The sequence below is a fragment of the Limnobaculum eriocheiris genome (assembly GCF_021010575.1).
Lineage (GTDB): Bacteria > Pseudomonadota > Gammaproteobacteria > Enterobacterales > Enterobacteriaceae > Limnobaculum > Limnobaculum eriocheiris.
The window spans coordinates 1-57671 of record NZ_JAJNAG010000014.1 but is presented as its reverse complement, the minus strand read 5'-3'; the positions used below and the strand labels follow the sequence as shown (position 1 = coordinate 57671).

The 57671-nt window shown below is 45.5% G+C and carries 49 protein-coding genes, 6 tRNA genes and 1 rRNA gene (1 of these 56 running past the window's edge); 14 read left to right on the top strand and 42 right to left on the bottom strand.

Going from position 1 to position 57671, the window contains the following annotated elements; translation table 11 throughout:
• A protein-coding gene (gene recQ, locus LPW36_RS08415; RefSeq protein ID WP_230609148.1) for an ATP-dependent DNA helicase RecQ crosses the window boundary here: on the bottom strand, positions 1-399 show its 5' end (the start). The gene continues 1431 nt to the left of window position 1, outside the view; 399 of the gene's 1830 nt are visible here — the first part of the coding sequence; the start codon lies at positions 397-399; its stop codon lies off the left edge, out of view.
• Positions 400-750: 351 nt separating this feature from the next.
• Between recQ and rarD the strand changes: the two genes are divergently transcribed.
• Complete coding sequence (gene rarD / locus LPW36_RS08410; protein WP_230609145.1) at positions 751-1638, top strand: EamA family transporter RarD; 888 nt, start codon at positions 751-753, stop codon at positions 1636-1638.
• Here the strand turns inward: rarD and LPW36_RS08405 are convergent.
• The 9 genes from LPW36_RS08405 to lptM all read right to left on the bottom strand — a co-directional run bounded on the left by LPW36_RS08405 (position 1635) and on the right by lptM (position 11434).
• Complete coding sequence (locus LPW36_RS08405; protein ID WP_338085974.1) at positions 1635-2696, bottom strand: AbrB family transcriptional regulator; 1062 nt, start codon at positions 2694-2696, stop codon at positions 1635-1637. The genes rarD and LPW36_RS08405 overlap by 4 nt on opposite strands.
• Positions 2697-2898: 202 nt before the next feature.
• Positions 2899-3849 carry a magnesium/cobalt transporter CorA gene (corA, locus tag LPW36_RS08400; protein ID WP_230609141.1) on the bottom strand — a complete coding sequence of 317 codons (951 nt, stop codon included), beginning with the start codon at positions 3847-3849 and terminating at the stop codon, positions 2899-2901.
• Between the two features lie 520 nt (positions 3850-4369).
• A complete protein-coding gene (gene uvrD, locus LPW36_RS08395; RefSeq protein WP_230609139.1) occupies positions 4370-6532 on the bottom strand; it encodes a DNA helicase II in 2163 nt (720 codons plus the stop codon).
• Positions 6533-6575: 43 nt separating this feature from the next.
• Positions 6576-7292, bottom strand: a complete 717-nt coding sequence (gene yigB, locus LPW36_RS08390) for a 5-amino-6-(5-phospho-D-ribitylamino)uracil phosphatase YigB (protein WP_230609136.1) — start codon at positions 7290-7292, stop codon at positions 6576-6578.
• Complete coding sequence (xerC, locus tag LPW36_RS08385) at positions 7292-8218, bottom strand: tyrosine recombinase XerC (RefSeq protein ID WP_230609132.1); 927 nt, start codon at positions 8216-8218, stop codon at positions 7292-7294. Before xerC ends, yigB begins: the two co-directional genes overlap by 1 nt.
• Positions 8215-8931 (bottom strand): DUF484 domain-containing protein, encoded by a 717-nt coding sequence (locus LPW36_RS08380; RefSeq protein WP_230609129.1) that lies wholly within the window; start codon positions 8929-8931, stop codon positions 8215-8217. Before LPW36_RS08380 ends, xerC begins: the two co-directional genes overlap by 4 nt.
• Entirely contained in the window at positions 8928-9752 is an 825-nt protein-coding gene (gene dapF, locus LPW36_RS08375; RefSeq protein WP_230609125.1) for a diaminopimelate epimerase, read from the bottom strand. The genes LPW36_RS08380 and dapF overlap by 4 nt, the downstream gene beginning before the upstream one ends.
• 116 nt (positions 9753-9868) lie before the next feature.
• The gene (lysA, locus tag LPW36_RS08370) at positions 9869-11119 is read right to left on the bottom strand and encodes a diaminopimelate decarboxylase (RefSeq protein ID WP_230609122.1); all 1251 of its coding nucleotides are present in this window, start codon (positions 11117-11119) and stop codon (positions 9869-9871) included.
• Positions 11120-11245: 126 nt separating this feature from the next.
• A complete protein-coding gene (lptM, locus tag LPW36_RS08365) occupies positions 11246-11434 on the bottom strand; it encodes an LPS translocon maturation chaperone LptM (RefSeq protein ID WP_230609119.1) in 189 nt (62 codons plus the stop codon).
• A gap of 78 nt (positions 11435-11512) precedes the next feature.
• Between lptM and cyaY the strand changes: the two genes are divergently transcribed.
• Positions 11513-11836, top strand: a complete 324-nt coding sequence (gene cyaY / locus LPW36_RS08360; RefSeq protein WP_230609116.1) for an iron donor protein CyaY — start codon at positions 11513-11515, stop codon at positions 11834-11836.
• Positions 11837-11933: 97 nt separating this feature from the next.
• On the opposite strand, the gene LPW36_RS08355 is transcribed toward cyaY, so the two are convergent.
• Complete coding sequence (locus LPW36_RS08355) at positions 11934-14492, bottom strand: class I adenylate cyclase (RefSeq protein ID WP_230609110.1); 2559 nt, start codon at positions 14490-14492, stop codon at positions 11934-11936.
• A gap of 353 nt (positions 14493-14845) precedes the next feature.
• On the opposite strand from LPW36_RS08355, the gene hemC reads away from it, so the two are divergent.
• The 5 genes from hemC to LPW36_RS08330 all read left to right on the top strand — a co-directional run bounded on the left by hemC (position 14846) and on the right by LPW36_RS08330 (position 19896).
• Positions 14846-15784 carry a hydroxymethylbilane synthase gene (gene hemC, locus LPW36_RS08350; protein ID WP_230609108.1) on the top strand — a complete coding sequence of 313 codons (939 nt, stop codon included), beginning with the start codon at positions 14846-14848 and terminating at the stop codon, positions 15782-15784.
• Positions 15784-16527 carry a uroporphyrinogen-III synthase gene (hemD, locus tag LPW36_RS08345; RefSeq protein WP_230609105.1) on the top strand — a complete coding sequence of 248 codons (744 nt, stop codon included), beginning with the start codon at positions 15784-15786 and terminating at the stop codon, positions 16525-16527. Before hemC ends, hemD begins: the two co-directional genes overlap by 1 nt.
• Before the next feature lie 17 nt (positions 16528-16544).
• The gene (gene hemX / locus LPW36_RS08340) at positions 16545-17750 is read left to right on the top strand and encodes a uroporphyrinogen-III C-methyltransferase (RefSeq protein WP_230609103.1); all 1206 of its coding nucleotides are present in this window, start codon (positions 16545-16547) and stop codon (positions 17748-17750) included.
• A 2-nt stretch (positions 17751-17752) separates the two neighbouring features.
• Positions 17753-18934 (top strand): protoheme IX biogenesis protein HemY, encoded by a 1182-nt coding sequence (gene hemY / locus LPW36_RS08335; RefSeq protein WP_230609101.1) that lies wholly within the window; start codon positions 17753-17755, stop codon positions 18932-18934.
• Positions 18935-19515: 581 nt separating this feature from the next.
• Entirely contained in the window at positions 19516-19896 is a 381-nt protein-coding gene (locus LPW36_RS08330) for a DUF1294 domain-containing protein (RefSeq protein WP_230609098.1), read from the top strand.
• A 92-nt stretch (positions 19897-19988) separates the two neighbouring features.
• On the opposite strand, the gene LPW36_RS08325 is transcribed toward LPW36_RS08330, so the two are convergent.
• The 4 genes from LPW36_RS08325 to LPW36_RS08310 all read right to left on the bottom strand — a co-directional run bounded on the left by LPW36_RS08325 (position 19989) and on the right by LPW36_RS08310 (position 20449).
• Positions 19989-20065 (bottom strand) — tRNA-Pro (locus LPW36_RS08325).
• Between the two features lie 39 nt (positions 20066-20104).
• Positions 20105-20190 (bottom strand) — tRNA-Leu (locus tag LPW36_RS08320).
• Positions 20191-20231: 41 nt separating this feature from the next.
• Positions 20232-20307, bottom strand: a tRNA-His gene (locus LPW36_RS08315).
• Between the two features lie 65 nt (positions 20308-20372).
• A tRNA-Arg gene (locus LPW36_RS08310) sits at positions 20373-20449 on the bottom strand.
• Between the two features lie 364 nt (positions 20450-20813).
• Between LPW36_RS08310 and sstT the strand changes: the two genes are divergently transcribed.
• Positions 20814-22067 (top strand): serine/threonine transporter SstT, encoded by a 1254-nt coding sequence (sstT, locus tag LPW36_RS08305; protein WP_420844747.1) that lies wholly within the window; start codon positions 20814-20816, stop codon positions 22065-22067.
• A gap of 65 nt (positions 22068-22132) precedes the next feature.
• Here sstT and wecG read toward each other — a convergent pair whose 3' ends face one another.
• The 14 genes from wecG to trxA all read right to left on the bottom strand — a co-directional run bounded on the left by wecG (position 22133) and on the right by trxA (position 37265).
• The gene (gene wecG, locus LPW36_RS08300; RefSeq protein ID WP_230609095.1) at positions 22133-22861 is read right to left on the bottom strand and encodes a lipopolysaccharide N-acetylmannosaminouronosyltransferase; all 729 of its coding nucleotides are present in this window, start codon (positions 22859-22861) and stop codon (positions 22133-22135) included.
• Between the two features lie 9 nt (positions 22862-22870).
• On the bottom strand, positions 22871-24241 hold the full coding sequence (wzyE, locus tag LPW36_RS08295; RefSeq protein ID WP_230609093.1) for an ECA oligosaccharide polymerase: 1371 nt from the start codon (positions 24239-24241) through the stop codon (positions 22871-22873).
• Positions 24241-25329, bottom strand: coding sequence for a TDP-N-acetylfucosamine:lipid II N-acetylfucosaminyltransferase (locus LPW36_RS08290; RefSeq protein ID WP_230609091.1), 1089 nt, complete (start codon positions 25327-25329; stop codon positions 24241-24243). The genes wzyE and LPW36_RS08290 overlap by 1 nt, the downstream gene beginning before the upstream one ends.
• Complete coding sequence (gene wzxE, locus LPW36_RS08285; protein WP_230609087.1) at positions 25326-26576, bottom strand: lipid III flippase WzxE; 1251 nt, start codon at positions 26574-26576, stop codon at positions 25326-25328. Before wzxE ends, LPW36_RS08290 begins: the two co-directional genes overlap by 4 nt.
• Before the next feature lies 1 nt (position 26577).
• The gene (rffA, locus tag LPW36_RS08280; RefSeq protein ID WP_230609084.1) at positions 26578-27708 is read right to left on the bottom strand and encodes a dTDP-4-amino-4,6-dideoxygalactose transaminase; all 1131 of its coding nucleotides are present in this window, start codon (positions 27706-27708) and stop codon (positions 26578-26580) included.
• A gap of 43 nt (positions 27709-27751) precedes the next feature.
• On the bottom strand, positions 27752-28465 hold the full coding sequence (gene rffC, locus LPW36_RS08275; RefSeq protein WP_230609082.1) for a dTDP-4-amino-4,6-dideoxy-D-galactose acyltransferase: 714 nt from the start codon (positions 28463-28465) through the stop codon (positions 27752-27754).
• A complete protein-coding gene (rfbA, locus tag LPW36_RS08270) occupies positions 28443-29324 on the bottom strand; it encodes a glucose-1-phosphate thymidylyltransferase RfbA (RefSeq protein ID WP_230609080.1) in 882 nt (293 codons plus the stop codon). Before rfbA ends, rffC begins: the two co-directional genes overlap by 23 nt.
• A gap of 113 nt (positions 29325-29437) precedes the next feature.
• Complete coding sequence (gene rffG / locus LPW36_RS08265) at positions 29438-30511, bottom strand: dTDP-glucose 4,6-dehydratase (RefSeq protein WP_230609076.1); 1074 nt, start codon at positions 30509-30511, stop codon at positions 29438-29440.
• Positions 30502-31764: a UDP-N-acetyl-D-mannosamine dehydrogenase gene (gene wecC / locus LPW36_RS08260; RefSeq protein WP_230609073.1), complete on the bottom strand. Its 1263-nt coding sequence runs from the start codon at positions 31762-31764 to the stop codon at positions 30502-30504. Before wecC ends, rffG begins: the two co-directional genes overlap by 10 nt.
• Positions 31761-32891, bottom strand: a complete 1131-nt coding sequence (wecB, locus tag LPW36_RS08255; RefSeq protein WP_230609070.1) for a non-hydrolyzing UDP-N-acetylglucosamine 2-epimerase — start codon at positions 32889-32891, stop codon at positions 31761-31763. The genes wecC and wecB overlap by 4 nt, the downstream gene beginning before the upstream one ends.
• A 70-nt stretch (positions 32892-32961) precedes the next feature.
• Positions 32962-34002 (bottom strand): ECA polysaccharide chain length modulation protein, encoded by a 1041-nt coding sequence (wzzE, locus tag LPW36_RS08250; RefSeq protein WP_230609068.1) that lies wholly within the window; start codon positions 34000-34002, stop codon positions 32962-32964.
• Between the two features lie 21 nt (positions 34003-34023).
• The gene (wecA, locus tag LPW36_RS08245; RefSeq protein ID WP_230609066.1) at positions 34024-35121 is read right to left on the bottom strand and encodes a UDP-N-acetylglucosamine--undecaprenyl-phosphate N-acetylglucosaminephosphotransferase; all 1098 of its coding nucleotides are present in this window, start codon (positions 35119-35121) and stop codon (positions 34024-34026) included.
• Between the two features lie 72 nt (positions 35122-35193).
• The gene (gene rho, locus LPW36_RS08240; RefSeq protein ID WP_047782390.1) at positions 35194-36453 is read right to left on the bottom strand and encodes a transcription termination factor Rho; all 1260 of its coding nucleotides are present in this window, start codon (positions 36451-36453) and stop codon (positions 35194-35196) included.
• Between the two features lie 485 nt (positions 36454-36938).
• Positions 36939-37265 carry a thioredoxin TrxA gene (trxA, locus tag LPW36_RS08235; protein WP_230609063.1) on the bottom strand — a complete coding sequence of 109 codons (327 nt, stop codon included), beginning with the start codon at positions 37263-37265 and terminating at the stop codon, positions 36939-36941.
• 145 nt (positions 37266-37410) lie between these two features.
• On the opposite strand from trxA, the gene rhlB reads away from it, so the two are divergent.
• The 3 genes from rhlB to LPW36_RS08220 all read left to right on the top strand — a co-directional run bounded on the left by rhlB (position 37411) and on the right by LPW36_RS08220 (position 41772).
• Positions 37411-38694 carry an ATP-dependent RNA helicase RhlB gene (gene rhlB / locus LPW36_RS08230; RefSeq protein ID WP_230609061.1) on the top strand — a complete coding sequence of 428 codons (1284 nt, stop codon included), beginning with the start codon at positions 37411-37413 and terminating at the stop codon, positions 38692-38694.
• Positions 38695-38730: 36 nt separating this feature from the next.
• Positions 38731-40230 (top strand): guanosine-5'-triphosphate,3'-diphosphate diphosphatase, encoded by a 1500-nt coding sequence (gene gppA, locus LPW36_RS08225; RefSeq protein ID WP_230609059.1) that lies wholly within the window; start codon positions 38731-38733, stop codon positions 40228-40230.
• Positions 40231-40689: 459 nt separating this feature from the next.
• Complete coding sequence (locus LPW36_RS08220; RefSeq protein ID WP_230609057.1) at positions 40690-41772, top strand: YiiG family protein; 1083 nt, start codon at positions 40690-40692, stop codon at positions 41770-41772.
• Positions 41773-41843: 71 nt separating this feature from the next.
• On the opposite strand, the gene rep is transcribed toward LPW36_RS08220, so the two are convergent.
• The gene (rep, locus tag LPW36_RS08215) at positions 41844-43871 is read right to left on the bottom strand and encodes a DNA helicase Rep (protein WP_230609055.1); all 2028 of its coding nucleotides are present in this window, start codon (positions 43869-43871) and stop codon (positions 41844-41846) included.
• 138 nt (positions 43872-44009) lie between these two features.
• A complete protein-coding gene (ilvC, locus tag LPW36_RS08210) occupies positions 44010-45488 on the bottom strand; it encodes a ketol-acid reductoisomerase (protein ID WP_218468397.1) in 1479 nt (492 codons plus the stop codon).
• A gap of 163 nt (positions 45489-45651) precedes the next feature.
• Between ilvC and ilvY the strand changes: the two genes are divergently transcribed.
• Positions 45652-46533, top strand: coding sequence for an HTH-type transcriptional activator IlvY (gene ilvY, locus LPW36_RS08205; protein WP_230609052.1), 882 nt, complete (start codon positions 45652-45654; stop codon positions 46531-46533).
• Positions 46534-46545: 12 nt separating this feature from the next.
• On the opposite strand, the gene LPW36_RS08200 is transcribed toward ilvY, so the two are convergent.
• The 7 genes from LPW36_RS08200 to ilvL form a co-directional block, all read right to left on the bottom strand.
• Positions 46546-47235 (bottom strand): DUF2461 domain-containing protein, encoded by a 690-nt coding sequence (locus LPW36_RS08200; RefSeq protein ID WP_230609050.1) that lies wholly within the window; start codon positions 47233-47235, stop codon positions 46546-46548.
• 86 nt (positions 47236-47321) lie between these two features.
• Positions 47322-48866, bottom strand: coding sequence for a threonine ammonia-lyase, biosynthetic (gene ilvA, locus LPW36_RS08195; RefSeq protein WP_230609047.1), 1545 nt, complete (start codon positions 48864-48866; stop codon positions 47322-47324).
• Between the two features lie 5 nt (positions 48867-48871).
• Positions 48872-50722: a dihydroxy-acid dehydratase gene (gene ilvD, locus LPW36_RS08190; RefSeq protein ID WP_230609045.1), complete on the bottom strand. Its 1851-nt coding sequence runs from the start codon at positions 50720-50722 to the stop codon at positions 48872-48874.
• A gap of 67 nt (positions 50723-50789) precedes the next feature.
• Complete coding sequence (locus LPW36_RS08185; protein ID WP_230609043.1) at positions 50790-51719, bottom strand: branched-chain amino acid transaminase; 930 nt, start codon at positions 51717-51719, stop codon at positions 50790-50792.
• A gap of 20 nt (positions 51720-51739) precedes the next feature.
• Positions 51740-51997 (bottom strand): acetolactate synthase 2 small subunit, encoded by a 258-nt coding sequence (gene ilvM, locus LPW36_RS08180; protein WP_130590085.1) that lies wholly within the window; start codon positions 51995-51997, stop codon positions 51740-51742.
• A complete protein-coding gene (gene ilvG / locus LPW36_RS08175; RefSeq protein ID WP_230609193.1) occupies positions 51994-53643 on the bottom strand; it encodes an acetolactate synthase 2 catalytic subunit in 1650 nt (549 codons plus the stop codon). The genes ilvM and ilvG overlap by 4 nt, the downstream gene beginning before the upstream one ends.
• Positions 53644-53793: 150 nt before the next feature.
• Positions 53794-53892 (bottom strand): ilv operon leader peptide, encoded by a 99-nt coding sequence (ilvL, locus tag LPW36_RS08170; protein WP_130590084.1) that lies wholly within the window; start codon positions 53890-53892, stop codon positions 53794-53796.
• Positions 53893-54218: 326 nt separating this feature from the next.
• Here ilvL and LPW36_RS08165 point away from each other — a divergent pair, with 326 nt between their 5' ends.
• The gene (locus LPW36_RS08165; protein ID WP_230609041.1) at positions 54219-55745 is read left to right on the top strand and encodes a YifB family Mg chelatase-like AAA ATPase; all 1527 of its coding nucleotides are present in this window, start codon (positions 54219-54221) and stop codon (positions 55743-55745) included.
• Positions 55746-55770: 25 nt separating this feature from the next.
• Here the strand turns inward: LPW36_RS08165 and LPW36_RS08160 are convergent, their stop codons facing one another.
• Positions 55771-56109, bottom strand: coding sequence for a MaoP family protein (locus LPW36_RS08160; RefSeq protein WP_230609039.1), 339 nt, complete (start codon positions 56107-56109; stop codon positions 55771-55773).
• A gap of 116 nt (positions 56110-56225) precedes the next feature.
• Here LPW36_RS08160 and hdfR point away from each other — a divergent pair, with 116 nt between their 5' ends.
• Complete coding sequence (gene hdfR, locus LPW36_RS08155; protein ID WP_230609036.1) at positions 56226-57062, top strand: HTH-type transcriptional regulator HdfR; 837 nt, start codon at positions 56226-56228, stop codon at positions 57060-57062.
• Positions 57063-57154: 92 nt separating this feature from the next.
• Here hdfR and LPW36_RS08150 read toward each other — a convergent pair.
• From LPW36_RS08150 to rrf, 3 genes are all read right to left on the bottom strand, one after another.
• Positions 57155-57230: transfer RNA gene (locus LPW36_RS08150), tRNA-Trp, on the bottom strand.
• A 52-nt stretch (positions 57231-57282) separates the two neighbouring features.
• Positions 57283-57359 (bottom strand) — tRNA-Asp (locus LPW36_RS08145).
• A 190-nt stretch (positions 57360-57549) separates the two neighbouring features.
• Positions 57550-57665, bottom strand: a 5S ribosomal RNA gene (rrf, locus tag LPW36_RS08140).
• Positions 57666-57671: the final 6 nt, after the last annotated feature.

Here is a 57671-nt window from a genome sequence, read left to right as displayed (position 1 = left end):
CTCAAGGAAGTTATCCATCATCAGCCGTTCAGGCGCAACATACAGCAGCTTAATTTGCCCGGATCGGCAGGCGGCGATCACATCATACTGCTGCTCACGAGTCTGGCTGGAGTTAAGGCAACCGGCAGCGACACCATTAGCACGCAGCTGATCGACCTGATCTTTCATCAGGGAAATTAGCGGAGACACCACCAATGTCATTCCGCCCAGCAGCAACGCCGGTAACTGATAACATAATGATTTACCACCGCCGGTTGGCATCACTACCAGACAGTCACGACCAGACACCGCTTCGCGGACAATCTCCTGCTGCCCGGGACGAAACTGATGATAGCCAAAGGTGTCGCGTAATACCTGTGCGGCTAAAGGTTCTGTATTAATAACGACCGCAGTTGACACCTTAATCCCCTGTTACTTTTATTGGGAGGTATTTTAGGCTCATTCATGCCGTTTGTCGTCCCTCGAAAAGGGAAAAAGGGTAGATAACTGATAAAAGACAGGGTATCTCGCAATCTTTAGTGCAAACGTCCTCTTTTCCTGCAAATGCCTCGATATATACTGGTTTTTATCCCTGTAAAAATAAGGGATATCATCAGCAACGCGCCTATTCTCTCACCCGATATTAATTAAGTATTTCCCCTTATTTATAGCCTGTTTATCCTATAACTTGTGTTAATTTCAGACGTAAAGAAGTATCAAAATGGAGTACACTGGCAAATTCTATTTTGAGTATTTAGTACAAGGTATTTCATGGAATCGCAGCAGACTCGTCAGGGTGTTTTATTCGCTTTAGCCGCTTATTTTATCTGGGGTATTGCTCCGGCCTATTTTAAGCTAATCGATTATGTGCCTGCTAATGAGATACTGACGCATCGGGTTATCTGGTCATTTTTCTTTATGATCTTATTAATTAGCGTCAGCCGTCAGTGGAATAGGGTGCGTCAGGCCTGTCGAAATAAAACTAAACTATTGTTGCTGGCGGTAAGCGCCATATTAATTGGTAGTAACTGGCTGACGTTTATCTGGGCGGTTAATAATCATCATATGCTGGAAGCCAGTATGGGATACTTTATTAACCCATTGGTTAATGTGTTGCTCGGCATGCTATTTCTTAGCGAGCGTTTTCGTCGTATGCAGTGGATTGCAGTAGCACTGGCCTTTAGCGGCGTTGCAATCCAACTCTGGCAGTTTGGTTCAATTCCTTATATCAGCCTGATTCTGGCTTTTACTTTTGGCCTGTATGCGTTAGTGCGTAAAAAAATTGGTGTCGATTCACAAACCGGTATGTTAATTGAAACCCTGTGGTTGCTGCCAATTGCAGCGATCTATTTGTTCTTTATCGCAGATACCACAACCAGCCACCTGAGCCAAAACACAATGTCGCTGAACTTACTGCTGGTTGCTGCGGGAGTTGTCACCACCATACCCCTGTTATTCTTCACCGCTGCCGCTACCAGGCTACGTCTCTCTACTCTGGGCTTCTTCCAGTATATTGGCCCAACGTTGATGTTTGTTCTGGCGATAGTCTTTTATGGTGAAACCATTGGCAAAGATAAGCTGATTACATTTGGCTTTATTTGGGTGGCACTGATTATCTTTGTGCTTGATGCTCTGTATTACCAACGTAAATTACGTTAATTATCAGACTTTCTTGGTGCATGGCGGGAGATAAATTTCGCCATCGCCGGGCCGGTCATCAAGATACTGAATAATCTCAGAGTCTGCATCGCCATAACGAAAGACATATCCACCCCGCTGCCCGCAGCAATAATTGCCACGGTATCTAACCCACCGGGGCTGGTTGCCAGATAGGCAGTCAGGAAATCCATATCCAATACTTTGGTTAACGCCAGCGCCATTAATGCGCACAGCGACATCAATGCCAGTATCGAGATAACAATTTGCGGCAGCGTTCTTAACGCCAGCAGAAAAACTGCCCGATTAAAACGTAAACCAACGCTCCAGCCAATAAAAGCATAAGCCATTGCCAGCAGCCATTCAGGCAGTTGAATGGTTAATACATCACCTGCATGCAATCCTGCGCCAATCAACATCGGGAACAGCATAGTACCAGAGGGAAAACGCAGACGACGCCCTAACCAACCGGCAATAACGGCCAGAGCCAGAGTTGCGACAAAATCCCGGCCCAATGGAGGGAACCATATCAGCTCTTGTACTACGCTCTTCGCTTCTCCCCCCATAGCAATACGTACCACCAGCGCCGCTGAACCGGCAACAAACAGCACCCGAAGGTATTGCATAAAGGCCACCAAGCGCACATCTGCACCATACTCTTCCGACATGGCAACCATCGCCGCCGCACCGCCCGGTGATGACCCCCAGGCTCCGGTTGTACCCGGCAGACTGCTAAAGCGAACCAGCAACCAGCCTGACATACCGCTGGCAAACAACGTTGCCAGCAAAATGAAAAGGACAATCGGCCAATTTGCCGCCAGAGAGACCAAAATAGACGAAGAGAGGTTTTGAGCAATCATGCAGCCAAGAATGGCCTGAGAAGAGATAAAAAAACGGTTATCAATACGTACCGTTGCGCCACAGAGGCTCATGGTGACTCCAACCACCATTGGGCCAAGTAACATCGCCGCAGGGATGTGGAAATGCAGCATCACCAGCGATAACAACAGAGAGAGAATTAACAATATGACCCATTGAAAAATGGGAGAGCGTTCTGCCACGGTTACACATCCTGATAACTAACGCAGCGGAAACGTAGCCCGCAAAGGCATCACCGCTGATTGATATAAAATGATTATATACCCTAAATAATTCAAGTTGCAGGAAGGCGGCAAGTAAGCCGACGCATCTGCAACCTGAAGTACAACGGGTATAGCACACTCTATACCTATCAGACGGTAAATCTTTGACGGAAACGGGGTATCAGAGCCAATTACGACGCTTAAAGTAGAGATAAGGTGCTAACGCCGCACAAATCATCAGGCCAATTGCTGCCGGATAACCAAATGACCAGTCCAGCTCTGGCATAAACTTAAAGTTCATACCGTAACTTGATGCCACCAGCGTTGGCGGCAGAAATACTACGGATACCACCGAGAAGATCTTGATGATGCGGCTTTGTTCGATATTAATAAAGCCCATCGCCGCCTGCATCAGAAAGTTAACCTTCTGAAACAGGGATTCATTGTGAGGCAGCAGAGATTCGATATCTCGTAATACTTCACGCGCCTGATCCAACTGATTGCCCGGCAGTCGTGCTTTGCGCACCAGAAAATTTAATGCCCGCTGGCTATCCATCAGACACAAACGAACCTTCCAGCCGGTATCTTCCAGCTCGGCCAGTGTGGACAACGCTTCGTCATAGCCATCACCAGGATGACCTTCCATAATAATTCGACTCAGGGCTTCCAGATCGCTGTAAATATTTTCGATTTCATCAGCCAACTGCTCAATTTTAGTCTCGAACAGGTCTAACAGCAGTTCGTAAGCATTACCATCGATCATCGCCCGATTACGAGCTCGCATCCGGTAGAGACGGAAAGCAGGTAGATCGCGCTCACGCAGCGTAAACAAACGACCATCACGAATGGTAAATGCCACGGTGGCGTTGCCGCCGCGGTCTTCGGCATCTTCGTAATAAAAGAAGGAGTGAATGTGCAGGCCATCTTCATCTTCGAAAAAACGCGCCGATGCTTCAATGTCGTCCAGCTCCGGGCGGGTTGCCAGCGACTGGCCCAGCTCTTCCTGAACGCGTTCCCGTTCTTCATCCTCTGGTTCCACCAGATCGACCCATACGGACGAGGCCAGATTATCACCCTCATCCAACTCTAAACGAGATAAGCGGTAATGATTTAATTGAAATGCGCTTAGCATAGCGTCATCCCTCTTTTACAGTGGAGATACAGACAACGCATTGAACAATCTGACATGCTGGCAAAAGCCATAACAATCAGACCTAGACTAGATCCAGCTCATTAGCGACGGGATAATATAAGAGGTCGCTGACAACCACGAAGGCTATCAGCAAATAGGGATAGCCTTAGAAGTTGAACTTAATTAAAAGATCATTGAGCCAGTATCGACTGGGAATGTCCAAAGCTGTTGCCCCCATAGGAAAATAGTGCGCGCATGTTACGCCTTCGGGAAAAACTCTGTCAACTATTGGAAAGTATTTATTGCTTATTTTCGCGCCGAATTTAACAGGTATAACAGGCAGAGTCGAATTTTCATCTATTAATTCATTATTTTTTATTGGTTTTATAGTTTAAACCAGACGCTGAAACCAACACGAAACAAACGGTGGCAACGGAAAAGGGGGTTTTATGACTAAAACATCAGGAGAATCGAGAGAGTCAGGAACACAACAATATTCCTGACGTTCTGTTTTAGCTAGTTACAGCACTTCCAATCTGGCATAAGAGGCCACCAGCCACTTAATGCCTTCTCCCTGAAACGCTATTTGCAGCCGGGCATGTTCACCGCTCCCCTCAAGGTTGATGATGGTACCCTCACCAAACTTAGGATGACGAACCCGTTGGCCCAGCTTATATCCGCTATCATTCTGGCTTATTGGTGTTCCCATTCGGCTGTGGCTAACCGGGCGCGATACGCTGGCCCGCAGGCGAACCTCTTCAATACAATCTTCCGGCAGCTCGCCCACAAAGCGCGACGGGCGGTGATACACCTCTTTACCGTATAAACGGCGGGTTTCCGCATAGGTCAGGGTTAGCTTCTGCATGGCTCGCGTTACACCCACATAGGCCAGACGTCGTTCTTCCTCCAGTCTGCCACCTTCATCCAGCGACATTTGGCTGGGGAACATACCCTCTTCCATTCCGACAATAAATACCTGCAGAAACTCCAGACCTTTGGCTGAATGCAGGGTCATTAACTGTACTGCATCCTGATAGGCATCGGCCTGCCCTTCTCCCGCTTCCAGCGCGGCATGGGACAAGAATGCCTGTAGCGGCGTCAAATCCATATCTTCATCCTGGAAGCTAAACTGACGCGTCGCCGTCACCAGTTCTTCCAGGTTTTCTACCCGCGCCTGGCCTTTTTCCCCTTTCTCCTGCTCATACATTTGACGCAGGCCCGAATCGCGGATCACCCGGTCAGTTTGTACATGCAGAGGCAGTTCGCTGGTTTCACGACTCAGGGCTTCAATTAATTCAATAAAACGTTGAATAGCACCCGCAGCCCGACCGGCCAGTACCTTTTCCTGTAGCAAAGCAATGGATGCCTGCCATAGCGTAACCTGACGATCGCGGGCAGCATGACGGATAACATCCAGAGAACGATCGCCAATACCGCGCGTTGGGGTGTTTACCACCCGCTCGAATGCAGCGTCATCATTTGGATTGGTAATTAAACGCAGATAAGCCAGTGAATCTTTAATTTCCTGACGTTCAAAGAATCGCATGCCGCCGTATATCCGATAGGGCATTGATGCCTGTAATAGCGCCTCTTCCAGTACTCGTGATTGGGCGTTGCTGCGATACAGGATGGCACAGTCAGTTAAAGCACCACCACCGTCCTGAAATGTTTTAATACGGCTGACAACAAAGCGGGCCTCGTCCAGCTCATTAAACGCGCAATAAAGGGAAATCGGCCCCCCTTGTTCACCATCAGTCCACAACTCTTTACCTAAACGGCCATCGTTATTGGCGATCAGGGCGTTAGCCGCTTTCAGAATATTGCTGGTTGAACGGTAATTTTGTTCCAGACGAACGGTTTGCGCCCCCGGGAAATCATCCAGAAAACGCTGAATATTCTCGACCTGTGCACCACGCCAGCCATAAATTGACTGATCGTCATCACCAACAATCATTACTTTAGCACTGTCACCCGCCAGCATACGGATCCAGGCGTACTGAATACGGTTAGTATCCTGAAACTCGTCCACCAGAATATTGGTGAAGCGTTCGCGATAATGGTTCAGTATTTGAGGTTTGTGCAACCATAGTTCGTGAGCGCGCAGCAGAATCTCAGCAAAATCTACCAGTCCGGCACGATCGCAGGCTTCCTGATAGGCCTGATAAATTCGTAACCATGTGCCTTCAGTAACGTTGCCATAAGTATCAATGTGCTGCGGGCGCAGGCCATCATCTTTTTTATTATTGATGTACCACATGGCCTGACGAGGAACCCACTGCTTCTCATCCAGATTCATTGCCCGAATGATTCGCTTTAATAATCGCAGTTGATCTTCGCTGTCCAGAATCTGGAAATCCTGCGGTAAATTAGCCTCAAGATGATGTGCCCGTAAAAGGCGATGAGCGAGGCCGTGGAAGGTTCCAATCCACATGCCACCCTGACTAGTCCCTATTAGCTGTTCGATGCGGTGACGCATCTCTGCAGCAGCTTTATTGGTAAAGGTTACCGCCATGATAGAATAGGGGGAACTGTGTTCAACAGACAGCAACCAGGCAATACGATGCACTAATACACGAGTTTTTCCACTACCTGCCCCGGCAAGCACCAACATATTGGTCCGGGGAGCGGCGATAGCTTCGCGCTGTTTATCATTTAAGTTTTCTAGCAGGTAGGAAACGTCCATTATTAGGCCATATACTGTTAATTTATACAGATGAATGGATAGATTATATCAATCGACACAACGATTCCAACCGGGAAATTTCAATATGGGGTAATAAACAGCCGGTTGGCTCATGCATGATGTTTCTGTCGCGATCGTTAATCCAGCATGCCTGAAGGCCGTGGCGTATTGCTCCGGCAACGTCAGTAATCAAATCATCCCCGACATGCAAAATAGTTTCTGGCGCAAGTTTAAGCTGTCGGGCTGCATTCAGATACATATCACCAAATGGCTTTGCCCGACCATCCGGCCCGGCACGTAACACCAGTTGAAAATAGCCACTCAGACCGAACATATGTGGATTGGCATTACCGTTAGTGACCGCCACCAGTGGATATTGTGTTGCCAACAGGCTCAATGTAGTGTGGGTGGATTGAGGTACTTCAATACGGCTACGCCAGTAACTGAAATGCTCCATGGTCATTTCAGCCCCCTGACGGGCATCGTTATCGCTATAACCATGAACCTGTAGCGTGGTCTCAAACGCCCGACGTCGCCATTCGCTGACATCGTGGTAAATATCAGGTTCCTGCTCCAGCAGTTGATGGCGGATTCGGTTAAATCCTTCACGGCTTAAGTCAGCCACCTGAGGAAACTGCTGCTGCATAAAGCTAACCACTTCTCGTTCTGTGCGTTCAATAACCGGACGATTATCATACAGCGTATCATCAAGATCGAAGGTCAGTGCTTTAACAGGCCCCAGCGGTCGATAAAAATGCATCAGGATTTCCCTCTCTTGGCGCGTGGATGAGCAGCATCATACACCGAGCTTAAATGCTGAAAATCCAAATGGGTATAGATTTGGGTCGTGGAGAGGTTAGCATGTCCCAACAGCTCTTGCACGGCCCGTAGGTCTCCGCTGGACTCTAACATATGGGTAGCAAAAGAGTGCCGCAGTTTATGAGGATGAACATGGCTGTTCACGCCCTGCTTAACACCCCATTCTGCGAAACGCTTCTCCACATTACGGGCTGAAATGCGGTTACCGTGTTTTGAAACAAACAGCGCATCATCATCCGGCGCATAAAACTCACGCATAGGTAGCCAGCGGTTTAGCCAGGTTACGGCCATTCTTCCAATAGGTAATTTGCGCTCTTTGCTGCCTTTTCCCACTACCCGAATCTCGCCGGACTCCAGATTCACCTGACGACAGTCTAAACCAACCAGCTCAGACAGACGCAGCCCCGCGCCATACATGAGTTCCAGCATAGTGCGATCTCTGACGGCCAGAGGATCGTTTAAGTCGATATCCAGCAGATGATTGACCTCATCCACATCCATATTCTTTGGTAGATGGCGACCTTTGCGCGGCGTTGAAATCCCTTTCGCCGGATTAGCGGTGATTTGCCCCTGACCAATCATCCAGTCCAGGAAACTACGCAGAGCAGAGAGCCGTAACGCCAGGCTGGCAGACTCCAGCCCGGAACGTTTACTACGCGTAACCAACATCCTCACGCCCGCAGCATCCAGTTTGGTCCAGTCCGTTAATCCAATATCAACCAGCAGCGCAATGAGCTCCGCCAGCTGTCGCTGATAACTTTTCAATGTGTAGGGACTGAGCTGACGTTCAACTCGCAGGTAACGCAGAAAACTATCGACGGGATTCTGTAAAGATGGACAACTTAAGTCGTCATGGTGTTCTGTCATACCGGCTCTATCCATCGGAATAACAGTCCGGGTAGAATCAGACTGAGTTGATCGAGTATCAGTGTACCCATACCTTGCTGGTAATGCTGAGGATCGCGGCTGGTAAAGATCACCATACCTAAGTCCCCTCTTTTTCCTAACAGGGATAATGCAACCGAGCCGACCATTTTAGCCTCAGGCATTAACAACAGAATTTCCGGGCCATTCAGTGAACCTAAATATTGATTACGGTCACCCAGTCGCTGAATACGCATTGATTCGAATGACTGACATGACAGAGCAAGATGAGTGAAATCCGAAGGGGCACCCAGATGCCATTTCTCATTAAACAGGCGAATGGTTGCGTCAACCAGACCCAGAGAACGGGCCCACTGCCGTAAACGATCTAATAAATCTTGCAGGCTATCGGCCTGTACCAACTGACATTGCAGGTTAATCAGTCGGGTAAACAGAATCTCATTGGTGGTTGCCTGTTCCATCAATAACGTAATCTCTTCTTCTAACTGCTCAATATGATTACGCTGACGGCCCATCTGCCACTCAACTAACGAGATACTGTCTCGCACCGGATGAGGGACCCGCATCTGTTCAATTTGTCGGGCATTGCGAATAAAAAAATCAGGATTATTTAGCAGATACTGGCTGACCATGTCATCGGTAAGGCTGACTGGCGGTGTCTCCGAGGTTGATCCCTTTTTTTTACGCTGGCTCATAGGTGAATAAATCCATCATAAACATGTGAAGCTGGCCCTACCATATACAGCGGATGTCCCGGTCCTTTCCAGCTTATTTGCAAACTGCCACCGGGAAGTTCAACTTTCACATTTTCGTCCAGCACGCCTTGCATAATACCAACCGCAACAGCAGCACAGGCACCGCTACCGCAGGCCTGGGTTTCACCAGCACCGCGCTCATAAACTCTCAGACGAATGCTTCCACGATGGGCGACCTGCATAAAACCAATATTAGCTCGTTCAGGAAAGCGTTCATGGCTTTCCAACAAAGGTCCCAGTTCTTCCACATTAGCGGTATCTACATTATCCACCTGTAAAACGCAATGTGGGTTACCCATCGATACCACACCGCACAGCACCGTGTGTTCAGCCGCACGGAAAATGTAGGTTTTCTCCATTTTTGCAGCACGAAAAGGCACATGGGATGGATCAAAATCAGGCTCACCCATGTTGACGGTCACCAAATCATCTTCACTGACCGAGAGCGTCATACGACCATTTTGCGTACTGACCCGGATATCTCGCTTATTGGTCAATCCTTTCAGGCGAACAAAGCGAGCAAAGCATCGGGCTCCATTGCCACATTGTGCAACTTCACTGCCGTCGGCATTAAATATCCGGTAATGAAAATCTAAATCGGGATCATAGGGTGCTTCAACCACCAACAATTGGTCGAAGCCAACACCATAATGGCGGTCCGCCAAACGGCGGATCAGCTCGGGTGAAAAATAGACGTTTTGTGTCACCGCATCGACAACCATAAAATCGTTGCCCAAGCCATGCATTTTAGAGAATTGCATTTCATACCCCACGTTCGACGACCTTATATCTTACTGATTTATCGCCAGTTAAATTCTCGTCTTGCCGGGCCAGCCATTCTGAAGCTGTGAAACCAGAAAACGTATATCCTGATATATTATTTCACCACATGCTCACCGCGCCACAAATCTTCAAAATTCTCTCGCTCACGCACCACATGAGCCTGTACACCATCAACCATAATTTCTGCCGGGCGGCAGCGGGTATTATAATTTGAGCTCATAGTGAAACCATAGGCTCCGGCGCTACGTACCGCCAGTAAATCCCCCGGATTCAGCGTTAATTCGCGATTTTTACCGAGAAAATCGCTGGTTTCACATACCGGCCCAACAACATCATAGGTTTGACGCTGGCCGGAGGGTTTTTCGATAACCGGAATAATCTTCATCCATGCTTCATATAAAGCCGGGCGAATCAGATCGTTCATACCTGCATCAACAATGGCAAAATGGTGGTCGTCCTGATCTTTCAGGTACTCCACGCTAGTCAGCATGATACCGGCGTTGGCGGCAATAGCACGCCCTGGTTCGAAGCAAAGCTCCAGACCTTCACGGCCCTTCAGCTTTTGCAATAAGGCTGAAGCATACTCTTTCGGCTCTGGTGGCGTTTCGTCGTCATAGCGCACGCCCAATCCCCCCCCCAGATCCAGATGATGGATCTCAATACCATCCTCTTTAAGCTGGTCCAGTAAAACCAACAGACGGTCGGTCGCGTCAAGGAAAGGAGACAGTTCTGTAAGCTGAGAGCCAATATGGCAATCGACACCTCTGATATCAATATTCGACATCTCATTTGCCAGGCGATAAACCTCACGCGCTTTTTGATAGCTGATACCAAACTTATTCTCTTTCAGGCCGGTAGAAATATAAGGGTGGGTTTTGGCGTCCACATCCGGGTTAATACGTAACGAAATCGGCGCTCTAACTCTCATTTCACCTGCGATCTGATTAATACGGTGTAATTCAGGAATAGATTCCACATTAAAACAGCGAATACCCACTTCCAGTGCCCGACAAATCTCAACTTTCGACTTGGCCACACCAGAAAACACAATTTTCGCCGGATCGCCGCCAGCAGCCAAAACGCGTTCCAATTCACCTTGTGAAACGATGTCAAAACCTGAGCCTAAGCGAGCCAGAATATTCAGAAATGCCAGATTGCTATTGGCCTTAATCGCATAACAAATCAGATGAGGATGACCTGATAGCGCATCATTAAATGCATGCCAGTGGCGCTCAATCGTTGCCCGGGAATAGATATAAAGAGGCGTACCAAAACGAGAGGCTAACTCTGCCACCGGTACATCTTCAGCAAATAATTGCCCGTCTTTGTAATTAAAGTAATCCATAGTGTCTGCCTAATCTGTTTTTTTATGCTGTATTTATCTGGTACAACCGAAATACCCTGAATGTCCCTGGCACGCACTCTCTGTTGGCTGCGTGATAAAAGTAAACTTTAGCGGATAAACCAAAGATTACTCTTTGGACGCTTTATCAACCTGGGTATTATTTTCTGTTTGTGCAGGTTGTGATTGCGTCGGTTTTAGCGGAGACTCCTTCTTAGGTGGCTCGTCCGTTGGCATATATAAAGGCCCTTTCAAGCCGCAGCCAGCAAGCCAAAAAATTGTCAGTAATAAGAGTGAGCAACGAAAAAATGTATTCATTAAAATAAGCCTGTGATTCATTTTGTTTAGCCCTCTATAATCGCAGCTAGATCACGAAAAGCAATAGGAATTCTGATTATGAATGATACTGAGTTTCATCAACTGGCCGAAAAACTGATGCATAACATCGAAGAAGCCATTGATAGCATCGATAGCGATGCCGATATTGATTATGAAATCAATGGTGGGGTGATGTCACTCTCTTTTGAGAATGGCTCCAAGATTATCATTAACAAACAAGAGCCTATGCATCAAGTCTGGCTGGCAACCAAGGGTGGTGGATATCATTTTGACTATCGTGATGGTCAATGGTTTTGCGATCGCAGCGGTCAGGAATTTTTCTCTGTGCTATCAGAAGCCTGCACTGAACAAGCGGGGGAAGAGGTTTATCTGCGGGATTAATTTTTCGCAACCAGGTTATCCAAATCAAGATTAGATAATATTCCGGTCGTAACAAAAGTTATTTAAACGCCGACCGGAAAACTCTACCTGCCAGATATCAAAACGTATGACTAAGCAGAATATCTTTTTTAGTGATCGGCACCGATGGCGCGCTCAACGGCGAAATAGAGTTGCTGTTGAAAGGGATAATTCGCGCTTCCCCTTCTGACTGAATAATCTGATAAAACTGTGGCAGGTTAAAGTTGACCGAGCCCGAACCATAAGTGAAACGTTCATGGGAAGAGGCATAGAAACGGCTGACATCGCATACCAACTCTTCAATACACCCCTGACAGTTCAAATAGACTTCAACCCGATTTAACTCATCCAGAATATAGATATTGAACCCCTTATCCGTATCTTCAAAGAAGAACTGGATAATGCCCTCACTGGCAGAACCGTCAATGATTTCGGGCAAATGTTCCTGACCCGCTTTTAGCTGGACCGGAATTCCATTGAGCTTATTGTTGGAAATCGCACCATAAAACTCGACGGCATTTTCCAATTTTTGCACTGAAACACTCAGGCGTTCAAAGAATAACCCCCAGGTTTGTCCTGCAAGACGTAATGCTTTAAAACGGTTTGAATCCTGGCGCGTACTGGATAAACGCAGGCTGATACATTCCGACACCAGCTGTTGTAGGCGCGTCTGAATTAACCCTCGCAGATGCTGGCTGTAACAAAAGACATCTACTGATTCAGGGGGCAAAGCATCCTGATGCATCTTACCCAGAATAGTTTTCAGCGCTTCGATTACCGCCTGGCTGCCGCTAAAATGTAGCGTACGAACTTCATTCCACGAATTACGATACAACAAGTCTACGCTACCAATCAGGCACTGTTCCTGACTGCCAAAGCTGAATACATCTAATTTACCGAGGTCAAACGGCGGAGTATCTTGCTGTAGCAGGGATTCTGTCGGGTCATTTTCCAGATTAACAATCAGCGCCAAATGCCGAATCTCACAAGGGCTATACAGCGCCTTCGGTGTGGGAGCTGGCACCCTTAATGGAAAATGTTTCGCAATATCGGCAACAAACACCTGTAACTTTTCATTGCTGCAATATTGGCTGTTTTTAACATGCAGATGCGTATCAGGCGTCAATAAGCCATTAAAATAGCTCCAGGCCACCAGTTTGCTCAGGTAACGGTTATATTCCAGCGGTTGATGACCAATAATAGAATCAACCTGTGGAGCCTGATTATATAAATACCATCCGGCACGGTTGGCCCGATCAACAGGCACCTGAATAAACGTGAGATGCTTTTCTGACAGATCAGGTGATATCTGTGGGTTCACTAAAGTCACTTTACCCGGCAAAGCCTCAAAAGCGGCATATAACTTACGGGTTAGTACGCCAATATCTTGTGGGCTGGCACTAACGCTTAAATTATTACGGCGGGCAAAACGAATCAGGTTACGGTAGCTTTGCATCAGCGCATCCAGCAGCTCATTATGCGCATCACGAACGCGTTCAATTTTCCAGTTGGCGCGGTCGTCCAGAATTTGCATTCGTTCCGCATCCCAACCCCAGTCATGGGTTAACTGACTGAGAATTTCCCGACGCCAGTTACCCTGAGCCGGAATAGTCTCTGTCGATTCCGACAGGCGTTCACAAACCTTCATATAAAAACAGCGGCGCACCAAATCCAGACGGGCATCATCACCAATCGCCTGTAAATAAGTGGTCACTCTTTCCAGCATCATGTAATAGGCATCCAGACTGAAAGAGTCCAGCTCTCCATTATGCAGGCGCTGCTTAATCTCTATTGCCAACAGTTGCGACTGTGGGTACTGCCACGAATAGGTTTCCAGCAACAGTGTTTTCAACACCGCTTTATACGGCGAATCAATACTTTTATATAGCTGCCACAGGCTGGCACCAAAATACTCTTCAGCAGACAGCGATCCTAAACCTCCCAGATCTATCCACTCATCCCGTTGTAGCGTGCCGTCAGCAAACAGCGCTGAAACATACTCTTCGTAATTCATCTCCTGTTCATCGGGAACCACACTCCATAAAACAGGCTTACCGGCTAAACGCACGGCACTGCGATAAAATTCATCTAACAGCAGAATATGCAAGGTTGAACCACAATCTTCATTATCCAGCTTACCGCTCTGATTCTGGCGGAAGCGGTTTTCATCAATCAAAAAGAAGTTAACTTCTACTCCCAACGAGGCAGCCCACTGCTCTAACAACTGGCATTTTGCCTGCAAAATAGTGCGTTCGTTGCCGTTAAGCCATGACTGGTGACAAATCCAAATATCCAGATCGGAAAACTGGCTTTGTCCAACAGAGGAGGTACTTCCCATGCTGTAAACGCCTGTAATTGGTAGCGCCTGAGTAGCATGTTGATTAAGAGGAATATCGGTGCTCTGGCAGAAGTTTGTCAGATACTGTGTTTGAGTTTCATTGGGCGTGTAGGCGCAGATACCATTAGGAACGATACCATCCTGATAACCAGGCATTTTCGGGTGATGATAATGCAAAAAAACGGGCAGCATCATGTAAACCTGCTGGAAAGCAGATCCCATATTCGCCATAGCCCGATCGATACGTAATTGATTTAGCGTATCCAATCGCTGCTTTAATAGAGTCATATTAAGATGCAAGACGATTTGCCTGATTGATTTCCAAGATTGTTAAAGGAACTGCATTCTGGTTGCTCGTCCATTTAGCAAATACAATCGGTCATTAATTGCCAGAAACGTGATCAATTTAACACCTTGTGAGGTAGGCGTAAAGGTATTGCCCCCTTTCCCCAACGCTTACCACACTATTTTGTTCACAATTCAATACAACATTCGAGGTAGATATCAGACCTTCCTGCTGAATAATAAATAATTTCAGCAAAAAGCATCGAGACTTCATTTCATTTCAAATATTGATAATTTTTATGCTGCGCTGACACCCAAGGCCCCAACTGGTAGAATGAGACGACATAATAAAAAGGTAATGATAAAGCATGTCTACTAACACTATTCGCATTGCAACTCGTCAAAGCCCGCTGGCGTTATGGCAAGCACACTATGTCCGCGATCGCTTATTGGCTTTCCATCCAAACCTGACGGTTGAACTGGTGACCATGGTGACCCGTGGCGATATCATTCTGGATACCCCACTGGCCAAAGTAGGTGGCAAAGGGCTATTCGTTAAAGAGCTGGAAATTGCCATGCTGGAAGGTCGGGCAGATATTGCCGTTCATTCAATGAAAGATGTGCCGGTTGCTTTTCCTGAAGGTTTAGGTTTAGTCACCATTTGTGAACGTGAAGATCCTCGTGACGCCTTTGTCTCTAACCGTTTTAATTCACTGGATGAATTGCCTGCCGGCAGTATGGTCGGAACCTCAAGTCTGCGTCGTCAATGCCAGCTTCGTGCCCGCCGCCCTGACTTAGTCATCACTGATTTACGCGGTAATGTCGGTACTCGTCTGAGTAAATTGGATAATGGTCAGTATGATGCCATTATTCTGGCCGCTGCCGGTTTAAAACGTCTGAAGCTGGAACAACGTATCAGTAGCTTTATGACACCAGAAGAGTCCTTACCGGCCGTAGGCCAGGGTGCCGTAGGTATCGAGTGTCGTCTGAACGATTTGAGAACCCGTGAGCTGTTAGTACCGCTAAACGATGCCGCAACAGAAACCCGGGTTATTGCTGAACGCGCTATGAATGCCCGCCTTGAAGGTGGATGTCAGGTACCTATTGGCAGTTATGCCGAGCTGGAAGGCGATGAGCTTTGGCTCCGGGCGCTGGTTGGCGCACCAGACGGTAGTAAGATGATCCGTGGGGAACGCCGTGGTCCGGCCTCCGATGCTGAAAAGATGGGAATTGCTCTGGCTGAAGAACTGCTCAGTCAGGGAGCAGATGAAATTCTGCAATGTGTCTATCAGGATAATCAGCCCTGATGACCATACTGGTTACCCGCCCCACTCCTGCAGGTGATGAGTTAGTTAAACAACTCATTGCTCTGGGGTTCAATGCCTACCATACCCCATTAATTAGCTTTGCTCCCGGTGACGAACTCAATAGCTTACCCAACAATTTAAATATGTTACGTCAGGGTGACTTACTGATCGCCGCCTCCCAACATGCGGTATATTACGCACGGGATACGCTGCTCAAAGAAAACCACGCCTGGCCTGATAATATTGATTATTTGGCTATCGGGGAAAAAACTGCCAGAGAACTTGAAAAAGTGACAAACTATCCGGTAGCCCGCCCTGAAGGTCGCGAAATCAGCGAGCAACTGCTAAAATTACCTCAATTACAGCATGTTGCCGGTAAAAGAGTGTTGATTTTGCGAGGAAACGGCGGAAGGCCATTTCTGGCGGAACAGCTTAAAAAACGGGGAGCTGAAGTAACATTTTGTGAATGTTATCAACGCCACCCGATACCCTATGACGGCGAGAAACTTTGCCATCATTGGCAGCAAATGCACGTTAACACGCTGGTAATTACCAGTGGAGAAATGTTACAACAGCTGTACGAATTGGTTCCTGAGCGCTATCGTAACTGGTTACTTAGTTGCCAATTACTGGTAGTCAGTGAACGACTTGCTGCTCTGGCCAGCACACTAGGCTGGATGCATTGCCAAATTGCAGATAATGCAGATAACGATGCGCTATTGCGTGCGCTACAACAAATTTAACTACGGGATGTGCCAAGATGACGGATTCAACGACCCCATCAGCACCAGTTGAACAAGAGAACGTGTCAGCTGAAAAAGAAACAAATACTCAAACGCCAAAAGTCAGGCAAGGTAGCCGGTCTGGTGTTGCATTAGGAGCGATTGCTATCGCTTTAGTCATTGCGCTTGGCGGTGGTCTTTATTACCACGGTCATCAATGGGCTGCATCCCAGCAGGCAACAATACAGCAGTTACAGGCTCAAATTGATACGCTAAAAACCGGCCAGTCTAAAGAAGATGGTCAGCTGTTGGCTTCACAAAATGAGTTTACTCAGCAGTTGAAAAACACCGAAAAGCAGATAACCGAGCAAAATAATAAGCTGAATGCTCAGTTGTCTACGCTGCAAGAGCTACAAAATAAGGTCACGACTATTGCTTCCAACGACAGCAAAATATGGCATCTGTCTGAAGCTGATTTTCTGGTAAAAATGGCTGCTCGTAAGCTGTGGATTGAGCAAGATGCGGCAACAGCAGTCAATATGCTAAAAAGTGCGGACCAATCACTGTCTGAATTTAATGACCCAAGCTTAAGCGAAGTTCGTCAGGCTATTATTCAGGATATCAACTCCATCTCTGCGGTAAGCCAAATCGATTTCGACGGTATTGCCCTGAGATTAAATGAACTTTCAGATCAGGTGATGAACCTGCCATCCGCCAGTACCGACTGGGATAACACACCGCTGGATAAAAACAGCACTGAAGTTAGCGGTGAGCTAAAAGACTGGCGTCAGAATTTGAAAAACAGCTGGCATAACTTTATGTCAGAGTTCATTACTATTCGTACCCGCGATGTACCGGCTAATGAACTAACCAGCCCACTATTAACACCAGATCAGGACACTTATCTGAGAGAAAACCTGCGGTTAAAATTGTTGATTGCTGCCAGAGCGGTTTCCCGTCATCAAAGCGAAATCTATCAGCAATCGCTGGACAGCGTTTCTACCTGGGTTAGAGCCTACTTCGATCCGGATCACTCATCAACCAAGGCGTTTTTAAGCCAGCTTGATGAGCTCACTCAGCAATCCATTAACCTGGATATGCCTAAAGAGCTGAAAAGTTTATCACTGTTGGATGCCGTAACGAAAAAACGTACTCGTGATATCGCGCCACCAGCACCGGTTCCTGCTCCAACTACCGCACCTGTACCGGACTCAGCGCGTCCATCCAGTAATCAGGAGGGTTAAACATGCTACGTTTACTCTTTCTATTACTGATACTGGTTGCAGGTATAGCCGTAGGTCCTATGCTGTCAGGACATCAGGGTGCGGTAATGATCCAAACGGATAATTACGACATTAAGATGAGCGTAACCGGTCTTGCTATTCTTATCGCATTACTGTTTATCGTTCTGTTCTGCCTCGAGTGGGTATTACGTCGTATTTTCCATACCAGTGCACGTACTAAAGGTTGGTTTGTTGGCCGTAAAAGTACCCGCGCACGTAAACAAACCCGCGCGGCAATGCTTAAGCTGACCGAGGGGGATTTCTCTCAGGTTGAGAAATTACTCACCCGTAATGCCGATCATGCAGAGCAGCCGGTGGTGAACTATTTGTTAGCAGCTGAAGCTGCACAGCAAAATGGCGATAGTCAGCGGGTCAATGATTATTTGAGCCGGGCTGCAGAGCTGGCGGATACCGATCAACTTCCGGTTGATATTACTCGTATCCGTATCCAGTTAGCGCAAGGGGAATACCACGCTGCACGTCATGGTATAGACCAGTTACTCAATGATGCTCCTCGTCATCCGGAAGTACTGCGTCTGGCCCAACAGGCCTATTTAAAAACCGGTGGTTATGCCTCTTTACTGGAAATCATCCCTTCCATCGAGAAAGCCAAGCTTTACGACGAAGATACGCTGGAAACCCTGCGTCTTGATACTTACATCGGCTTAATGAATCAGGCCATGTCTGAAAGCGGTAGCGAAGGGCTGAAGCTATGGTGGAAAAACCAGCCGCGTAAAGTACGCAATAACCAAACTCTTCAGGTTGAACTGGCTTCCCATTTTATCGACTGTGATGACAATGAGCAGGCACAAAAGATCATTCTGGATGGATTAAAACATCAATATGATGAAAGGCTGATTCTGTTAATTCAGAAGCTGGAATCGGGTAATCCGGAGCCGCTGGAAAAAGAGTTAAAAATGCAGATTCAGGAACACGGGGCAACTCCACTGCTAAACAGCACACTGGGCCAACTCTTAATGAAGCACGGTGAGTGGGAGCAAGCCAGCGTGGTATTGAAACAAGCGATTGAGCAACATCCGGATGCCAAAGATTATGCCTTACTGGCAGACGCACTGGATAAGTTAAACCGCTCTCAGGAAGCCGCACAAGTGCGACGTCAGGGATTAGCTTTATCTCTGAAGTAAGCATATATTATCGTCATGAAACGGGTCCATATGTGGGCCCGTTTTTATTTTCGGGCCCAAGTTGCTTCTGGTTTAATAATCAGGCGGTAAATTTCAGGCAAAAAAAACACTTGCCTATAAGGGCAAGTGTGAGAAAAAAATCAGGTCAAAGGACAACATGGTGGTGTCTCACTCAACGTTATGTCTAATGTTTGATGACAATGTCATCATAAAGCTAGACGATAGACACCATTACTCAGCTCTGCATCATTCGTTGGATTATGAAGTGGTCCTTAAACCAACTATCATAAAAAGGAGAATGAGCATCTACATATAGGATAATGCACTTACCGTGCCAACTTTTATTAGTTCAAGTTAAAATAGCTTATTAAAACATAACCGATTGATTATAATTAAATTAATTTCAATCTTTGTTTTTGCTACTATTTTCATATTTTTGTACCGAACATAAAGCACATGATTAAGACGTCTCTTTTTAGAGACACCTAATACTCATTATATATTTACTTATTACAATCAATACGTTAAATGTCTTTAAGTAACGACAAAGCAAAGAAAAAACAGAAGAGATCAGCGACAGTATGAAATCACGGACAGATACCAACAAAAAATACCGGGCCTTTAGTTTTTCTATTCTACTGGTGGTTATCCTGTTTTTTGTTGCCATCGCTTTTGCATTTTGGTTTGGCTGGCTACCGCTTCAGGTTGTAATTTTATATGCCACATTAAGTCTGATAACTTTTTTTTTATACGGTAAAGATAAATCCGCCGCGAAAAAACATACCTGGCGTATCAAAGAAAGTACGCTGTTATGGCTGGGTGTTATCGGTGGGTGGCCAGGCGCTCTGATAGCGCAACAATTATTTCGCCACAAGTCGAGCAAGAAGTCATTTCAATGGATGTTCTGGCTTACCGTCATCATTAACTGTGCAATATTAATTTGGTGGTTAAGAAGTCGTTAAAATCGATGAGATAAACAGAAAGGCAATAATCAAACCACTCTTCTAAAGAGCAGATAAAGAAAAACCCCGTAATGTACGGGGTTCTCAAAATTTGGTCGGCGAGAGAGGATTCGAACCTCCGACCCACTGGTCCCAAACCAGTTGCGCTACCAAGCTGCGCTACTCGCCGAATCAGGTACTGCTTTTTATTTGTTATTTTAAATTCGTGTGGTGCGAAGAGAGGGACTTGAACCCTCACGTCCGAAGGACACTAACACCTGAAGCTAGCGCGTCTACCAATTCCGCCACCTTCGCAATGACACAAAAATCTAAAACCTACTATATCAACAAATTAATGGGGTGGCTAATGGGACTTGAACCCACGACAACTGGAATCACAATCCAGGGCTCTACCAACTGAGCTATAGCCACCATAAATTCTTTGCTCAACCCGGTATCCAAACCTTGGACATTAATCACGCCCTGCGCACTGTTTATGGCGCGCCCGACAGGATTCGAACCTGAGACCTCTGCCTCCGGAGGGCAGCGCTCTATCCAGCTGAGCTACGGGCGCGCAGTGCGCCGTTGCGGTGAGGATAGTACGGATTTAGAACCCATCTGTCTAGCCCTTTTTTCAGGAATTTTTCTAATTGCTCACTTCGTCAACGATTCGACCACTTTTTTATCACAAAACAAGGGTAATACGCATTTTGATAAGAATAAATTTATCTTTATTACTATTTTTTGCTTCCAGAATTCCTCAACCTCTTTTAAAGTCAGAGTCAGCGAGTGAGAAATACATTCGCACACTATAAAAGCAAACACAGATTTCCGGTTAACTGAACATCACCACATCAGGTGACGGTATTTTATTGACACAAAATACCGACCGGAAAGACAGGCTTAGGAAATAATATCTATTTTAGGGACCAACCACAGTGAGTAACATAAAAAAGCCATTCGGCTTTCTACGCGGTAGCCTCGTTACCCAAATATTAATAGGCATGTTGGCCGGTATCATTCTGGCACTCGTATCACCAAGCGGCGCTCAGGCCGTTGGCCTTTTAGGCAATTTATTCGTCAGTGCACTGAAGTCCGTTGCACCTATTCTGGTTTTTATTTTGGTTGCCTCTTCTATAGCCAACCATAAGAAAGGACAGAAAACCAATATGCGGCCAATCGTGGTGCTGTATCTGATTGGTACTTTTGCTGCTGCATTAATTGCCGTTCTGGGCAGCTTTTTATTCCCGTCAAAACTGTTGCTGGCCACGACCAATGCTTCGCTAACCCCTCCGGGCAGCGTAATTGAAGTTCTCCATGCCGTACTGTTTAAGATGGTGGATAACCCTGTCAGAGCCCTCATGGAAGCAAACTATATCGGTCTTCTGGTTTGGGGTATCGCGTTAGGTGTGGCTTTACGTCATGCATCTGATACCACCAAAACCGTCGTCAGCGATCTCTCTTACGGCATTACCTTTATCGTTCGTCTGGTGATCCGTTTCGCTCCTATCGGTATTTTTGGCTTAGTCTCCTCTACGCTGTCAGATCCGGAAACCGGTTTCTCTGCGTTTCGTGGCTATGCGCATCTGCTGACAGTATTAATCGGTTGTATGGCGGTAGTTGCGCTGGTACTTAACCCGCTAATTGTATTTATTATCACGCGTCAAAACCCATATCCATTAGTGTTTACCTGCCTGCGTGACAGTGGCATCCCTGCTTTCTTCACCCGTAGTTCTGCTGCAAACATTCCGGTCAATATGACTCTGTGTAAAAAGCTGAAACTTAAAGAAGAAACCTATTCAGTTGCCGTTCCTCTTGGTACCGCCATCAATATGGCAGGAGCAGCAGTGACTATCACGGTATTAACATTAGCAGCGGTGTATACTTTAGATATCATCGTTGACATTCCTACCGCATTACTGCTGAGTGTTATTGCCTCAGTATGCGCCTGTGGTGCATCAGGTGTCGCCGGTGGCTCTTTACTGCTGATTCCTGTTGCCTGTAGCATGTTTGGCATCCCAAATGAGATTGCTATGCAGGTTGTTGCCGTGGGCTTTATTATTGGGGTTCTGCAAGACTCGGTAGAAACCGCAATTAACTCATCAACTGATGTAGTATTTATCGCAGCAGTTTGCAAAGCTGAAGAGCAAAAAGAAGTAGCTATGGCGGCTTCTACCATAAAAGAAAGTTAATGACTGGTTGAATTTGAACAATAAAAAAGCCCGAAAGGGCTTTTTTATTGGCGATGATTTATCGACTAAAGGCGATTGGTGTAATGGTAAGCGACATACTTAAGCAGCTTAAACTGCCGGCGCCAGCGGGTCGGCTGGACCAGTAAACGATATAGCCACTCCAGTCCCATGTTCTGCCATGCCTTTGGTGCACGCTTAACGTGACCGGTAAACACATCATAGGTTCCACCAACGCCCATATACAGTGCATCAGAATAGAGTTTACGGCAATCGCGCATAAACATCTCCTGCTTTGGCGATCCCATAGCAACTGTCACAAATCGGGCACCGCTGGCACGAATGCGTTCAAACAAAGCCTCTCGATCTTCCGGTTTAAAATAACCGTCCTGACTGCCAACAATATTCACATTCCACTGGCTTTTTAGCTTTTGCTCAACTTCTGCCAATATTTCTGGTTTCCCTCCCACCAAAAATACCGGAACGCCCTGCTTTCCCGCCTGTTCCATTAACGCTTCCCAGAGATCGGCACCGGCAATACGCTGTACGTCTGCATCCGGATATTTACGGCGAATGGAACGCACGATACTGATTCCATCGGCATATTTATACTCAGCCGCATCAATTAATTCACGCAAAGGCTTATCCTGCTCTGCGGTCATGACTTTCTCTGCATTGATCGCAACCAGCGTCCCGGTTTTCATATCGCTATCGTCAAACAGATAGTCGACAAACTGAGCCATGTTGCGAAAGCCCCATATATCAATACCGCGAATACTATATTTAGCAATATTCACACTACTCTCCTAACCTGCTTTCGCATTATCAATTTTTACCTGTCCGGAAGACAGGGAACGGCGGACTCGCTGACGTATCATGCCACAGGCATCAAAGACCCAATACAGCAACTTCGCAATAACCAGACATAGTCCAAATATCAGAGCAAAGAAAACAACTCGGGAAACAAAAGAATCTAAACCCTCCCGGGCTAATACAATAATGTTAAAAACCGCGCCAAAACAGAATGCCTGCATAATGGCACCTTTATAACGATTAGTCTCAGCCCGTCCCTTCTCATAAACCCAGTCAAACCATTTGATAATTAAACCAACCAGTACCGCCCCCAGAGGGATAAACCAGACGCCCCCCATCACCACCAGAGAGCCTATCAGGGTTGGTGATATCGCCAAACCAGCATGGTAGTCCAGCACTTCCCAGGTAAAGTAGTTGGCAGTATTCACCACCAAATTAGGTCGATCTGGCCATAACCAGCCGGGAATAAATACATAGAAATCGCGAACAATGGGAGCCAGGCCCTGAAACTCTATCTTGTCGTAGTTTTGCAATAGTAGTGCTAGGTTCTCCCACGGAGAGAACGTATCCCGGGTGAGATACAGGAAGGTATAAAATGCTTCTGCGCCAGATACGTTCATACCATAACGCTTTAATGCCAACCAGAACATGCCAACCACACCTGCGACACCTGCCATTACCAACATCCACAAGGTAATGTGCCCACGAGCAATGCCAATAAACAGGAACAGGGAGAACGCAATCAGGATATTTGCCCGCGTCCCCCCGACAACCACATAGGTCAGAATGCCAAAGGCAACCGTGCTAATCAGAAACAAAAACCAACTGCGGGTATTTTCCTTCAGAAAATAGACAACCAACATGGCTGGAATAAAGAAATAGAAAAAGCGTTTTAGTGCCACACCAGAAACGTCACTGGAAAAAATCTGGCTATACTTTTCCAACTTAAACAGCAAAAAGCCATTTTGCAGAAAAAATATTCCTACAGTAGTAATCGCTACCAAGGCTAACAGCATCCAGGTTAGGTTGGTTTCAACACGGTTCATGTTAAAAAGTGCAGGACGAGGCTTATCACCTGGCTTCAATAACCGGGTTTTATAACAAACATAGTAAATAGCATAAAAACAGGTCGCCGAAAGTAACGCATTAAGCAATGAATCTACTTCAACCACTTGTACATCAAACTGAAAAACCAATAAACAGGTTAGGGGAAAACCAAAATAAAAGGTTAATAGATAGAGCAGCGAAAATAATACATTAAAATTAAAACGTACTTTTCTGAACTCTTTATAAGTTAACGTCAGAATGAAGATCAGTGATATCAGGTAAACAACAAACAAACCACCAAACTGTGCAGGTTCCATTATTTTACTTCTCCGGCAGCCACAACAAGTGCCTGCTTCCACCCACTAATATAGTTGGGATTAAAAAAGGCAATATGACTCTTATCCAGTGTAGCGGTTTTTTCCTGAATCTCCCGAACCCTCTCCATATCTATCTTATCGCCATAAAACAAAAATGGGATTCCCTGCTCCTGAAGGTCGTTCCAAAACGGGTTATTACGACTCACAACAAAGGGCACACCACTTTGAATCAGCAAACAAAGCGTACCAATTCCCTGTTGACGATTAAAAATGAAATAGCCCAGATCACAGCCAGAAAGAATAGATAAATATTCGTCAAAAGGAATTTGTTCCGTCAGCAATGTAACCTGCCCCTGAGGAAATAATTCCACCGCTTTAACGCTAATTTCTGAAATATAGTTATGATTATTTGCCGGATAACCCAGCGGAATAATAATTTTAACCAGCTCTTTGTCAAACTGACGGTGAATTTCCTGCAATGCCTCAATATGACGATTAGTACGATCCCCGGAATTACCCACTAAAATCGTTAACGTCTTCTTATGGCTTTTATCCGTTAGCACTGGTTGATAAGAAGGATCCATTCGGGTTGGAAAATAGAGTAATGAACAAGGTGTATCAGAATGTCGCTGTTGGTAGTACATCAAATCGCCCCGGGTGGCAAAAACGTGCCCCACTTTACCCTGAGCAAAGCGACGTAACCGGTAAAACAACCGAAACTTCCAACTGGTGGAATCCTCATACAGATCGGCACCCCAAATATGCCAACTAACGCGTTTAGGGTTAATTTTATTTAACAGCAAAGCAAGCCACAGTTTGGCATTAAACTGACCATGGAATAAAAACCGTGTTTCTGCATCTGCTTTCGCCCGGGTAACCACGGCCTGAGCCAGCGATGCTTTATCATCATAGCTTTCAATCTTTAGCTGGTTAAATGACTCAAATGACGAAGTATCCCTCGCGGCAACCATAAAGTGTTTTACATACTCATGAGGTACTTGTGCTGATAAAACGTCATTAAAAAAACGCAGTACCGTTAAATTATGGTGGGGTATATCAGAACCCAATATATGAATCAAAGTCGTCATGATCGTCTACGATAAATAAAGAAAACGCAGCTACAAAGTACAAAATAGATGATATAGGTAGCCATATAAGATTGGGCTGCACCCACGGCACCATTCTGCGGTATCAACCAATGTGAAAAACCGGTTAGTAAAGCAAATTGACTCACTTCCGTCAGGATATAAAACCGTAATGATGCCTTAGCGATCACCAAATAGCCAAAAACATACGAACCTACTTTTAAAACATCACCCACCAATTGCCAGGCAAACAGATCGCGCATTGCGACAAACTTGCTGGAAAACAGCAGCCAAATGGCGAAATCACGCAATAACCACACGCTAAAACTAACCACCGCCACAACCGGCAAAACAAAACGCAACGAGCGTAAAATTTCTCGAGAGATATCAGATTTGTTAGTCAGGCGAGAAAGGGTGGGGAGCAGATAAACGGTAAACGAGGCGGTAATAAACTGTAGATAGGCATCAGAAATGCTGCTGACGCCTTGCCAAATGCCAACATCATCCCAGCTATAGTGTTCTGCCAGTAAATTTCGCATCATCACATAGGCAACAGGCAACGTCACTGAGGTAATCAATGCCATGATGGTAAATTTGCCCAGACTACTGGCTAATGCTTTATCCCACATGGGCTTTAAATAGCCAAAAGGAACGGTTTTCCTACGCCACAAAATAAAACCAGCGGGAATAACCACCAGTGCGGGAACCAAGGCTAAACCCGCCAATGCACCTTCATAACCACCCAGAAAGTAACAAACCAGATACCCAACGACACCAAACAGACTACCACCAATGACACCGAGCGCATTACCTACGGCATCACGATAGCCTTTCAAAATAGCCAGAAAGAAGTTAGCGTAGGCGATTCCCATCTGAATGAATGCAACCGACCTCACTACATTCTGATATTCAGCATGGCCAAATAATCCTACGCTGACAGGCCCGGCAAATAGCAAAAAAATAACCGCCAGTAGAGTAGAAAAACCTAAAATAATACTGGCAGATGTACCCAGCGCTTTGCGCAGCTGTTCCGGCTCTTGTTGGTATTGAGCAACGTAGCGCGTAATACCATTAAATATCCCGGCTCCCGATAGCACACCCAACACGGTAATTAACTGGCGGAAATTCCCTGCCTGACCAACTCCGCTGGGGCCAAAAGAGACTGCCAATAACTTCACGATCAATAGCCCCACGCCGATTTTAATCAGCGTGGAGGCGGCAGTCCAAATTGATGCTTTAGCCAGAGACATATCAGGCGAAATAACTCAGAATGGTATTAATTACAGTACGTTGAGTGATGTCAGTCATATTAAAGAATAATGGCAAACGAACCAGACGATCGCTCTCTTTAGTGGTGTAGCGATCTTCACCGTGGAATTCACCATACTTCTCGCCAGCAGGGCAAGCATGAAGTGGAATATAGTGAAATACCGCCATAATCTCAGCTTCTTTCAGGTAACTGATAAAACGGGTGCGATCTTCTACATCATTCAACTTAATATAGAACATATGAGCATTTTGCTGGCAGTTTGATGGAATCGCTGGCAATTCAATTCTTCCCTGCGTTGCCAGAGCCTTAAAGGCATTATAATAGTTGTGCCATAACTGCAAGCGACGTTGGTTAATCAGCTCCGCAGCTTCAAGTTGCCCCCACAGGTACGCAGCCTGCAGATCGGCCATCAGATAACTGGAACCAATATCACGCCAGGTATATTTATCGACCTGACCGCGGAAAAATTGACTACGGTTAGTTCCTTTCTCACGAATAATTTCTGCGCGTTCAATCAGTGCAGGATCGTTAATCAGCGTTGCACCACCTTCACCACCCGCCGTATAGTTTTTCGTTTCATGGAAGCTAAAACAGCCAATATGACCAATGGTACCTAATGCTTTACCCTTATAGGTTGACATCACGCCTTGCGCAGCATCTTCCACCACATATAACTTATGCTTTTTCGCCAGTGCCATAATGGTATCCATTTCACATGCCACACCAGCATAGTGAACCGGAACAATCGCACGGGTATTTTCAGTAATCGCGGCTTCAATTTTAGTTTCATCAATATTCATAGTGTCCGGGCGGACATCGACAAATACAACCTTAGCCCCGCGAAGTACAAAAGCATTGGCCGTGGAAACAAAGGTAAAACTTGGCATGATAACTTCATCACCAGGTTTAATATCCAGCAATAACGCAGCCATCTCTAATGAAGCAGTACAAGATGGCGTCAACAACACCTTGTGACTACCAAAGTGTTGCTCCATCCACTGCTGGCAGCGGCGAGTAAAACCGCCATCACCGCACAACTTACCGCTACCCATTGCGGCTTTCATATATTCGAGTTCTGTACCAACAACGGGAGGGGCGTTAAAAGGAATCATTTTTTTCACCTGAGTAATTTGTTAAATAGACATCTGTAAATAGTTATCTGTATAACCAATATGCTGTGCTATTGATGGAAGCACCGCTACGAATATAAAGACGCAAAGCTGCAAGATTTCCCATCTGGGTAGCAACACAGAGGTGATTCAATTTTCGTGCCACACACCAACTTTTTGCTACCTTCATTAGCTCAAGACCAACACCTTTATTACTACAGCCAGGCCAAACGGCCAGCAGGCCAACGCGACCCTGGTTATCGCCAATATCACGTAAAGTCACAAAACCTTGAGGATTACCGTCTTTATCTTCAAGTATCAGACAGCTATGGTCAAAAGTGCCTGAGACGGCTTTTTCAACCCATAAAGCGTAAAAACGACCGCTATCACTATTCTGATACCAAGGAGCACGAAATCGACTCAGGCGAAAAACATCTGACGCTACTGCTCGTAATGCCGGTATATCCTGCTCTGCAGCCAACCGGCAGGAAAACATTAATGTTGGTGAACTATCCATTACTGCATCGAGTGATACAATAAAATCCACTTCACCTTCAACCAGTTGAAAATCCAGTGCGCTTAAAGCGTCTATCCAGTCACTTCGTGATGCAGGTACCTTTGCCTGAACCAACTGAAAATCAGATAACGTTTGTGTATCTAATGGAGTAACGGCCAACGCATTAAAATTCAGCTTCGCCGTGGAGAGTGAAAAGAACTCACTCTCCCACTCAAGAGACTCAATATTGGCGTGGACGGACATGGAGTAAATCCTGCAAATATTTGCCATATCCTGTTTTGGCCAGAAGTTTGGCGGTTTTTAGCACACTCTCATCATCTAACCAGCCATTACGCCAGGCAATCTCTTCCAGACAGGCAACTTTAAAACCCTGTCTCTTCTCTACCGTTTGCACAAAGGTGCTGGCTTCAATCAGGCTATCGTGAGTTCCTGTATCTAACCAGGCAAACCCGCGCCCAAGCAGCTCAACATTTAATGTGCCCTGTTCAAGGTACATTTGATTAATGCTGGTAATTTCCAGTTCGCCACGAGGAGACGGTTTAACCTGTTTAGCCATTTCCACAACTTGATTATCGTAGAAATAGAGCCCGGTAACTGCCCAGTTTGACTTAGGTTTAAGTGGTTTTTCTTCAATAGACAGCGCCCGGAAGTTGTCATCAAACTCCACAACGCCAAAACGTTCAGGATCCATCACCTGATAGCCAAAAACAGTCGCGCCCTGGTCACGAGCAACGACGCTGCGCAGTTTCGAGCTAAAGCTTTGACCAAAAAAGATGTTATCTCCTAAGACCAAACAGCAGGAGTCACCGTTAATAAACTCTTCACCGATCAAAAATGCCTGCGCTAATCCATCCGGGCTTGGTTGAGCTGCATAGCCCAGTTTAATGCCAAACTCTTCACCGGACCCAAGCAAACGCTGAAATGCCGGTAGGTCCTCAGGGGTAGAAATAATCAAAATATCCCGTATACCGGCCAGCATCAACACGGAAAGCGGATAGTAAATCATTGGTTTATCATAAATAGGGAGCAGCTGTTTAGATACACCGCGCGTAATTGGATATAGTCGGGTACCTGAGCCACCCGCTAAAATAATACCTTTCATTGACATCACCATTTCCCCTGACATTTGTATTAACTGGAAATCAGGGATATTACTTAAATAGAATATAATGATTGGGGCTCTGCTTTAGACCCCAGGTTATTTTGTCAGCAAAACTACGATTTCAAACCAATGCGTTCTCTGGCATAACTTCCATCCAGAACTCTCTGCCACCATTGTTGATTCGCCAGATACCAGGAAACAGTTTTACGAATACCTGATTCAAAGGTTTCCAGTGGCTTCCAGTTCAGTTCACGCTCAATTTTGCTGGCATCAATGGCATAGCGCATATCGTGACCAGGACGATCCGTTACGTAAGTAATCAGATCCGCATATTTAGCTACACCTTCAGGTTTTGATGGCGCTAATTCTTCCAGCAGTTGACAAATAGTACGCACAACTTCGATATTTTTACGCTCATTATGACCACCAATATTATAGGTTTCACCAATAACACCCTCAGTGACGACCTTATATAAAGCCCTTGCGTGGTCCTCAACAAATAACCAGTCCCTGACCTGAGCTCCGTTACCATAAACGGGTAACGCTTTTCCTTCCAATGCATTTAAAATTATCAAAGGAATGAGTTTTTCAGGAAAATGATATGGCCCATAGTTATTAGAACAGTTGGTCACAATGGTTGGAAAACCATAGGTCCGTAGCCAGGCTCTGACCAAATGGTCACTGGATGCCTTAGACGCTGAATAAGGGCTGCTTGGTGCATAAGGCGTTGTTTCAGTGAATAAATCTGTTGTTCCATGCAAATCGCCATACACTTCATCAGTAGAGATATGATGAAAGCGAAATGCTTGCTTTAGCGCTGTATCTAACCCCATCCAATAGTGACGGGCGGCTTCAAGAAGCGTATAGGTTCCAACAATATTAGTTTCAATGAACGCTGCCGGGCCATCAATAGAGCGATCCACATGGCTTTCAGCAGCCAGATGCATCACTAAATCTGGTTGATACTGTACAAAAAGACGATCCAGCGCAGTTCTGTCACAAATATCGACTTGTTCAAAAGAGTAGCGATCGCTATCAGCCACTTCTACTAATGAATCCAGATTTCCGGCATAAGTCAGTTTATCAACCACCAATACGCTATCTTTGGTATCCTGAATAATATGTCTCACTACAGCAGAACCAATAAAACCGGCTCCACCTGTGACTAAAATCTTTCTCAACGCCATACCCCTTTTGTATCAATAACCCACTGCTGCTTAACCTGCTCCGGGCTGATGGCCTTAAACTGGCGATGATCAACCAGCATAACCAAAACATCTGCTTCAACCAGCGCTTCCCCGGTGTCAGTTAAACGGGCCTTTTCAGCCAGCACTTTTGGTAATTCATGGACGTTTGGCTCAACGGCCAGCGTTGTCCCGGCATGCCAGTCGGCAATCATATGGGTAATTTCCAGCGCCGGACTCTCTCTCAGATCGTCAATATCCGGTTTAAATGCCAGACCAAAACAGGCAATCTTAATCTCTGCAGCACGTTTACCAGTAGCCGTCAGACAATCAGCTACTGCAGATTTTACTTTATCCAGCACCCAATAAGGTTTGCCATCATTCACTTCTCGAGCAATACGAATCAAACGCGCATCCTGAGGATTTTGTGCCACGATAAACCATGGATCGACAGCAATACAGTGACCACCAACACCTGGCCCTGGTTGCAAGATATTAACCCGGGGATGACGGTTAGCCAGACGAATCAGCTCCCATACATTAATCCCCTGATGATCACAAATCAGCGACAACTCGTTGGCAAAGGCAATATTGACATCACGAAAGCTGTTCTCAGTTAACTTACACATCTCTGCAGTACGCGAGTTGGTAATAACGCACTCACCTTTCAGGAAAATTTTATATAACTCGCTGGCACGATCTGAACAACGAGAAGTCATGCCACCGACTACCCGATCGTTTTGAATCAGTTCTACCATGACTTTCCCTGGTAATACGCGTTCAGGACAATAAGCGATATTGATATCAGCATTTTCGCCAGCCTGTTGAGGGAAAGTAAGGTCCGGGCGAGCAACCGCCAGCCAGCCAGCCATCTGCTCAGTCGCACCAACAGGAGAAGTTGACTCCAGAATGACCAGATCGCCTTTTTTCAATACGGGAGCAATAGATTTAGCAGCGGTTTCCACATACACCATATCTGGCTCGTGATCGCCTTTAAAAGGTGTAGGAACAGCAATTAAAAATGCATCCGCAGCTAAAGGTTTAGTCACCGCCTGTAAACAACCCGCTTCGACGGCCTCTTTGACAACTTTATCTAAATCAGGCTCAACAATATGAATCGCACCACGGTTAATGGTATCCACCGCGTGCTGATTAATATCTACGCCAATAACTTTCTTTTTGCGCGATGCAAAAGCTGCAGCAGTAGGTAAACCAATATAGCCAAGACCGATTACTGAAATTGTTTCAAAACTCATAGCTTCACCTGATTATTTTTTAAAGCATCGAGAATACGCTGACAGGCTTTTCCATCACCGTAAGGATTATGTGCCCGACTCATTAAGTGATACTCATTTTCATCCGTTAACAGTCGGCTCACCTCTTCTAAAATCAATGCAATATTTGTACCAACTAATCGAACTGTTCCGGCTGAAACGGCTTCCGGACGCTCTGTCGTTTTACGCATAACCAGAACTGGCTTACCTAAAGAAGGAGCCTCTTCCTGAATGCCGCCAGAGTCAGTCAAAATTAAATAAGCGTGATCCATCAAATAAACAAACGGCAGATAATCCTGAGGCTCAATCAAAATCACATTATCAATATGACTCAGAATACGCTTAACCGGCTCCCTGACATTTGGATTAAGATGCACCGGATAAACCACCTGCACATCCGGGTGAGTTCTGGCAATATCTGCCAAAGCACTACAAATCCGTTCAAAACCATCACCAAAACTTTCCCGGCGATGACCGGTAACCAAAATAATTTTCTTATCTTGCTGCAAGAAAGCGTAACGCTGCTCCATTTCCTGTTTTAATCGAGCATCATTATGGATACGATTACGTACCCAAAACAGCGCATCAATTACCGTATTACCTGTAATAAAAATACGGCTATCGGGTATAGCTTCCGTTAATAAGTTTTGCTTTGATGTCTCTGTTGGAGAAAAGTGATACATGGCCAGATGGCCCGTCAATTTCCGATTTCCTTCCTCTGGCCATGGAGAATAGAGATCGCCGGTACGTAACCCAGCCTCAACGTGTCCAACAGGAATACGCTGATAAAATGCAGCCAAGCTGGTGGCAAGAGTCGTAGTGGTATCTCCATGAACCAAAACCACGTCTGGTTTAAACTCTTCTAAAACCGGCTTTAGCCCTTCAAGTATACGGCAGGTAATTTCGGTTAAACCTTGTCCTGGTCGCATAATATCCAGATCGTAATCAGGTTTTATATCAAATAACTTAAGTACCTGATCCAACATCTCCCGATGTTGAGCCGTCACACAAACTTTCGACTCAAAATAGTCATCATCGGCCAGTGCGTGCACCAAAGGGGCCATTTTAATTGCTTCAGGTCGTGTGCCAAAAACAGTTAACACTTTCACAGAGCTATCTCTTTAAGTCAGTTATCACGGCAGTTATTGCCATTCAGGTGCCCGAAGGTACCTATCCCTATCATATTTCTTTATTACGTCTGCGGGTCAGCGCTACTCCAGCACCAACAAGTGCCCCCACCCCTCCCCACATAATCAGCAGGAACAGGCGACGAGGTTTGTCTCGGGTAATGGGGTCTTCTGGGGTACGTAAATAGCGGTATGCCTTAAACTGATTATCCAATTTAGCCCCATCATTCAGCGAAGAGAGCACCGCGCGATCGTGGTCATAATCATTTTCAAAATCAGGGCCATTTGCCTGTAATGCCTCATATCGAGCCTGAAGCATGGGCTTACCTAATAAAAACAATTCTGAGTTAGGTAATTGATCGGCTGGAACATCCGTTTGGGAACGGGTGATCCCCTGCTGCTGAGCAATGGTTAGCGCCTGCTGTAAGCGTTTTAATTCTCGCTGATATACCGCATTCGCCATTTTTTCCTGACGTTGAACCTGACGGGCAAGGGATGTTTGACGAACTGACCAGGTGCCCTGCAATTCGGCATTTAAGCTAGTTACTGCGCGCTGATTAGCAAAATTAATATACTGACGCAGTAGCTGATTTGCGTCACTTGGTGTTTCAGCCGTTAGCTTAATACTATCATTGATTCCTTTTTTATCGTCTTTAGGCGTAAAAATAATATTATTAATCAACTCATCCAGTACCACTGCGTCTGCACGCACATCACCTGATTGACGCTGTTTATAGTAATCAGACTGTAGCCAGAAATCGCGGCGAGCATCATAGGAAGAAAGCTGCATAATAAATTCGCTGTAAACATCTTCCGTAATGGGCGTTTCTGCTACTGCTGCACTATTGCTACTGGTCCGGATAAGACCTCGCAAAAACTGCTCTTGCGAATAATAACCACCCAGCATACTCACTGTTGGTTTATCAGTAATTGCGGTAGTGCTCCACTCCTGTTTGACCACATAAGAGTAACCTAAAGCAATAGCTGCAAAAATAATGGCAATGCCAACAATCCATATTTTGCCATACCATAATGAATAGCACAGGCTACGAATATCTAATTCATTATCAACTGACTGGATCTCTGATTTCATGTCTAAGACAAAAGCCTCTGGTTAAGAAATTCGCTGATTTTCATGAGTTCGCCGCATACGGCGCTTCGTGCGTTTAATAAAACGAGCGACGCGCCAGGCATGCTTAATACAAAAGCCATACAATACAAATACAAGCAAGAATAGTACCAACATCATCCATTCAGAGATAAAAAAGATATGTTCTCCGATAACACCAATGGCAGCCAACAGTGCAGCCGCCAACGTAATCAGCACAAATGCCTGACGGGAGGTGAAACCAGCACGCATAATAAGATGATGAATGTGCTGTCGATCGGCAGCAAATGGACTCATGCCCTTACGTAACCGACGGTACATAATGGCAATCATATCAATCAGAGGAATAGCAATAACCCATAAGGCAGTCACGGGATTCATTGGATGACCGACCCCCTGAGTACTCTGTAGTAAGATCCAGATAACGGTAAAACCAATTAGCGTACTACCTGCATCTCCCATAAACACTTTGTAGCGTTTACCAAACGCGCCCAAATTGAGCAATAAATAGGGAATAATAGCGACGATAATAGCAAAACACCAATAGCCTAAAAATGTTTGTCCATCAATAACTAATAAAACACCTAACGCGCCAAAAGTGACACAGCCTAATCCACCAAGCAGGCCATCAATACCATCAACCATATTGAAAGCATTAATTGCAGCCCACACTGCAAACAGAGTCACTACATAACCTACCGGGCCAAGTATCAGCTCCCATGGACCTAAAATATATCCAAGGCTATGAAGATACATACCAGCAAAAACCATCATTGCGATAGCTACCAGTGCTTGTACTGATGCCCTGAACTTAACGCTAATATCAAAACGATCGTCCACTGCACCGACTAAAACCAAAATCCCGGCGCAAATAAGATAAATGCCGGGTTGCACAATCTCATTCCAGTTAAGAAAAAGATACAGGCAAACCCCGGCATAAACAGAAATACCACCAACTAATGGGATAACACCTTGATGGCGTTTCCGATAATTTGGTTTATCTACTAAGCCAATGCTTTTGGCTATTTTGCGTGCAATAAATAGAAAAGCCAGAGAGAACAAAAAGACGATAACAAGATCGCCACTCATACTGAGTAAATTCACGATTAACGGCTCTCGATAAAGTTTATGAGTATCAGAATATTACTCTAATACTCATAACTATTTAACTGATTATTATGAACGCTTCATCATATCAAAGAATTCATCATTAGTTTTCGTCATCGCTAACTTATTGATGAGGAACTCCATCGCATCAATTTCTCCCATAGGGTGAATGATTCTGCGCAGGATCCACATTTTTTGTAATTCTTCTGACGTTGTCAGTAACTCTTCTTTACGGGTACCGGAACGGTTGTAATCGATAGCCGGGAATACGCGCTTCTCTGCAATCTTGCGAGATAAATGCAATTCCATGTTACCTGTACCTTTAAACTCTTCGTAGATGACTTCATCCATTTTAGAGCCGGTATCAACCAACGCCGTAGCAATAATCGTCAGGCTACCACCTTCTTCCACATTACGGGCAGCACCAAAGAAACGTTTTGGACGATGCAAAGCATTTGCATCCACACCACCGGTCAATACTTTACCTGAAGCTGGTACAACCGTGTTATATGCACGCGCTAAACGGGTAATAGAATCAAGCAGAATGATAACGTCTTTTTTATGCTCTACCAGACGCTTAGCTTTTTCAATAACCATTTCAGCGACCTGAACATGACGAGATGCTGGTTCATCAAAGGTTGAAGCCACAACTTCACCTTTCACCAGACGTTGCATCTCTGTTACCTCTTCCGGACGTTCATCAATCAGTAGCACCATCAGTACGCAATCAGGATGATTATAAGCAATGCTCTGCGCGATATTTTGCAGCAACATCGTTTTACCGGCTTTTGGCGGTGCAACAATCAGACCACGCTGACCACGACCAATTGGAGAAGCAAGATCCAGAACGCGAGCGGTTAAATCTTCGGTAGAACCATTACCACGTTCCATCCGCAGACGAGAGTTGGCGTGTAATGGCGTTAAGTTTTCAAACAGAATCTTATTACGAGCGTTTTCTGGCTTATCGTAATTAACTTCATTAACTTTCAGTAATGCAAAATAACGTTCACCCTCTTTTGGTGGACGAATTTTTCCTGAAATGGTGTCACCAGTACGTAAGTTAAAACGGCGGATTTGACTAGGGGAAACATAGATATCATCTGGACCAGCGAGGTAGGAACTGTCAGCAGAACGGAGGAAACCGAATCCATCCTGCAATATTTCCAACACGCCATCGCCAAAAATATCTTCTCCACTTTTCGCATGCTGCTTAAGAATCGAAAAGATAATATCTTGTTTGCGCATACGGGCCAGGTTTTCCAGCCCCATATTTTCGCCGAGAGTAATCAACTCAGAGACCGGCGTATTTTTTAGTTCGGTAAGATTCATAATGGTGGGTTCTTTAACTCGGGGTCTGTCTCGAAAAGTCTTCGTGAATAGCTGACGGTATACGCCGCGCCTGTATTATTAGAATATCTGTTCATTATTTTATATCAGAAAAGTAGTATGACGATGCCTGACCACATATCAGAAACTCAGAAATAATGCCCGGATATACATTCTAAACCTGTTTTAAAATCATAGCATTCACAGTCGATGCTCATGATTAAACTGCTCTAAGAACTTTAAGCTACGATTTTAAAACGAGTACGTATATATAGATAAGATTGCATGAAGCGTGATTAAAGGTAGCACGCTTTATTAACCGAGTCTACGGTTCAGCTAATAAATTAGCACCTATGGGCTGTTTTTCCAGTAAAAATTCTATTCGATATCACTATTTTTATTTAATTTATTCATTAAGGCTTCTTGTTTATCCATAAAACAGTGGATAAACAAGAACCTGTGTGAAGTAAAAATTAATTCAATATCAATTAAATACTGGCGTCTAAAAACTCTTTTAATTGAGATTTCGACAATGCACCAACTTTAGTTGCAGCAATAGCACCATCTTTAAACAGCAATAGGGTTGGAATACCACGAATACCATACTGCGGCGCAGTTGCCGGATTCTGGTCAATATTCAATTTAGCTACCGTCAGTTTGCCATCATACTCCGCCGCCACTTCATCCAGAATTGGGGCAATCATTTTGCATGGACCACACCATTCGGCCCAAAAATCCACCAGTACTGGACCATCAGCTTTTAAAACATCATTTTCAAAGCTGCTATCGGTTAAGTGAATAATTTTTTCGCTCATGTTTGACTCCACAGGATTAGATATGTTTCATTGGTGTTATATTAACCAAAGAAACGTTGAATATATGTTGACTTTATTTCAACGGATACGCATTCGTAAAGCAATACTTTCGTGAATACAAGGTTAGCTGATATTCTACACCACTATGAGCAAAACACACTTAACAGAACAGAAGTTTGCCGACTTCGCACTACACCCTTCGGTAATCAAGGCCCTTGAAAATAAAGGCTTTCATTACTGTACGCCAATACAAGCACTGGCGCTTCCTTATACGGTTGCAGGGCATGATGTTGCAGGACAGGCACAAACGGGTACCGGAAAAACGCTGGCTTTTCTGGCATCTACCTTTAATTACCTACTTACTCACGAGGCTGATGGCAATCGCAAAATTAATCAACCTCGTGCACTAATCATGGCGCCCACCCGTGAACTTGCGGTGCAAATTCACAATGATGCCGAAGCACTGGCTCAAGAGACCGGCCTGAAAATTGGACTGGCCTACGGTGGTGATGGCTATGATAAACAGCTAAAAGTACTGGAGGCTGGCGTTGATATTCTGATTGGTACTACCGGCCGTCTCATCGATTACACCAAGCAAAATCACATTGATTTAGGTGCCATTCAGGTGGTTGTTCTGGATGAAGCCGATCGTATGTTTGATTTAGGATTTATCAAAGATATCCGTTGGATCTTCCGTCGTATGCCACCGGCGACCCAACGCTTAAGCATGTTATTCTCCGCAACGCTTTCTTTCCGCGTTCGTGAGCTGGCGTTTGAACATATGAATAATCCTCAATATGTTGAAGTGGAGCCAACACAAAAAACCGGCCACCGAATTCAGGAAGAGTTATTTTATCCTTCCAACGAAGATAAGATGCGTTTACTTCAAACACTTCTGGAAGAAGAATGGCCTGAACGCTGTATCATTTTTGCCAACACCAAACATGCTTGTGAAGAAATATGGGGATATCTGGCGGCTGATGGACATCGCGTTGGTTTATTAACCGGTGATGTAGCACAGAAAAAACGCTTACATATTCTGGACGATTTCACTAAAGGCAATCTGGATATTCTGGTAGCAACGGATGTTGCAGCTCGTGGTTTGCATATTCCGGAAGTTACCCACGTATTTAACTATGATTTGCCGGATGATTGTGAAGACTATGTGCATCGCATTGGCCGTACAGGACGAGCCGGAGCCAGTGGACACTCTATCACTCTGGCCTGTGAGCAATATGCATTAAATCTACCGGCTATTGAGCAGTATATTGGCCACTCAATTCCTGTCAGTCGCTATAGTTCTGAAGCATTACTGACCGATCTCCCTGCCCCCAAACGTCTTTCTCGTCCACGCAATACCGGAAATCCAAGACGCAGCAGTGGACCTCGTCGGAATGGACCTCCGCGCAACAGAAAGCGCCCGGGTTAATATAATGCTACCAGTACGGATAACCGATTGAACGCTATGAACAGACAGACGGATGAATTGCCTCTTTATGCGGCCATCGACCTTGGTTCGAATAGCTTTCATATGCTGGTTATCCGGGAAATTTCTGGCCGTATCCAGATTACTGACCGCATAAAACGAAAAGTCCGGTTAGCCGCCGGGCTTGACGATGGGGATCATTTATCTGAAGAAGCAATGCAACGGGGCTGGCAATGTCTGCGTCTGTTCTCCGAACGCCTGTATGGCATTCCCCCATCCCATATTCGTATTGTTGCTACCGCAGCATTACGAGCCGCTAAAAATGCCAGTACTTTCATTACCACCGCCGAAACAATTTTAGGTTACCCGGTTAAGGTCATCAGCGGTGAAGCAGAAGCCAGATTAATTTACCAGGGCGTTGCCCATACCACCGGAGGTGCGCAATCACGACTGGTGGTAGATATTGGTGGAGGCAGTACCGAACTGATTACCGGGACTGCGGATAGCATATCTGAATTGGTGAGCCTACCCATGGGGTGTGTAACCTGGCTGGAGCGTTATTTCAGCGACAGAACACTCAGTGCTAACAACTTTCATCAAGCGGAACTCGCTGCCCGCCATCATCTCTTACCGATTACCGATAAGCTGAAATATCAGGATTGGAAAATCTGCGTTGGAGCATCAGGCACCGTACAAGCGTTACAGGAAATCATGGTAGCCCAGGGTATGGATGAGCAAATTACGCTGGATAAATTACAGCAATTAAAAGAACGCGCCATTCAATGCGGCAAACTGGAAGAGCTGGAGATCCCGGGTCTGACATTAGAAAGGGCTTTAGTTTTTCCCAGTGGACTTTCTATCCTGATCGCTATTTTTGAAACCTTAGATGTAAACAGCATGAATTTGGCCGGTGGCGCGCTGCGTGAAGGCCTGATATATAGCATGTTGAATCTTCCGGTAGAAAAGGATATTCGCCAAACGACCATTCAGGCAATCCAATATCAGTACGCTATCGATCGGCAACAGGTCAACAGAGTCAGCCAGTTAACCAGCCGCTTTTGCCACCAGCTAAAAGACAGTTGGGATATTAATGACAACATGGCAGAGCTGCTCCATTGGGCCAGCCAGATTCATGAAATTGGATTAAGTATCGACTTCAGGCAGTCTCCCCAGCACGCCGCTTACTTGCTGAATCATACTGAAATGCCAGGCTTTACTCCCGCACAAAGGAAATTACTGGCAGCCTTGCTGATAAATCAAACTGATATCATTAATCTGTCAGTACTGGCAGAGCAGAACGCCTTATCACTACAACAGGCGCAAAGACTGGTACGTTTACTACGTATTGCCATTTTATTGTGCCGTTCACGACATTCCGACCGCATTCCGAATATCACTCTTATCGGACAGGGAGAGCAGCTTAATCTGGAAATCAGCAAGGAATGGCTTTCATTGTACCCTTTGCAGACCGAGGCATTACAGCAAGAGAGCCGTTGGCAAACTTATAGCCATCTTCCGATGGTTATTATATCGGTTTAATAACTAAGTTTGCTTTTGCACCAAAACCTCTCCATCAGACATATAAACGGTATAACATTCCATCATTCCGGTATAAAACAACAAACTATTAATTCACTCTTTTCTTCAATTAATAAAAAATGGCTTTTCATTCAAATAATTAATAAATACATTTAGCTTCGTCAAAAATCGTTCACTGGCTAAACACTGCCACTCTTCCCTGACAGGCTACACCTGAAGCTTCTCACAGTATTATGCTTTCTATTATTTTATAGATTTCAATCCTTATTAATGTCTTTATTTATGGTAACAATTTTCTTTTATACCATTACAGCTACAAATGGTTACAAATAAAAAGAGATATCGTTCTTATTAAAACCAGCGATACATTGAAAATAGTCGATCGAAAGAGTATTTTCACCATCCACACTTTTGATACAGTTAAATTTAGTACTATCAATAAAGCATAAAGGTATAAAAATGGATTTTAAAAATAGCACCAACATATGGAAAAAAGGAGCGATCGCACTTTCCATTATATTAGCATTATCAGCCTGTGATAAAAAAAAGGAAGAGCCCGCAGCTAGCGCTCCGGTAACAACCCAAGAGACACCATCGTCAGTTAAAAAAGAAACTGAAAACGTAGAAGCCGAAAAAACAACAACAAATACTAAAGCGGAAGAAACACAAAACGCTGAAGAAGCAATGCAAGAAAAAATGAATGCCTACATTGAGTGTTATAACGCATTGGATGGCTCTATTCACAATAGTATTAACCGCTATACCAGCTGGGTAAAAAATTTCGAAAAAGGGCCAACAGGTAAAGAAAGTATTGTTTATGGACTTTATCAGATTAACCAAAATAGTACTGATTCCTGCAAAAAAAGTGTTACCGAAGCTCTCGCAATTAAACCTGAGTTAAAACCTATGGATGAAATTGCAGCCAATTACCTTGCTGCAGCTGAAACAATAAGCGCCAAAATTAACGAACTGAATCGTTACTATGATCAAGAAGATTATAAGGACGATAGTTTTGCTAAAGGTAAAGAGCTTCATCCTAATTTGGTTGCCGCCTATAAAACTTTTGAACCAGCTTCTAAAGCTTTCTCCCAATCTATCAGTAAAATTAATAACGAACGTCAGCAGGCTCGTTTAGATCAAATGGAGAAAGAAGAGGGTAAATCGCTGAATTATTATAGCCTTGGTATTATGTTGGATGCACAAACCATCAACAGCATGATTGAAGAAGAGTCGTTTGAAACAGAAAAGCCTCTCGCTTTGGTTTCAGAACTGCAAAGCAAAATTGAAAGCGCTCGCCCTCTTATTGAAGAGCAAAAAAAGACTAATAACATGTCCTACATGAGTTATGAGTCATTACTACGTCAAGCGGATAGCTATGCTAAAGCTGCTAAAGAACGTATCCGCCGCGTAAGGGATAAAGAACCCTACTCAACTGGCGAAAAAATGAATCTGGGTACCTCAGGCGAATGGATGGTAAACGGTTCAGTCGGGAAGCTAGTCAAAGAGTACAATAGTCTGGTTGGCGACTACAACAGACTATAACTGGAAGAATATCCACCTCCTGGCTGGTGGGCATTATGAAAAAACCGGAGAAATCCGGTTTTTTTCATTTTCTAGGATGCATTATTTCTACTTTTTGCCAGCTGTTCACGAATATTGGCCAGATGCCCTTTCCCTTTTTCCATTCTCTCTTCGGCAGATACCACCTTACGGGCACTTTCCCAGCGCAAATCATCCTGAGGCAGCTCCAACAGGAATCGACTTGGCTCCGGACGTACCAGTTCACCAAACTGGCGACGCTCACGGCATAGTGTAAATGTCAGTTCCTTTTGAGCCCGGGTAATACCCACATAGGCCAGGCGACGTTCTTCATCAACATTGTCTTCGTCAATGCTACTTTGATGAGGAAGTAATCCTTCCTCCATACCCACCAGATAAACATAAGGAAACTCAAGGCCCTTCGACGCATGCAGCGTCATCAACTGAACCTGATCGAAATCTTCCTCATTTTCTCCACGCTCCATCATGTCACGTAATGTAAAACGCGTAACCACCTGAGTCAGCGTCATTGGTTCATCCAGATCGGAACCTTCCAGCATCTCGGTCATCCAGCCAAACAGCTGATTAACGTTTTTCATGCGCATTTCAGCAGCTTTCACACTGGGGGAGGTTTCATACAGCCAGCTTTCATAATCCATACCGTGAATCAGATCTCTGACGGCGGCAACCGGCTCTCTTTCAGACGTTTCAGTCACAGAAGATAACCAACGAGTAAAACGCTGTAGCGACTCAAGCCCACGCCCGGTGAGGTATTGCTCCAGCCCGACATCAAAACTGGCCCGATATAAACTGACGCCTCTCTGGTTAGCCCAGGTCCCTAATTTCTCCAGCGTTGCCGGACCAATTTCACGGCGAGGGGTATTCACAATACGTAAAAATGCACTGTCATCATCCGGATTCGTCAACACGCGTAAATAAGCCATCAGATCTTTAATTTCTGGCCGGGAAAAGAAAGAAGTTCCACCAGAAATTCGATAGGGAATGCGGTTTTGTATCAGCACTTTTTCAAAAATTCGTGACTGATGGTTTCCCCGGTACAAGATAGCGTAATCTTTATAATCGGTTTTATTGATAAAGTGATGGGCAATCAGTTCACCCACAACCCGTTCGGCTTCATTATCTTCATTATTCGCCGTTACCACTTTTAGCTCTTCACCGTACCCCAGCTCTGAAAACAATCGTTTCTCAAATACGTGCGGATTATTAGCAATCAGAATGTTAGCCGCTTTAAGTATCCGCCCTGATGAACGATAATTTTGCTCCAGCTTAATCACCTGTAAAGCGGGAAAATCCTGGCTCAACAACACCAGATTCTGAGGACGAGCACCCCGCCATGAGTAGATTGACTGATCGTCATCGCCCACCACGGTAAACCGGGCCCGATTACCTACCAACAGTTTAACCAGCTCATATTGGCTGGTATTGGTATCCTGATATTCATCCACCAGCAGATAACGCAGACGATTTTGCCAACGCTCTCTGACTTCCTCATTTCGCTGTAGTAATAAAGTGGGTAATAAAATTAGATCGTCGAAATCAAGAATACTGCAAGATTTGAGCTGTTTATCATACAGGTCGTAACAGTGAGCAAACAGTTTATCGCGCTCAGATTTCGCTGCCGCCGCGGCTCCAGCCGGACCAATTAAATCATTCTTCCAGTTAGATATGGTTGATATCAATTGTGAAATTAATACCTTGTCGTTCTCCAGCCATTTCTCTGTCAACTCTTTCAATAATGCCATCTGATCCTGATCGTCAAACAGCGAGAAATTGGACTTCATATTCAACGCGACATGTTCACGCTTGATAATTTCCAGCCCCAGAGTATGAAACGTAGAGATAACAATCCCTCTGGCTTCTTTACGCCCCAGCGTTTGTGCCAGACGTTCCTTCATCTCTCTGGCCGCTTTATTGGTAAAGGTGACGGCCGCAATATGCCGCGCCTGATAGCCACACTCACGAATCAAATAGGCAATTTTATTAATAATCACCCGCGTTTTACCCGAACCAGCACCAGCCAGCACTAAACAAGGGCCGGTAATAAATTCAACTGCCTGCTGTTGGCGGGGGTTCATGCGCATAACAAAGTTACTTACTCAGAGGACAAAGGGGAGAGGATTATAGCAAAAATAGCACCGGTCAACAGAACTGACGAAAGAAGAAATAGGGTATAAAAAAACCGGGCATTTGCCCGGTCTTAAACAACTCAACAAAAACCATTAACCGGCAACGGCAATACGTTTCATATCCGTCATATAACCGCGTAATTTCTTACCAATCACTTCAATTGGATGATTGCGGATAGCTTCGTTAACATCGCGCAGTTGGGCATTATCAATTTCTGCAGCAGCAACCGACTTACCTAAGTCACCAGCCTGCAATGAACCCATAAATTTCTCACGCAACAGCGGTACCGCGGCATTAGAGAACAGATAGTTACCGTATTCTGCAGTATCAGAAATAACCACGTTCATTTCATATAAACGCTTACGGGCAATGGTGTTAGCAATTAAAGGTAATTCATGCAGAGACTCATAGTAAGCAGACTCTTCGATAATACCGGAAACCACCATGGTTTCGAACGCCAGTTCAACCCCGGCTTTAACCATTGCGATCATCAGTACGCCATGATCAAAATATTCCTGTTCGCTGATTTTACCTTCCTGTTGAGGTGCATTTTCGAAAGCGGTGCGCCCCGTTTCTTCGCGCCAGCCTAATAATTTAGCATCATTATTAGCCCAGTCAGCCATCATGCCTTCGGAGAAAGCACCGGAAATAATGTCATCCATATGCTTTTGAAACAGCGGAGCCATCAATGCTTTCAACTGTTCAGACAGTGCGAAAGCACGCAGTTTTGCCGAGTTGGACAAGCGATCCATCATCAATGTGATGCCGCCCTGCTTCAGCGCTTCGGTCGTGGTTTCCCAACCATACTGTACTAATTTTTCAGCATATGCCGGACTGGCACCATCGGCCACCAGCTTGTCGAAACACAGAATTGAGCCAGCCTGTAACATACCGCACAGGATGGTTTGCTCACCCATCAGGTCAGATTTAACTTCAGCAACAAAAGAAGATTGCAGAACACCAGCACGATGGCCACCGGTTGCTGCTGCCCATGCTTTGGCAATCGCCATGCCTTCGCCCTTTGGATCGTTTTCCGGGTGAACAGCAATCAGCGTTGGAACACCAAAACCGCGCTTATACTCTTCGCGAACTTCGGTTCCCGGGCACTTCGGCGCTACCATCACTACGGTGATATCCGGACGAATAGTTTCGCCAACTTCAACAATATTAAAACCGTGAGAATAACCTAACGCAGCGCCTTTTTTCATCAGCGGCTGAACAGCCTGAACTACGGCAGAGTGCTGTTTGTCCGGCGTCAGGTTAACCACTAAGTCTGCCTGAGGGATCAGTTCTTCGTAGGTACCTACTTTAAAGCCGTTTTCTGTCGCTTTACGCCATGATGCACGCTTTTCATCAATCGCCTCTTTACGTAACGCATAAGCGATATCCAGACCAGAATCACGCATGTTCAGACCCTGATTAAGGCCCTGAGCACCACATCCGACAATAACGATTTTTTTACCTTTCAGAAAACCGGATTCATCAGCAAACTCATCGCGCCCCATAAAACGGCACTGACCTAACTGGGCCAACTGCTGGCGTAAGTTTAATGTATTAAAATAGTTAGCCATTATTATTCTCCATTTCTGGTTGTTATGTTGCGCTTTGTTGTGTTGGTACCCATAAACAGCAATACACCTGAAATTCATAATAAGACAAGATCTGCATTGCTTAAATTGATATATTAAGAAGATGATATTGCAATTTCTGCAATACAAAATCGGGTGTCTTAATGTGGATCTTCGTGATTTAAAATTATTTCTTCATTTAGCCGACAGTCAGCACTTTGGCAAAACCGCCAAAGCCACCTATGTTAGCCCTTCCACCCTATCGAGACAGATACAGCGAATGGAAGAAGAGCTTGGGCAGATGCTATTTCTGCGAGATAACCGCACAGTACAACTCACCCATGCAGGCCAACAGCTTAAAATCTTTGCCCAACAAACATTACTGCACTATCAACAGCTGAAAAATGCCCTAACGCAGGAGGGGGAATCCCTCAGTGGAGAATTGCGTATCTTCTGTTCGGTAACAGCTGCCTATAGCCATCTGCCAACCATACTCGACCAATTTCGTGCTCTGCACCCTAATGTAGAAATAAAATTGACCACTGGTGATGCCGCTGACGCTGTTGATAAAATCCAGTCTAATGATGCAGATCTGGCTATTGCAGGCCGCCCGGAAATGCTGCCTTCTACCATAGATTTTCGCAAAATCGGTGAAATTCCATTGGTGTTAATTACACCTTCACTGCCTTGTCCGGTACATACTCAAATGCTGGAGCATAAACCTGACTGGGCAAATATTCCCTTCATTTTACCGGAGCATGGCCCAACACGCAGGCGTATCGACCAGTGGTTTCGCCGTTACCACATCAGCAATCCGCAAATTTACGCTACCGTTGCAGGTCATGAAGCCATCGTTTCTATGGTGGCCCTTGGCTGTGGTATCGCACTGATTCCTAGCGTAGTACTGGACAATAGCCCCGAAACCATCCGCAGTCGGATTTCTGTGGTGGACCACGTTACCCTGACATCCGCCTTTGATTTAGGGGTATGCGTACAGAAAAAACGCCTTAATGAGCCTTTGATTCGTGCCTTCTGGCAGCTGATATAATTTTTATTGCCATCACTCTTCAGGATTGCGTTTAATCATTTCTGCCCGCATCAGGTAATGATAAAGGGGAGCTAATTGCTTAAAACCCTTTTCTAACAGAGAAACCAGACCATGATTAAATACCATTTCCATCTCCTGACTGGTATGCATAACGGCAAATGACTTGCGGTTATACCAGTCAGCAATGTTGGCATCCTGTTCTTTAATCAATGGGCGTTTATAACTTTCTCCCACCAACTCAAAGGGCGGTTTACTGCATTTTGCTACGGCTAAAAAGTCTTTAGGCTCAGTGCGCATCAATAAACGTAGCACATCCATCGTTTGGCGGCTGGCAGAGTAATATCCTAAACCATAACGATAAAAATCAGGGGCAATCTCAAAAAAATAGACCGGTGCATCTTTCCAGTCTTTACTGTGTCGTTTGAAGGTCAGCCACATATGGCTGCGATAGCGGGATTTATCATGACTGAAACGCGTATCGCGATGAATTCTGGACAGGGTTTTACCAATCGCCGGACGGGTTTCAAATTCAGGGTCGATAAGCATCATGCCTTGAGCCAAATCGGTTACCAGTGCCCGAAAGGGGGTCAGTATTTCATCATCATAGATATGGCGATGATCTTCAAACCAGTCTTTGCTGTTTTGAATTCTGACATCCTGTAAAAACGTCAGCCCTTGCTGGCTAAATCCATTGAATTGCATTATCGCTCCTGCCCGTTAGTCCATCATCAGAAAAACCAAACGCTGTCGAATATCATTCTTCGACAGCATTCAGATAACTACCCTGATTATCCCGCCAGAAAGAAGCGGAACGCCGGGTTATCCGTTTCATCATGATAATCATACCCCAGCTGTTCAAGATGCTGTTCAAACTCAGCATCATGCCCAACCAGTTCAAAAGCCGCAAGAACACGACCATAATCGGTACCATGACTGCGATAGTGAAACAATGAAATATTCCAGTAGGTACCTAACGTCTGCAAAAATTTCAATAACGCACCGCCAGACTCCGGAAATTCAAAGCTGTATAACCGCTCACTTAATGGTTTAGCCGGACGGCCTCCAACCATATAGCGAACGTGCAACTTGGCCATTTCATCATCCGATAAGTCAACCACCTGATAGCCATCGTCACGTAATTCACGGATAATCTCTTCTCTTTCCGTTTGTCCTCTGGTTAACCGAACCCCAACAAAAATGCAGGCATCTTTATCGCTGGCGTAACGATAGTTAAATTCGGTTACTGAACGACCACCTAATAGCTGACAAAACTTCAGAAAACTGCCTTTTTGCTCAGGGATAGTCACTGCCAGTAGCGCTTCCCGCTTTTCTCCCAGCTCACAGCGTTCGGAAACATAGCGCAATCCGTGGAAGTTCAAATTAGCGCCGGATAAAATACAGGCCAGACGTTCACCTTCCAGATTATGCTGCTCTGTATATTTTTTCAGTCCGGCCAGTGCCAGTGCGCCCGACGGTTCTGCAATTGCCCGGACATCTTCAAACAGATCTTTTACTGCAGCACATATTGCATCGCTGTCGACCGTAATAACATCATCCAGATATTCACGGCACAAACGAAAAGTCTCATCGCCAATACGCTTTACCGCTACGCCATCGGCAAATAATCCTACCCGCTCAAGATCGACAGGCTGCCCGGCATTCATCGCCGCCACCAAACAGGCAGAGTCTTCAGCTTCAACACCAATGACTTTAATTTCAGGCATCAATTGTTTAATTAGTACCGCTACACCGGCAGCCAATCCACCACCGCCAACAGGCACAAAAATACGGTCAAGATGAGCATCTTGTTGGATCAACTCCATACCGATAGTACCCTGTCCGGCAATGACTGCCGGATGGTCGAATGGCGGAATAAAGATATAGCCTTCCTGTTCAGACAGCGCTATGGCTTTTGCTTTAGCCTCATCAAAGTTAGCCCCGTGTAAAAGCACTTCGCCACCAAAGCCGCGTACAGCATCAACTTTAATATCCGGTGTCGTCAGCGGCATAACAATCAGAGAGCGGATGCCTAAGCCCGTAGCTGACAGCGCAACCCCCTGCGCATGATTCCCTGCCGAAGCCGCAATTACGCCATTGGCTTTCTGTTGCTCATTCAGTCCGGCGATCATCGCATGAGCGCCACGCAGCTTAAAACTGTGTACCGGCTGCCGGTCTTCACGCTTTACCAGCACAGTATTTTTCATGCGGGCAGAGAGCTTATTCATCACCTGCAATGGTGTGACCTGAGCCACGTCATAAACCGGAGAGCAAAGTACCGCGCGCAGATATTCTGCACCTGCCGGTGCAGAGGAGAGTGGTAATGGAACAGCCATAACGGTTAGCCTCCCAGCTTACTTTTATCCCTGACGGCGCCTTTATCTGCACTGGTTGCTAAACTGGCATAGGCACGTAAAGCAAATGAAACCTGACGACTGCGAGCCGCTGGCGTCCAGGCTTTATCACCACGAACCACTTCAGCCTGATGGCGGTTAGCTAATTCACTGTCTGATACATCCAGCACAATACTGCGCTTCGGAATATCAATATCAATCATGTCACCATCACGTACTAAGCCAATCAAACCACCATTGGCTGCTTCCGGTGAGATATGACCAATAGACAACCCGGAAGTACCGCCAGAAAAACGGCCATCGGTGATTAATGCACAGCTTTTACCTAACCCCATGGATTTCAGGAAAGTGGTTGGATACAGCATCTCCTGCATACCCGGCCCACCTTTTGGCCCTTCGTAGCGGATCACCACGACATCACCAGCAACCACTTTCTTACCCAGAATGGCCTCAACGGCATCTTCCTGGCTTTCATAGACTTTTGCCGGACCGCGGAATACCAGATGTTCATCATCAACACCTGCCGTTTTAACAATACAGCCATCTACTGCCAGATTACCGTTTAATACCGCCAGACCACCTTCCTGACTGTAAGCATGCTCTTTATCACGAATACAGCCTTCTGAACGATCGTCATCCAGAGAATCCCAACGGCAATCCTGAGAGAAGGCCTGAGTAGTGCGAATACCTGCCGGACCAGCCCGGAATAGCGTTCTCACCACATCATCATTAGTACGCATAATATCGAACTTATCTAAGGTTTCCGTCAGGCTCAGGCCCATAATATTTTTCGTATCGCGGTTTAGCAGGTCTGCACGCTCCAGCTCACCCAAAATTCCGATAACCCCACCAGCACGGTGAACGTCTTCCATATGATATTTTTGAGTACTTGGAGCAACCTTACACAGTTGAGGAACTTTGCGTGATAAACGGTCAATATCATTCATCGTGAAATCGACTTCCCCTTCCTGCGCAGCGGCCAGAAGATGTAATACAGTATTGGTTGAACCACCCATGGCGATATCCATCACCATCGCATTTTCAAACGCGGCTTTATTGGCGATAGCACGAGGCAATACGCTTGCATCATCCTGCTCATAATAGCGCTTGGTTAGTGCCACAATCTCTTTACCTGCATTCAGGAAAAGCTGCTTACGGTCTTTATGCGTCGCCAGCAGAGAGCCATTTCCCGGCAGCGCTAAACCCAGAGCTTCCGTTAAGCAGTTCATGGAGTTCGCAGTAAACATACCAGAACAGGAACCGCAGGTAGGGCAGGCAGAACGTTCTATTTGGGCGCTATCTTCATCGCTGACATCAGGGTTTGCCCCCTGAATCATGGCATCAATCAGATCCAGCTTGATAATTTTATCTGACAGTTTGGTTTTTCCTGCTTCCATCGGGCCACCGGAAACAAAAATAACCGGAATATTCAGGCGTAAAGACGCCATTAACATTCCCGGGGTAATCTTGTCACAGTTAGAGATACACACCATTGCGTCAGCACAGTGTGCATTCACCATGTATTCTACCGAATCGGCAATCAGCTCCCGGGAAGGAAGAGAATAGAGCATGCCTCCGTGCCCCATCGCGATGCCATCATCCACCGCGATAGTATTGAACTCTTTGGCTACACCACCTGACTCATGAATCTGATCGGCAACCAGCTTACCTAAGTCACGTAAATGCACATGGCCCGGAACGAACTGAGTAAAAGAGTTCACCACGGCAATAATTGGCTTACCAAAATCAGCATCGGTCATACCCGTTGCGCGCCATAGCGCACGAGCTCCTGCCATATTGCGACCATGTGTAGTTGTAGCTGAACGATACTTAGGCATGCTTTATTCACTCCCGTTATTTTATCCGGGCGGAGTGACTCCGCCCGTTGGTATTATGTTTGCTTTATTACTGATTTACTAAGTCTAACCAGCCGTATTTATCTTCTGTCTGACCGTTGAACAGACCAAAGAAGCGCTGTTGGATCTGCTTAGTGATAGGACCACAACGGCCAATACCAACTTCAATACCATCAACGCTACGTACTGGGGTAATTTCAGCTGCGGTACCGGTCATAAACACTTCATCGGCAAGATAGAGTGATTCACGGGACAGTACTTGCTCACGAATTTCAAAGCCCAAATCTTTAGTTAACTTCATGATGGCATCACGAGTAATACCCGGCAGAGCCGCAGAAGTTAAGGTTGGGGTAAAGACTACACCATCTTTAATGATGAAAATGTTCTCACCCGCACCTTCAGAAACATAACCATGAACATCCAGAGCAATACCTTCAGTATAGCCATGACGACGAGCCTCACTACCAACCAGTAAAGAAGAAAGGTAGTTACCACCGGCTTTAGCTGCGGTTGGAATTGTGTTTGGTGCAGAACGGTTCCATGAAGAAACCATCGCATCAATACCCTGGTCCAGAGCTTCTTCTCCCAAATAAGCTCCCCAAGGGAAAGCGGCAATGATGACGTCAGTTTTGTATCCCGGCGGTGGATTAACGCCCATACCTACATCACCAATAAACACTAATGGACGAATATAAGCGCTGGTCAGATTATTCTTGCTTAATGTTTCGCGACAGGCTGCCATTAGTTCATCTACGGAGTAAGAAACTGGCATACGATAAATTTTTGCAGAATCACGCAGACGCTGCATATGCTCACGATGACGGAAAACCGCAGGGCCTTTATGGGTGTTATAGCAACGCACACCCTCAAACACGGAAGTACCATAATGTAACGCATGGGACATCACGTGAACCTTTGCATCAGCCCATGGAGTCATCTCGCCATTGAACCATATGTAGTCTGCTCTCTTCGTACTCATTGTCTCTATTCCTTGTCGCGCTATGCGCGTATTTGTTGTGATGTTTGATTGAGGATCTCAACGCTGTTGACATCCGCAAGTTTAGTTAACTGGGAAGATAATAAATTGACAGGACGCTCACTGGAAACGGTTAAATGAATATTTATATTATCTCCATTACCTGTCTGATTCATGTTCATTTTGCACACCCGAAAACCTCTGTGGCGAACAACACGCAGTAAGCGTTCTAAAACCTCTGAGCGGAAGCGGGTTTGGATATAAAGTTGATGTTCTGTCATGATACTTTCTCCAGCATGGTTTCGTTACCAGCACCTGGTGGAACCAGAGGCCAAACATTTTCTAATTCATCAATCGAGACATGAAGCAAGTAGGGGCCTTCACTGGTTAACATGGTATTTAAAGCATCATCAACCTGATCTTTACGAGAAATACGCTGTCCCGGAATACCAAACGCGCTGGCCAGTACCAGAAAATCCGGATTATCGGATAAATCGGTTTCGCTATAGCGCGCATCAAAAAACAGTTGCTGCCACTGTCTCACCATACCCAGACGCTGGTTATCCACTAACACCATTTTTATCGGCAATTTCTTGCGCTTTATCGTGCCCAGCTCCTGAACATTCATCATAAAAGAGCCATCCCCTGAAACGCAGATCACCATATCATCAGGACGAGCCATTTGTGCACCAACCGCAGCAGGAATACCAAAGCCCATGGTTCCTAACCCGCTTGATGTAATAAAGTTTTCCGGACGGCTGAATGACATATGTTGAGCACTCCACATCTGATGTTGTCCCACATCAGTTGTGATTACGGCATTTTCAGGTTTTTTATCGGAAAGCTGTTTTAACAATAGCGGGGCATAGATAGGTTGACCAGGATGATCGTAGCGGGCAGCAAATTCATTTTTCATCGTCATGACCGATTTACGCCAGCTCTCGATGGACATCGGCTGCTGCAATGCAGGTAATATTTCATTCAAATCGCCCTGTAAAGCAACATGGGGTGTTCTTAACTTGCCTAACTCCGCCGGGTCGATATCCATATGGATAACTTTGGCATTCGGTGCAAAAGCATTGAGTTTCCCTGTTACCCTATCGTCAAAACGTACACCGATAGCAACTAACAGGTCACAATCCTGTACGGCTAAGTTACTGGCTTTGGCACCATGCATTCCCAACAGGCCTAAATAGCACGGATCCTGTGCATCAAAAGCCCCCAAACCTTTCAGAGTAGATACTCCCGGCATTCGCGTCACTTTAGTGAAGGTACGTAATGCATCAACCGCCTGGGCCATACCTACGCCACCACCAACGTATAACATTGGCTTTTTAGATTCCGCAATCATCTTTCTGGCGGACGCTAAATCGGCATCAGAGACTTCGGGAAGTTCTTCAACGGGGAATAGAACCGGCTTGAGATGGTCGCCCGCAGCTAACTGGATATCTTTTGGAATATCTATCAGTACAGGCCCCGGGCGGCCACTGCATGCCGTAGCAAAAGCCTGGGCAATAACCGTAGGAAGCTCTTCCAGTGACTCCACCAGATAGCTGTGCTTAGTACAGGCCAGTGATAATCCTAAAACATCCACTTCCTGAAATGCATCAGTACCAATCAGCGGCGAGGCTACCTGTCCGGTGATAGCGACAACGGGAACGGAATCCAATAATGCATCCGCCAGCCCGGTGATCAGATTTGTTGCCCCCGGGCCAGAAGTCGCGATACAGACGCCAACTTTACCGGTTGCTCTGGCATAACCCAGCGCAGCTATCGCAGCACCTTGCTCATTGCGGCACAGCAAATGTTCAATACCACCGTCAAACAACGCATCATAAACTGGCATAATAGCCCCGCCCGGGTAGCCAAAAACCGTCTTAACACCCTGTTCGCGTAATGTATGTACAACCCACTGTGCCCCATTCATCATTCTTACCCCGTTTGTCTTCATGCTTAGAACAGTTTTTTATACTGTTTGTTTCGTTATGCTTTACGTTGTGTTTTGCCTGAATTTTTATTACGCATAAAAAAACCCCCGACTTCTCAGTGCGGGGGTTCTTGAATTTCAGACCACTAATCAGGTCATTCTTCGTCCAAGTGCTGCCCCGCACGGTGGGATAATAATCACCACCACACTAATAATAACGAGGCTAATCACTTGGCTTACAGACTTCATAGTTTTAATAAAATTCTTTATCAGTCGAACGAATGACTACAGAGTTATCATAGTTGCGCGTTGAGTGACAAGTTATTTTTTATTTCCCTTTTTAACGCCAGGATAAGAAATCAAAAAATATCTTTAGTTATCATAATAATAAAACCAGAATCAGAATAAAAATTATTTTTTCTCGATCTGGCACGTAAAAAACCCGTGTTATCAGCCATAAAATTAGCAATTAACTGGAATATAAATCTAAAAAAATGACATCAACTCTAAAATAGATAAAACAATTTCCCTTAAGTCTGACAGGATACGCTGAAAAATAAGTCGGATAATTCAGTATGTCATTAGCTATCGTTCACACCCATGCATCAATAGGAATTCAGGCGCCAGCCGTCAGTGTTGAAGTGCATATCAGCAACGGAATGCCAAATTTTACCTTAGTAGGTTTACCTGAAATAACGGTAAAAGAAGCAAAAGATAGGGTAAGGAGTGCACTGATAAACAGCGGATTTACTTTTCCACCTAAAAAAATCACGGTGAATTTGGCACCGGCAGATTTACCCAAAGAAGGGGGAAGATTCGATCTGCCCATTGCGTTAGCTATATTGGCCGCCTCAGAACAAATTCCATCGACAAAACTGCAGCAACATGAATTCTTAGGCGAACTCGCTCTTTCCGGGGAAATAAAACCCATTAATGGTGCGATACCCGCCGCTCTTGCAGCATCCAGAAACGATCGTATCCTGATTCTTTCACAAGGAAATGCCACTGAAGTGGCACTAATTGAACAAGGCAATAACCTGATTGCCGCGAATCTGGCCGAGATATGTCATTACCTGTCTGATAGTGAAACTACGCTTTGTAAACCGAGTAAGCAGGCGGTTCCGGATGATTCATTATCATTACCCGATCTGAAAGACATCATTGGTCAGGAACAGGCAAAACGAGCACTGGAAATTTCCGCCGCCGAAGGGCATAACCTGTTGCTGCTCGGCCCTCCGGGTACCGGTAAAACCATGTTGGCCACGCGTCTTAATGCACTTTTACCACCTCTAAGCGATCAGGAAGCTTTAGAGAGTGCAGCGATATCCAGCCTCGTCCATACACCACAAAATTCGTCAAACTGGCGTAAACGGCCTTTCAGAGCGCCCCATCACAGTGCATCAATGGCTGCCTTGGTAGGTGGAGGTTCAATTCCCAGACCAGGAGAAATATCTCTGGCACATAACGGTGTACTATTTTTAGATGAACTACCCGAATTTGAAAGAAAAGTGCTGGACGCACTCAGAGAACCCTTAGAGTCCGGTGAAATCGTGATTTCCCGAGCTAATGCAAAAGTTTGCTTTCCAGCCCGAGTTCAATTAATTGCGGCAATGAACCCCAGCCCTACCGGCCATTATCAGGGAATACTCAGTCGCTCTAATCCTCAGCAAATCATGCGCTATTTAAATCGACTATCCGGGCCTTTTCTCGATCGTTTTGATTTATCTATTGAAGTACCACTATTACCCCAAGGCGTATTAAGCCAGCGCAGAGAAGAAGGAGAGTCCAGCCAGTCCGTTCGGCAACGAGTACTAAATGCCAGAACGCTTCAGGCAAAGAGAAATGGGAAAGTGAATGCTCAACTAAGCAGTAAAGAGGTGGAATCAAGCTGTAAACTCAATCCGGAAGATGCCCTATTCCTTGAACACGCCTTGCTAAAACTTGGGCTTTCCGTTCGCGGGTGGCATCGTATCCTGAAAGTATCGCGGACTATTGCTGATTTATCCGGTAGTGAAGAGATAAACAGAAGCCATATTGCTGAAGCATTAAGCTATCGCTGCATGGACCGACTACTGTTACAGCTTTATAAAGCGGTAGGATAAGAAACGGGGCTTAAAGCCCCGTTAATTAATCATCAGTGTCGTTAAAGTCTTCGACGGTATCTACCTGTGGCTTACCACCAGACAGCGTGTGGAAGCGCTTAGGACGACGAATACGGTCAAGGTATTTAGTCCATACCTTTTCAGACTCGGTTACTGCCTCACGCTCTCCACGGCAAACAGCAACGAACAGTTTTTCTTCTTCTGTTGCTGGTTCACGCTTACCTAAATCAAGCTCATTAAAAGCATAACCTAAACGCTCTAGCAATTGAGCTTCTTTAATGGTGAAATCCCCATGACGAGAAAAACCTCGAGGATAATTTTTATTGTCAAAAAAACGATGCGTCGTAGTGAAGCTTTCCGCCATCTGACATACTCCTAAGTATCTAAATTAATGCCGTTATGGCGCGGAGTATTAGTGAGGCTTGCCGGCGTGTAAAACAAAAAATTTAAATCGTCACGATAAAATTATTTGGAGATAGTGTGGATACAGAATTACTAAAGACTTTTCTGGAAGTAAGTAAGACCCGTCATTTTGGTCGGGCGGCTGAATCACTGTATCTTACGCAATCAGCGGTGAGCTCGCGTATAAGACTGTTAGAAAATCAGTTAGGCGTTAATCTTTTTACTCGCCACCGCAATAATATTCGGCTGACGGCCGCCGGGGAACAGCTTCTACCCTATGCAGAAAACCTGATAATTACCTGGCAGCAGGCTCGATCGTCTATTACTAAAAGCAACCAAAAAAAGAATACATTATCTATTGGTGCATTACCTCTAATCTGGGAAACCGGCCTGACAGACTGGCTTGAATCACTCTATTTAGTACATAAAAATTTACAGTTTGATGCCAGAATCGCACCAAGGAACCTTCAAGTCCAACAACTTCATGAGAGACAATTAGATCTTTTGATCACCACAGAGCCCTCTAAAATGGATGAGTTGGTCAGTAAAAGAATAACTTCCATCCCACTACAGTTGGTCATGTCAGAGCGTAAAAGCGGCGATAAGAAGAGAGCTTATATCTCTCTTGATTGGGGAATCGATTTTTCACAACAGGAAAAAGAGAGTTTCACGCAGGAGATCTCCCCTGTTCTCACGACCAGCTCTGCGCTGATGGCAAAACAACTGTTAAAGAATACGGCTGGTTGTACTTTTTTACCTGAATTCTGGCAAAAACAGCACCCCGAACTTAAACCTGTACAGCCCATTCAGTCAATTAATCTTCCTCTGTATGCAATTTGGCTGCAAAACAGTGAACACCATCTACTCATTCACAAACTAATAAGCAATTTTCATATTCCTGAAGATAATGAATAACATATTGATATTAAATAATAAGCTTAAATAATTTTATTAAATCGCAGGCAATAAAAAACCCTTTGTTTTCACAAAGGGTTTTTTACTTTTTATGGCAGGGGCGGAGAGACTCGAACTCCCAACACCCGGTTTTGGAGACCGGTGCTCTACCAATTGAACTACGCCCCTAAAGAACGCTTACTACTACGCCTGCTAATGTAGCAGGCATAATATAAATAAGTGGCGGAACGGACGGGACTCGAACCCGCGACCCCCTGCGTGACAGGCAGGTATTCTAACCAACTGAACTACCGCTCCACCGATTCTTTTTCATTACAAGAACAAATCATCTTGTAATCTATATTTAAAGCCTGGCAGTTTATGAATGACTGCGTCATTCACCCTTCGGGTCAACGCTGTGCGTTGCTCAAACCCGCTTCGCGAGTTTGTCCTACTCTCTGTCGAGTAGCGAACTGCCCCTACTATCACTGCTTACATCAAATTTAAAGCCTGGCAGTTCCCTACTCTCGCATGGGGAAGCCCCACACTACCATCGGCGCTACGGCGTTTCACTTCTGAGTTCGGCATGGGGTCAGGTGGGACCACCGCGCTATCGCCGCCAGGCATATT

Excerpts from the sequence above, each read along its gene's own strand:
- LPW36_RS08160 (WP_230609039.1), bottom strand. The coding sequence starts at position 56,109 with ATGGCGGAAAGCTTCACTACGACGCATCGTTTTTTTGACAATAAAAAT.
- rhlB (WP_230609061.1), top strand. The coding sequence starts at position 37,411 with ATGAGCAAAACACACTTAACAGAACAGAAGTTTGCCGACTTCGCACTA.
- ilvL (WP_130590084.1), bottom strand. The coding sequence starts at position 53,892 with ATGAAGTCTGTAAGCCAAGTGATTAGCCTCGTTATTATTAGTGTGGTG.
- dapF (WP_230609125.1), bottom strand. The coding sequence starts at position 9,752 with ATGCAATTCTCTAAAATGCATGGCTTGGGCAACGATTTTATGGTTGTC.
- yigB (WP_230609136.1), bottom strand. The coding sequence starts at position 7,292 with ATGCATTTTTATCGACCGCTGGGGCCTGTTAAAGCACTGACCTTCGAT.
- ilvM (WP_130590085.1), bottom strand. The coding sequence starts at position 51,997 with ATGACAGAACATCAACTTTATATCCAAACCCGCTTCCGCTCAGAGGTT.
- uvrD (WP_230609139.1), bottom strand. The coding sequence starts at position 6,532 with ATGGACGTTTCCTACCTGCTAGAAAACTTAAATGATAAACAGCGCGAA.
- LPW36_RS08290 (WP_230609091.1), bottom strand. The coding sequence starts at position 25,329 with ATGACGACTTTGATTCATATATTGGGTTCTGATATACCCCACCATAAT.
- ilvG (WP_230609193.1), bottom strand. The coding sequence starts at position 53,643 with ATGAATGGGGCACAGTGGGTTGTACATACATTACGCGAACAGGGTGTT.
- LPW36_RS08185 (WP_230609043.1), bottom strand. The coding sequence starts at position 51,719 with ATGAGTACGAAGAGAGCAGACTACATATGGTTCAATGGCGAGATGACT.
- corA (WP_230609141.1), bottom strand. The coding sequence starts at position 3,849 with ATGCTAAGCGCATTTCAATTAAATCATTACCGCTTATCTCGTTTAGAG.
- wzxE (WP_230609087.1), bottom strand. The coding sequence starts at position 26,576 with ATGTCTCTGGCTAAAGCATCAATTTGGACTGCCGCCTCCACGCTGATT.
- wzzE (WP_230609068.1), bottom strand. The coding sequence starts at position 34,002 with ATGAAATCAGAGATCCAGTCAGTTGATAATGAATTAGATATTCGTAGC.
- lptM (WP_230609119.1), bottom strand. The coding sequence starts at position 11,434 with ATGAATACATTTTTTCGTTGCTCACTCTTATTACTGACAATTTTTTGG.
- hemX (WP_230609103.1), top strand. The coding sequence starts at position 16,545 with ATGACGGATTCAACGACCCCATCAGCACCAGTTGAACAAGAGAACGTG.
- rffG (WP_230609076.1), bottom strand. The coding sequence starts at position 30,511 with ATGGCGTTGAGAAAGATTTTAGTCACAGGTGGAGCCGGTTTTATTGGT.
- gppA (WP_230609059.1), top strand. The coding sequence starts at position 38,731 with ATGAACAGACAGACGGATGAATTGCCTCTTTATGCGGCCATCGACCTT.
- xerC (WP_230609132.1), bottom strand. The coding sequence starts at position 8,218 with ATGACAGAACACCATGACGACTTAAGTTGTCCATCTTTACAGAATCCC.
- trxA (WP_230609063.1), bottom strand. The coding sequence starts at position 37,265 with ATGAGCGAAAAAATTATTCACTTAACCGATAGCAGCTTTGAAAATGAT.
- rffC (WP_230609082.1), bottom strand. The coding sequence starts at position 28,465 with ATGTCCGTCCACGCCAATATTGAGTCTCTTGAGTGGGAGAGTGAGTTC.
- rffA (WP_230609084.1), bottom strand. The coding sequence starts at position 27,708 with ATGATTCCTTTTAACGCCCCTCCCGTTGTTGGTACAGAACTCGAATAT.
- wecC (WP_230609073.1), bottom strand. The coding sequence starts at position 31,764 with ATGAGTTTTGAAACAATTTCAGTAATCGGTCTTGGCTATATTGGTTTA.
- LPW36_RS08165 (WP_230609041.1), top strand. The coding sequence starts at position 54,219 with ATGTCATTAGCTATCGTTCACACCCATGCATCAATAGGAATTCAGGCG.
- LPW36_RS08220 (WP_230609057.1), top strand. The coding sequence starts at position 40,690 with ATGGATTTTAAAAATAGCACCAACATATGGAAAAAAGGAGCGATCGCA.
- rarD (WP_230609145.1), top strand. The coding sequence starts at position 751 with ATGGAATCGCAGCAGACTCGTCAGGGTGTTTTATTCGCTTTAGCCGCT.
- LPW36_RS08200 (WP_230609050.1), bottom strand. The coding sequence starts at position 47,235 with ATGCAATTCAATGGATTTAGCCAGCAAGGGCTGACGTTTTTACAGGAT.
- rep (WP_230609055.1), bottom strand. The coding sequence starts at position 43,871 with ATGCGCATGAACCCCCGCCAACAGCAGGCAGTTGAATTTATTACCGGC.
- LPW36_RS08380 (WP_230609129.1), bottom strand. The coding sequence starts at position 8,931 with ATGAGCCAGCGTAAAAAAAAGGGATCAACCTCGGAGACACCGCCAGTC.
- hemC (WP_230609108.1), top strand. The coding sequence starts at position 14,846 with ATGTCTACTAACACTATTCGCATTGCAACTCGTCAAAGCCCGCTGGCG.
- ilvD (WP_230609045.1), bottom strand. The coding sequence starts at position 50,722 with ATGCCTAAGTATCGTTCAGCTACAACTACACATGGTCGCAATATGGCA.
- lysA (WP_230609122.1), bottom strand. The coding sequence starts at position 11,119 with ATGGATTACTTTAATTACAAAGACGGGCAATTATTTGCTGAAGATGTA.
- ilvC (WP_218468397.1), bottom strand. The coding sequence starts at position 45,488 with ATGGCTAACTATTTTAATACATTAAACTTACGCCAGCAGTTGGCCCAG.
- wzyE (WP_230609093.1), bottom strand. The coding sequence starts at position 24,241 with ATGGAACCTGCACAGTTTGGTGGTTTGTTTGTTGTTTACCTGATATCA.
- cyaY (WP_230609116.1), top strand. The coding sequence starts at position 11,513 with ATGAATGATACTGAGTTTCATCAACTGGCCGAAAAACTGATGCATAAC.
- rfbA (WP_230609080.1), bottom strand. The coding sequence starts at position 29,324 with ATGAAAGGTATTATTTTAGCGGGTGGCTCAGGTACCCGACTATATCCA.
- ilvA (WP_230609047.1), bottom strand. The coding sequence starts at position 48,866 with ATGGCTGTTCCATTACCACTCTCCTCTGCACCGGCAGGTGCAGAATAT.
- hemY (WP_230609101.1), top strand. The coding sequence starts at position 17,753 with ATGCTACGTTTACTCTTTCTATTACTGATACTGGTTGCAGGTATAGCC.
- rho (WP_047782390.1), bottom strand. The coding sequence starts at position 36,453 with ATGAATCTTACCGAACTAAAAAATACGCCGGTCTCTGAGTTGATTACT.
- LPW36_RS08330 (WP_230609098.1), top strand. The coding sequence starts at position 19,516 with ATGAAATCACGGACAGATACCAACAAAAAATACCGGGCCTTTAGTTTT.
- hemD (WP_230609105.1), top strand. The coding sequence starts at position 15,784 with ATGACCATACTGGTTACCCGCCCCACTCCTGCAGGTGATGAGTTAGTT.